This is a genomic window from Edaphocola aurantiacus, from assembly GCF_019797745.1.
In the GTDB taxonomy this organism is placed as follows: domain Bacteria; phylum Bacteroidota; class Bacteroidia; order Chitinophagales; family Chitinophagaceae; genus Edaphocola; species Edaphocola aurantiacus.
Genome location: NZ_VOSI01000005.1, coordinates 173,015 through 230,685, shown reverse-complemented (window position 1 = coordinate 230,685; position 57,671 = coordinate 173,015). Strand labels below are relative to the sequence as shown.

The window sequence follows — 57,671 nt, the reverse complement described above, 5'->3', positions numbered from 1 at the left end:
GCAAATACAAAGCCGATCAGCCGGGCCCATAAGCGGTGAAACCACTCCCAGAAGAAAATAAACTTAAAGTCTGAAACGGTAAAATCCTGGTTGAGGTATTTGAATTGCGGAGACTGCTGGTATTTGGCAAATTCTGCCGCCCAGGCATCCTGGTTCATCGGCGGTAAAGTACCGGTCACCACATTCCATTCGGTAATGGAGAGCCCCGATCCCGAAAGCCGGGTTATACCACCCAGCAGCGTCTGGATGATGATCATGAAAACGCCCGTCAGCAGCCAATATGCGACGATTTTATTTTTTCTTTCCTGGTCTGAATAATTTTCGATCATTGCCTTAAAAAATTGGTCGAAGTTACAACCGAATACGCGGATTTTGTCATATTAATTTTATAAAATTCGAAGCCCCGCAAATAGTGCTATATTTGCAGCGATTTTTATCAGAATCACACAGCAAGTAGTATGGAATTAATTACCAAAAAAATCGTGATGACCAAAGACATTGGTATTCACGGAAACCTCTTTGGCGGTATACTGATGTCATGGATTGATGAGGCCGCCGGCTCATTTGCCACCGAATATTGCCAGACACCAAATATGGTGACCCTGCGTGTAGGTGAGCTTTTATTCAAGAAGCCTTTAAAGGCCGGTAACCACATCAGACTGTACGGAGAAGTGTCTCATGTAGGTAACACCTCCATAACCGTTGTAATAGAGGCCCGTAAGTATAGCGTATATAATGCAGAAGAGAGCGTGGCCTGTACCACAGCCGCTACATTTGTACGTATAGATGAGGATGGAAATCCAAGATCTTTGGATGAAAAGATCAAAGAGAAATTTAAAAATGGTATTTTAGCATAATAAAAGTAAAACCGAAATGGCACATTATTATAGTTTGGGTAAAGTTCCCAATAAGAGACACACACAGTATCGTCAGGAGAATGGTAAATTGTATTCAGAGCAATTATTCAGTACAGAAGGCTTTTCTTCTAATTATTCCCTTTTGTACCATGTTCATCCGCCTACGGTAATCATCAAGACCGAAGAGCCGTACGATGTATCTCCTAAACAAGCCAGTGAAAATATCCTGAAGCACCGCAGCTTCCAGGGATTCAGCGTTGCACCTAATGCTGATTACCTGAAATCCAGAAAAGTAGTTTTATTTAATAATGATGTACAGATTGCACTGGCAGCCCCTACCAAGGGACTGGAAGGCAATGTATTTTTCAAAAATGCTGATGCGGACGAAGTTATCTTCGTACATGTGGGCGAAGGCGTACTGAAAACACAGTATGGCCAGATTCCGTTTGGCTACGGCGATTACCTGGTAATCCCGAGAGGCTGTATCTACCAGATCGAATTCAAAACAGAAGAGAACCGCCTGTTTATCGTAGATTCTTTCAGCCCGATTACCTTCCCTAAACGCTACCTGAGCCGTTACGGACAGCTGCTGGAAAATGCACCGTTCTGCGAGCGCGACATCCGCAAACCACAGGACCTGCAAACCTTTGACATCAAAGGTGAGTTCCTGATCAATACTAAGAAAAAAGGACTGATGTACCCTATCTGGTACGGTTACCATCCATTCGATGTGGTGGGTTGGGATGGCTGCGAATATCCTTATGCCATCAGCATACATGATTTCGAGCCTATTACCGGCCGCGTACACCAGCCACCACCGGTACATCAGCACTTCGATGCACATAATTTCGTAATCTGTTCGTTTGTACCGCGCCTGTTCGACTATCATCCATTGTCTATTCCGGCACCGTACCACCACAGTAATATCGACAGCGATGAGGTACTGTATTATGTAGACGGCGACTTTATGAGCCGTAAGCATGTTACCAAAGGTATGATTACCCTGCACCCATCCGGTATCCCGCATGGTCCGCACCCGGGTACAGTGGAGAAGAGCATCGGTGCTAAAGAAACACTGGAGCTGGCGGTAATGGTAGATACCTTCCACCCGCTGAAGATGACTGATGATGCCCTGAACATCGAAGATGAGGGCTATGCTCTTAGCTGGATCGAAGATTGATCTTTACAATACTATATATAAAAAGCGCGTCATGATTCATGGCGCGCTTTTTGTTTTTTTGTATCCGGATACGAACACCCGTACCATGAGGTACTCGAAGGGTAGACAATTTTTCGCTTTGAGGCCTCAGCGAACGAATCTTATTGTCTGTGCTGCTGCATTAATGCACTCCGGCGTTCCTTATATGCCTCGGTGAGTACTCTTGTCTCCCGTTCACGGTACTCCGGTTCGTATACCTTTAATGCTTTTATCGCGGACTGATATTCCTCCTGCAGCTGTTTCAGCACCAGTCCGGAAGCGCGCGGGGTATCCTGCTCTTCCACAAAGTTCAACCGGAAGATGCCGCAATTATCACTATTCTTATACACCATTGCTAAAATATCCCCGTCTTTCTGATACAGGCCCGTAATCCGGGGTTCGCCGCCACCCCAGCTGACAAAATGATCTGCTGAAATATCCTTTACCTCAAAAACCTTTACGGCACGGGTACTGTAAGTATACTGTATAACCACATTACGGTTAAAATAATAATTGACTGACCCATAAGCTACTGAAAGGTAGGGCCAGTTACGATAAGTATAGATATCCGGTTCGCCATAAATGCTGTTATCTTCCGGTACGCTGTCCAGGTCTATGAGCTTTTCCAGGTAGCATTTATAGGTTTCTTTCCGAAACAGTTTCCAGTCGCTGTAGATGTTGGGTACGGGCAATTGATCGTAAGTACGCGATGAATCTTTCGATATGGCTTTGAGCTGGTATATACTCATTGGAATAGTATAATCCCCTTTGGCAAAAGGAATACTATCCAGTTCTATGTTTCTATGCCGGAAAACAGGCGGATGTATGCGCATAGTATCTCTGTGATGCACGATGTCCAGGTAAAAATTATCCCTTACATCTCCGCCGGCAGGTGTAGGATTCGGTATAATGTAATAGTATCCCGGTTCCTGCTCAGGAGTATACCAGCCCCTGGCATGGTTTGTATCGGCCAGGTTAATGTTCGTTGGTATTACCTTCCAATTGTCTTCACGAAGATTAACCAGCTTGCCTTTATGGTATACTCTTATACTCAACTGCCCACCAGAGGGTCCGGGCTGGGCATAGACATTAAAGCTACAGGCAAGCCAGATAAAAATCAGGATACATAACGATCTTAAATAATTGTTTGTTAAGGTATTGTGGAACATATCTATTATTTATAAACCACAAGATAAGACGGATTAAAGACCCACTTAAGCACCACTTGGTGAAACAATCATGTGACTGGGTAAGGCGTGTATCCTGAGGTGCTTGATGGTACCTGGAAGAAACCATTTTTTTCGTTTCGAGGCTCCCAGAGCGTACCTCATCTCCCGAAAATGGTAGCTGTATACCAAAGCAATATTCATCTCTAAAAAAATATATTTCCTAAAGCTTGGAATAAAAATCAATTACCTATACATTAGCCCTAATATTTAACACATATGTTAAATATTAAGACCTAGCTATTACGAAAAACCACTACGCAAACCGCGCCGGCCACTTCAGTAAATTACCCTTATGCATACGCACTTACCCAAAAAACCAATGCAGCAGCGCAGCCTCTAAATCTGCGGTACCACCTGCCCTGCTGTTCCTTTCATTGTGGTATCGTTCTTTTACTTATGCATTTTATTTACAAAAAAAGAAAAGCATTCCTTTTTGTTACCTTGCTGGGGCTTTCGCTACAGGTGCAGGCACAGACAGCGGCGGTACAGTCGCAGACACCGGGTTATATACCCAATTACATTAAGAATGGTGGCGGAAGCCCCTTCATTCAGCAGAATTTCGACATTATAGACCTGTCGGGATGGCTACAGGCGACCGAGGAGTCTAACGTTACCATAGACAATATCCTGCCGGAGATCATGCAGGCATATGGCTTTGGCGCTGATGATGATTTTGTTCTGGTGCGTACTACAGATGATGATTACCCTTTCATCGAAGACCAGCGCAAAATGGTACACATGCGCTACAACCAGGTCCATAAAGGCGTTAAGGTTGAATATGCCGAATTGTTTATCCACTCTCAAAACAATCGCGTATCTATTGTGAATGCAAAGGTTGCAGAAGGCCTGAACATGTCTGTAACCCCGGCACTGGGTGAAACTCAGGCGCTGGATAAAGCCATGGATCACCTGGCGCCAAACGGCCTCTTCTCCTGGCAGGATCAGGATTATGAAACCTCTTATAAAGAAGAGCGTGAAGATCCTTATGCTACCAGCTATCCTGTAGGTGAGCTGATTATTGCTAAAAAGAATGTAAATGAATTCTATAATCCGGAAGAGTTTGTGCTGGCCTGGAAATTTACCATTAAGGTACTGAACCCGGAACTGGATATGACGGTGTATGTCGATGCGGCTACCGGAACGGTCATAAAAGAGTATAGCAATATACAGGATGGTCAGGCTGATCTTTCTTATGGTTACGGCACCAATACATATATCGATACCCGCTATAGAGGTGGGCTTTATAACCACCATGTGCTGCGCAGCAATGATGGCGGTGCGGCTATCTGGACTAAGAAATACAACAATAAAAACTTTGGCGGATACGACTGTACCATAGGCAACTGTACCAAGAACTCTTTTGACGGAGATGATGTCTGGGGATCGGATCGTGCCGAGGAGACTACCCCGCACTGGGTAGCTACGCAAACCTGGAACTATTACAAAAACATACTGAACCGTAGCAGCTACGATAACAGCAATGCCGAAGTGAAGATTATGGGTGGAGCCAGTATACAGAATGCGTACTGGAGCCCTACCGATAAATGGCTGGTATTTGGCAAGAACGGTTCTAACCACCTGGCCACTAAAGACATTGTGGGCCATGAATTTACACATGCTGTAACGCAGTATACTGCCGGTCTGGTGTATCAGAACGAATCTGGTGCACTTAACGAATCCTTCTCCGACATCTTTGGTTATGAGGTGGAGCGCTACCTGAATGGTGGGGTACACACTAACTGGGATCTGGGTGAGGATGCCTGGCTGCTGCGCAAACTGAACAAGCCTTCTGCTTCTGTGGCGTCTCCCTGCAATGGTCAGGCGCAACCATCATTTTACCACGGGGCCCGATGGTATTATGGCACCTGTGATGCTGGTGGTGTACATACCAACAGTGGTGTACAGAACTACTGGTTCTACCTGCTGACCCAAGGTTCTGCCGGTGCTCCGGATGGCATGGTAGGCAGTGTAGCGGTAAATGGTATCGGTGCAGATAAAGCCCGTAATATCGCTTACTATAACCTGGATAACTTCATGGGTAACAACTCTAACTATAACGATGCCCGCACGGGGTCTATCCTGGGTGCCATGTCTATATATGGTAATTGTACCAATGAACTGACGCAAACAATCAATGCCTGGGCGGCTGTAGGACTGGGTAGCCCACGGGTACCGCTGGTGATCAACGGACCTAGCTTTATTCTGTACTACCCGACTACAGGAGCTATTTCCGGTGGCATGCCTAAAGATTACGTAGCCAGTGGCGGTAATGCCCGCAGATATGTATGGACGTACAGTGGCCCTTGGAACCGCAGCATCCTGTCTCCGACTATTCCTTGGGATAATATATTCCGTATCAATAACTTTAATGGTGCATACACGACGACTACGCTGAAAGTAAATGATATCTGTGGTTCTGCAACCAAGAAGATCTACTTCATCAATATGGAGCATGTGATCGTGATCAACCCTAACCCGGTAAGCCAGGTAGCACATATAGCGGTAGAATTGCCAGAGATCAGCCCTTCTAATCCTATTCAGGTACAAGTATATGACCTGCAAGGCGTAGTGAAGTATGAAGGTGTTATTGAATCTGCAGAGTTTACACTTAATGTAGGTAACTATGCTCCGGGCAACTACCACCTGACCATTAAACAAGGTGAATTCACTGCCACGAAACAATTTGTAAAACAATAATTATCTTTAAACACCCATACCGGCCGGGAAACCACCGGTATGGGTTATCTACTACTTAACAATACATACTGATGCTCAAACCATACTACCTGTTACCTATAGCATGTTGCCTTTCTTTTAATGCAGTGGCGCAGTACACACATTCTGTGCAGCTCAGCACTAACCTGTATGCCAACTTTTTCAATCCTGAAAAAGAGCCGTTCGGACCAGTAGTTTTATTTGATGCGCATGAATCCGTTCCGGAATTAAGTTATACCCTGGGCAAGGGTAAACAAGGACTGGAAGTATATTACAACTATTATTTCCGCAAGTACCATAACATGGAATACAGTGAATTATCCAATGGTGGTATTGCCACCATCAGCCGGACACTGATCGGCATCAATTATCATTACACTGCATACCAGTCAAAGCACTGGGAGGTTAGTCCCTTTGCCGGTATCAATTATGGCTGGTACACCTCAGATGTAGTGAGCGGCTGGCTAAGTAATGGTTTCTTCTATGAACCGGTTATGGATGCGGCATCGAAAGATATCAGCACAGCAGGCCTGCAGCTGGGCATTAACCTGAAGGCTTTTGTATGGAAGGGATTGTATATCAACAGCAATGTTCGCTATACAACAGCCCCCTGGGCCGAAAGCAAGTATTACCGCAACAGTCTGGTGTGGAATGCAGGTATCGGTTACCGGTTTTGAGTAAGTATATTTTTGATTAATAAACAATCGGGGTGCCATTTCTGGCACCCCGATTGTTTATTAATGATCTATTTGTATAAAACAATGATATACAGCACATATAACTAAGACAGCTTAATCAGGCGAATAAGGCGGTGGCCCGAATCTGTACCGGATAAATACAACAGATAAGTCCCTGCTGGAAGTCCCGATAAATCAAGGCCATGGTCAGTGGTGCTTATCATGTCACCAATCACATGCTGTCCCATATAGTTCAACAATTCGTACTGCGTATAAATAAGTTTGTCCTGATGTATCATACACTTATTATCTACAGGATTTGGATATATACTTACACTATAGTCAGATGCAATGCCTTTTATCCCTGTACTGCCCGCAACTGTCAATATCTGCGAGACGCTTTCTGTACATCCATTTACACCAGAGACTGTGAGGCTTACCGTATAGGTTCCGGGATTGCTATAAGTATGTACCGGATTCAGGACCGTACTGCTCTGCCCATCACCAAAGTCCCAGGATACCTGTGCTGCATTAGCCACATTACTATTAAACGTAATACTCAAACCGGATGATGCATAGCTAAAAGCTGCATGCAGGTTGTATGTGTTGATACGCCAATCGGTAAGATCATAGAGCACAACAGTATCCGCAATGCTGTACAATTTAGCTGCAGTATCGGCAACCAGATTGGCATGATAAGCTGATCCGGAAACCGTATCCTGAAAAATGGCGGCATAGCTTGCTGCGGCGATCAACAAAGAACCATTAGCACTGGGATGTATATCATTGTAACTGCCATGCAACAGCAGATTCTGATGCATAGCATAATAGGCACGGGCACACTCCCCTGCAGGGATCATCTGCACATGAAGGGAGTCGGCCATTTTGCTGATCGAATCCCGGATCATAGTCTGCACTGCAAAATAGTTATTGTATGTACTTGCCGAAGGCACTCCATAAGGGATTTCATACAGGAATACTCTGGCACAGGGATTATAATGATATACCGAATCCAGCAGTTGCCTGCCCCGGCCGATGGTTTCATTTACTGTAGCAGAAGCCCCGGCCGATTCGGAAGTGCCCGGCTGCAGCACCACTACATCCCAGGGTGCATCAGCAAATAAGTTCCAGACATTCGGATCACTCACATGATTGATAAAGCCCGAGCCACCAGGTGCATAAAACTGTACGGCTACTGGCTTACCCTTTTCTATTGCTATAGAGCGGAACATATATGGCATATCGTTAAAATAGGTCATACTATTCCCGATAAACAATACACGCAGGCTGTCTGCTGCCCTGGATGGAGAAAAGGTGAGGAGCAGAATACTCCACAAAAAAAGAAAACGTTTCATGATCTGAATGATTACCCATCAAATATAATTATATAATTTTCAATACATATTATAAAAACAAATTCCAGTAGTTCTCAAATCCATAATACCCTATTCTATTACTAAATACGGCTGGTCATTTACAACGGTGAACAGTCAATAAAAAAGCGGATACAATAATGTATCCGCTTCATATTAATAGCTTACAGTAAGTCCGGCACCAAAGCCCATATCGCTGTCGTAATGCGCCGACAGGGCAAAATTGCGGTGTATAATATACCGCAGTCCGGCCATATACTCTTTATCGGTATTTACCATAAAGCTCATTCTCAGCCTTTTGGCCAGTGGTATGTCTTCCCGCATCAGCTGCAGGCGCAGGTTACCATCCTGGTATACCTCTGCCTGGAACTGGACCAGCATGGGCAGTGTATATTGTACCCCGAGACTGAGCATAGCCCGGTTGTCTTTGGTATTGGTCTGCCCGAAGAGGTTGCGCTCCACCTCATGATGGCCCATTTTGCGGTAGCGCCAGTCGAAGCCTACAAAAGGCATAAGCCATTGCATGCGGCCGATGTACCGGCCCAGATGGGTCTCGGTCTCAAAACCATGCATGGAATTATAACCCAGCCGCCACTCTGTGCCCAGGCTCCAACGGGTATTTTGCAGCATAAACATGCCATCATTACCATTGCTGGCAAAATCATTCTCAGCCATAAAGTGCGGCATACGATCATCCATATACAACATGCGCAGGGCCTTTTTAGGCTCGGGCAATAATGGATTAGGTGTAGCGGGTGTATAGCTGAAGATACGGCCCATGCCACTCATCATATGATACAGAATGTGGCAGTGAAAGAACCAGTCGCCTTCGGCATTGGCATGAAACTCGAGCGTATCTGTTTCCATAGGCATGATATCGATCACATTCTTCAGCGGGGCATAGGCTCCCTGCCCGTTCAGCACACGAAAGTCGTGCCCGTGCAGGTGCATGGGGTGTCGCATCATAGAGTTGTTATATATAACCAGCCTCAGGTTTTCCCCTTTCCGGATCAGTATTTTATCGGTTTCTGAGACTACTTTATTGTCCAAGCTCCAGACATACCGGTTCATATTACCCGTCAGCTCGAAGGTGAGGGTACGTACCGGCCCATCGGGCAAGGTAGTGGGCGCGGTGGCCTTCATCATGGCATAATTCAGGGTTACGATACCCGGCTTCTTTACCATGGGTTGCATGCCATTACTATGGCCATCATGGGCCGAATGATCCATCTGCTGGCCTTTGCCACCTGCATTCATCGCCTCTGGATACATGACCATATTCATATCCATCTGGTTCAGGCTCATATTCATACCCATGTCCTTCATGTCTCCGTTCATCTTCATCATATCATTCATCATCTTCATTCCCTCAAAATAACGAAGCCTGGGCAGCGGGCTGATCAGTTGCCTGATTCCATTGCCGATATACATAGAAGCAGACTGGGTACGGTCTTCAGTAGTTGCCAGCAATTCGTACGATAAACCCTCCTGTGGAATGGTCAGGACAATATCGTACGTCTCTGATACTGCAATGATCAGGCGATCTACATCAACCGGTTCAACATCATTGCCATCAGTAGCCACAACCGTAATCTTACCACCTGCATAGCGCAGCCAGAAATAGGATGATGCCCCTCCATTGGAGATCCGCAGCCTGACTTTATCGCCGGCCTTCAAGGGCTGCTGATTGTATTGATCGAACTGTAGTTCAGTTTGGCCGTTCAGTAATACCTTATCGTAATACACGTCGCTGACATCCATAGCCAGCATACGCTTCCATTCATTACTGAATTTCACTCCCAGCTTGCCTGCCTGTGCTGCTTCTGTATAGCTCTGCACGGCATTCTTGCGCAGGGCAAACCAGTCATTGGCATTGTGCAGCATACGATGCACATTCTCTGGTTTCATATCGGTCCATTCACTTAAGATCACAGGCATAACCGGCAGATCATCAATTCCTTTTCGCACGGTTTTATCTCCCTCACGTTTATGAATGATGAAGCTGCCGTACATACCGATCTGCTCCTGCAGACCGCTGTGGCTATGATACCAGTGAGTGCCGTTCTGTATGAGCGGAAAGCGGTATACATGTGTTGCACCCGGTGCAATGGGCATCTGGGTGAGGTAAGGCACCCCATCCTCTTTATTGGGCAGGAATAAACCATGCCAGTGCAAAGAGGTAGATTCCTCAAGTTGATTATGGACCCATATCTCGGCGGTATCACCTTCGGTAAAATGGAGGTCGGGCATTGGTATCTGGCCATTGACGGCAATGGCACGCTTGGTCTTACCGGTAAAGTTAACAGTGGTATCCTGTATATACAGGTCGTAGCGGACTACTTTTTGTGCCCAGGTGCTGCATGCACTCCATAGTATGATCACAAATAAGCAGCCACTCCAAAAATGTCTTTTTTGCATGCGTTCTTATTTAGGTTATGATCTATTCTATAGTTGCTGCTACACGGCCACAGGTCAACATCTGGCTGCCATAATACGGATTCTGAATCTCTTTTTCCTTACTGATCCAGTTGGCCCCCTTGCCATTATTATACATGGGGCAGAACTGCCAGTACAGGGGCTCGGTCAGTTCCATGGTCTGCACCAGTGTGTACATATGCTGAGACAATTCTATAAACACACGGCGTTGCTTCGCCACATCTTTGCCGGCGGCCATCACTTTGCTTTCTGCGATCAGTTGCTCATACACCTTCATCCAGGCCATATGTTCTTTCTCACCAAGGCTGCTCATCGAAATGCCTTCCAGGGTTTTCTGCAAGGCTGTAGCCTGTTGTTGCACCGCTGCTCCATCTGACTGTACCAGCGCATCTTTTACGGCCAGGTAGTTGTTCAGCACCGGTTGCAGCAGGCTTTGGTTTTGTATCTGCTCATGCGGTTTATGGTCCTGCATCTGATGATGCTGAGCTGCCGGCTGTACCGCTACAGCACGCTCATATTTACAACAGCCCGGTAAGGCTGCATAGACATCTTCCGGTGCACGGAAAGAGGGATTGTCATAACCCGCCAGGGCTATTTTCTTCAATACTGCATCTGCTGATGTGCGGCTGCTGTCGAAGGTTATGGTGGCGATTTTGGTATCCTTGTTCCAGCTTACGGAGGATAATTGTTTGGCGTTACCCGCTTTTTGTATCGTAGCCGCGCACATATCGCAATTGCCGGAAACGGGCACTGTAACTTGTTTGGAGTGTTTGAACTGCTGTGCAGATGCGGATACGGGCAGCAGGAATAGGATTAATGCTGCAATCTTTATGATAGATTTCATTGTTGGAATATTTAATGATGAATTAAAAACATGATGTGTTCCTTACAGAGCACATGTATGGCTGTACAACAAGAAATCTTATATTTTAGGGGGTAACCAGCAGGAGTAAAAGCCGGCGGACAGGTACGATTGATCAGCAACGGCTATAGCCGCCAGGTCCTGCCAGTATTGTGTTACAAGAGACAGATCATAAGCCTCGGTCAATGAGGTGTCGAAGCTGCTGCGTACAGAACCGGAACAAGTACAGGAATGTCCGCTGCAATGTTTACAATCGGCATGTTTTACCTTACGGTCTTTGTGGCAACAAGAATGTTTTTCCACACTGCTCTTATGATGCTGTAGTTTTTGAGTGGTACAGGATTTTGTGTTTACTGCTGAGGCACAGGCTGTACTCACCCGCGGGGTGAATAAAAGACCAATGCAGCAGAGCAATATGTACAATATCCTGTTTTTCATTAATGTTACAAATGTAAAGTAATTTCTGACCAGCCTTGTATTTGATACCTTAAATTGTTCTTAAGATATTTTCATTTTATCTGTCTACCTCCTGAACCGGAAAAAGTGATTGAGTGGATGGTGCTGCCCTTTCAGATAGGCTGAAAGCATCTGCATACCGGTTACGGAAAAGGTAATACCATTGCCCCCGAAACCTAATACAAAATAGGCATTCTTGAAATCGGGATGTGTGCCTATATAAGGTAATCCATCTTTGGTAGCACCGAACGTACCTGCCCAGGTAAAGTCTGTACGGAGTTCATAATCAGGCATTAGTCGCTCTAATTGCTTTCTCAGTTTAGCCTCCTTAGCCGGGATCAGGTGATCTCTCTTCTGTGCATTTACGAAGTCTTCGTCCCCGCCACCGATCAGCAGCCGGTTATCATCTGTAGTACGCATATACAGGTAAGGATCGGCTGTGTTCCAGAACAGGGTATCTTTCAGGGTATTGCCCTCATCGGCTTCAAAACACTCTCCTACCAATGCATAGGTAGACAACAGGCGAACGAATGATTCCTTAATGGTCTCTGTACTTTCGTATCCGTTACAGTATACAATCTTCCGGGCTTTGATCTTTGTACCATATTCGGTACGGGCTTCTATGCCGTTACGTTTATAACGCACTTCTTCAATATTGGTCTGGTCATAAACCTGTAATCCCTTTGCTATGTTGTGCTGTAAAAGATCATGGGTAAGCCGGAATATATCTACACTGGCGCCCTGCTCTGAAAGAATACCTCCGTATGCATGATGCATTTCGTATTCGGAAAGGATCACCTCTTCGGAAAGCCAATGCACCGGAAAGCCATATTTATGTCTTGCTTCAAATTCCTGCTCCAGCCAGGGCAGGTCTTTCTTAAATGCAGCAAAGTACAGAGATTGTTTTGCCTCAAAGCCGCAATGAGAGCGAACCGAAGCTGCAATCTCTCCCAGATGCCCGATCGCTTCAAAACAAGCCTGGTAACTGGTTACAGCTCCTTCCTCACCGATCATATCGATCAGGCGGTATAAAGGCGTATCTATTTCGTACTGTAACATGGAGGTCGAGGCTGAGGTGCTACCATGAGCAATCTCGCGCCGGTCAGTAAGGATAACCCTGTACCCATCCTGTATGCATTGATGGGCCATGAGGCTTCCGGTAATGCCTCCTCCGACAATAAGAATGTCGGTTTCGAGATCTTGCTTCACCGATGGGTAAGATGCTATGATCCCGTTTTTCACCAGCCAGAATGGCTCACTGGATTTGAGTTTCATAACCTGTAGTTTTGGGTAGTATCAGTTCAGGTGTAATAAGTTCTACTCAAATTTAAGCAATTCCGGGCAGTTCTCCGTGTTAAAAAAGGATGATGATGGATGATTCCCAGCACACTAGCAATCGTTCATAGTACACTAGCAATCATTCATAGTACACTAGCAATCATTAATAGCACACTAGCAATCGTTAATAGCACACTAGCAATCGTTAATAGCACACTAGCAATCGTTAATAGCACACTAGCAATCGTTAATAGCACACTAGCAATCGTTAATAGCACACTAGCAATCGTTAATAACACACTAGCAATCATCCATAGTACACAAGCAATCATTAATAGTACATTAGCAATGGCTACCAGTACACTGACAACTATTGCTTGTACATGTGTAATGGTTGCCACTACACGGTTTAATACCCGATGCACTCACTCCAGGAACATCCATTCGCCCTATCTCCTTTTGCACTAAGACTTGAAGATTTCTTGACGCCACTGCACAACTACGCTCGCAAACTTCATCAAAAGTTGCACTTGCTATTCGTTTATACTCTAAATGATGGGAAAATGGCGCATGCAAAGGCTTGTGCCCTAACATTTTATAGAAAATATTTCATAATATTATAAACTGACTATCCGCATGTAGTCAACTCTTTTATTCGTCCTTTTGTCCGGCAACAAAAGGACCAAAAATGCCTTTGTTTTCATCAAGGCGATTGCGGTGCACCGCCATTTTGTACCGTTGCGTGCACTGATCGTTTGAGCTTAACGTGTGACGCGTTCGGTGCTCAACGATCGCAGCTCCACTCCAAAATGGCTATCGCTGTGATGAAAACAATAAGCGATGTGTACTTGTACAGATCACTTAGGATGCCCTTATAAATCCGGCATTCATAAAATCATTGGCTAGGTCGATAAAATCGGAAACCACTATTTGAGCGCAGTGGAATGACGGGAAGAACGGCACATGAGAGGGCGCGTGCGCTAGATGGGAAGAGAATACTTCATTAAAAAATTCGTCCGGAGCAAATGCTCCGGACGAATTTTTTAATATTATAATATGACTAAGATTACATTCTGTTTACCGTTTTCAGGTTTTCCAGCATGGCTTCTGTCATTTTATCCAGGTCAAATTCTGTTTTCCAACCCCAGTCTTTTGCCGCTTCGCTGTCGTCAATACTGTTCGGCCAGCTATCTGCGATCTGCTGACGGAAGTCAGGAGCGTAACTGATCGTGAACCCAGGAATATGTTTTTGAATAGATGCTGCGATCTCTTTAGGAGAGAAACTCATACCGGACAGGTTATAAGACATCCTGTTTTTGATAGATTCTTTTGGCGCTTCCATCAGTTCGATTGTTGCACGGATGGCATCATCCATATACATCATCGGCAGGTAAGTATCTTCGCCAAGGAAACACTCATAAGATTGTTTCTTTAATGCTTCGATATAGATATCGATTGCATAATCGGTAGTACCACCACCTGGAGCTGATTTCCAGCTGATCAGGCCCGGGTAGCGCAGGCTGCGCACATCCAGTCCGTATTTGTTGAAGTAGTACTGACACCATAACTCACCGGCGTACTTACTGATACCATAAACCGTAACCGGCTCAATAACAGTCTTTTGTTCAGTGTTATCTTTAGGAGTGGTGTTACCAAATACTGCAATAGAGCTAGGCCAGTACAGTTTGGCTACTTTATGCTCCACACAGATATCCAGTATATTCATCAGGCTCTTCATGTTGATATCCCAGGCCCACAGCGGGTTCTTCTCCCCTGTTGCAGACAGGATAGCAGCCAGTAAATATATCTGAGTGATCTTTTCTTTCTGTACCAGCAGAGACACTGCGTGTGAGTTCATCACATCCAGTTCTACAAACGGACCACTATTTGCCAGTAAGGCATGCGGTTCGCGAATGTCAGATGCAATTACATTATCTGCACCGTATTTTTCTCTTAATGCTAATGTCAGTTCTACGCCGATCTGTCCGCCGGCACCGATCACCAAAATTTTCTCCATATAATAATATGATTATCCGTAAGGTTTACGAATGATTGTGTATTAGTTTAATTTATGTTTTTTGATCAGGTTCAGGAAATCGTCAAACAGGTAACGGGAATCGTAAGGACCAGGTGTACTTTCCGGGTGATACTGTACCGAGAAGGCTGGTTTGTTCTTGATACGGATACCTTCGATAGAACCGTCATTCAGGTTTACGTGAGATACTTCAACAGTATCAGCATGTTCTTTGATGGATTCCTGGTCTACACCAAAACCGTGGTTCTGCGTAGTGATCTCGCTGCGGCCGCTGATCAGGTTTTTCACCGGGTGGTTCAGACCTCTGTGACCGTGGTGCATTTTGAAGGTTTTGATACCATTAGCCAGGGCCAGTAACTGGTGTCCTAAGCAGATACCAAACATTGGCTTACCGCTGGCCAGGATATCCTGTACGGTTTTGATCGCATAACCCATAGAAGCCGGATCGCCGGGGCCATTGGATACGAAGATACCATCCGGGTTAAAGGACAGCAGGTCATCGATACCGGAAGTAGCCGGGAATACTTTTACATACACACCTCTGTCGGCAAAACATTGTAACATGTTGCGCTTGATACCGAAGTCCAGCACCGATACACGGATCGGAGCATCTTCGCTACCGAAGGTATATGCTTCTTTGGTGCTGACACCTGAAGCCAGGTCCAGACCTTCCATTTTAGGAATAGCCTTCAGTGCTTCCTGCAGCTGCGCAATATCTTCATGTTCAGAAGAGATAACACAGTTCATAGCACCTTTGGTACGTACGTGCTGTACCAGTGCGCGGGTGTCCACGTCCTGGATGGCAACGATGCCGTTTTCGATAAGGTAGTCACTTAAAGAACCGGTTGCCATCATTCTGGAATAACGGGCAGTGATATTTTTACAGATCAGGCCTTTGATCATCACTTTCCCGGATTCTACATCTACGTCATTCACACCATAGTTCCCAACATATGCTGTATTCATAATCAGCATTTGTCCGGAATAAGATGGGTCGGTAAATACTTCCTGGTAGCCGGTCATACCGGTATTGAAGCAAAGCTCCCCTCCGGTCGTTCCGATTTTACCAAATGATTTTCCTTTGAATAAGGTACCGTCTTCTAATAACAAGTAAGCCGGTCTTTCGATGTTAGCTTGTTGGGGCATAAATAATTAAATAATGTAATGCGGGAATGTGGTAATATCTACCGGGGTGCAAATATACTCATTAATAAATTGTTTCTCGTATTTTGTATCATTTCATTAACAAATTATTCTGCAATTTCTTAGTTATATTGCAAGTTTAAGCTTGTATTACATTCCACAACCATACAAATACCACCATATGATAAACAGATATATACTGGGCTTCACCTTCTTAGGATTAAGCCTTCCTGCCCTGGCAACAGATAAGAAAAAGGACAGAAACAGTGCTGACGACAATACGCTGACGACCAATGCTCCTGTAGTAAATTCTGCACCTACTGAGGCGTATACACCATTGTCTACCAGTGGCAAATGGGCTGCACCTAAATTACCAAAGAGTATTGCATTTGCCGGCGAGGCTACCCCGCTCAGCCGCTGGGATGTAAAAGAAAGACTGGACCGCGAGTTGCTGTTTAATGCTTATATGCACGGCAGTACCATATATATATTAAAACTGGCTTACCGCACCTTCCCTACTATTGAGCGCATTCTTAAAGCCAATGGCCTGCCGGAAGATTTTAAATATCTCTGCGTGGCAGAAAGTGCCCTGTACAACCAGGTGTCCAAAGCTGGCGCAGCCGGTTACTGGCAATTCCTGAAAGGTTCCGGACAGCAATTCGGACTGGAGATCACCGATGAGGTAGATGAGCGCTACGACCTGGAAAGGTCTACAGAGGCTGCCTGCCGCTACCTGAAACAGGCTTATACCAAATTTGGCAACTGGACTGCAGCCGCTGCTTCCTATAATATGGGCATGGGCGGATACAGTAATTACAGCAGCCAGCAATACGAAACCAATTATTACAACCTGCTGCTGCCGGAAGAGACCAATCGCTATGTATACCGCATCCTGGCACTGAAGTACATCATTTCCAACTCAGACAAACTTGGCTTTGTGATCGAGAAAGACGATGTGTATCAGCCAATTGCAGGCCGTACCGTTGAGGTGGCCAACTCGATTCCCGACCTGGCGGCGTGGGCCAAGCAAAACGGCAGTACTTACCAGCAGATCAAACTGGCTAACCAATGGCTGCGCAGCAAATCACTGACCGTACGCGCCGGGAAAACATACCGTATCTTAATACCCAACAGCTAAAATCCAGTTGCAGCAACGCATAGACCCAGTATTTTTGTGTTATCTGCCTGATATATGCTACATTTGCCAATACAAAGAGCCCCTCTTCCAAAGGGAGCAAAATGAAATATGAAAAGATTCTGGTTACTGATTATTTGTATCCTGTTTGGTCTTCAGAGCTTTAGCCAGCAAACCGCTGCTAAAAAAGTATACCATCCGGAAGCAGATGCCAGCAAAGCGATTGCCGATGCAAAGAAAAGTGCAGCAAAAAACAAAAAGCATATTATGGTTTTTGTCGGTGGCAACTGGTGTACCTGGTGCATGCGACTGGATCGTTTTCTGAGCGAGAACGACTCTCTGAAAACCTTTCTGAATGAATATGAAGTAGTTCATGTGAACTATAGTAAAGAAAATAAAAACGAAAAGGTGCTGCATTCCCTGCAGGAGCCTCAGCGATTCGGCTTTCCGGTTATTGTTATCCTCAATGAAAAAGGACAACAGATTATGACCCAGAATACAGCCTTTCTTGAAGAAGGAAGGGGGTATAGTGCAGAGAAAATAGCCGATTTCCTGAAAATATGGACTTATAAAAAGATTAATCCTTAATACATTTTGAGCTTTAACAACAACAGCAACAGCAAGAATACCACCAGTAATTATCGCAATCAGCGCACTTCTGTACCTAAAAGCCGTTTGATCATCGGGCGCAAACCCCTGATCGAGGCACTGAATGAAAGTACAGATATTGAAAAGATTTTTATCTTAAAAACAGCTACAGGAGATGAGATCGGTACGATCAAGAACCTGGCAAAGAAGCGGGACATTATGGTAAGTTATGTACCTACCGAAAAACTGGACCGTTTTACCAAAGTCAACCACCAGGGTGTGGTGGCTATTGCCGGCTTGATCACTTATCAGCCATTGCAGGGCGTTATAGACCTGATTGTGGATAAGGGCGAGACTCCTCTCCTGGTTGTGCTGGACGGCATTACCGATACCCGTAATATGGGTGCCATTGCCCGTTCGGCTTATGGCTTTGGTGCACATGCAATTGTAGTGCCCAGCTCTAACAATGCGGCCATTACGGAAGATGGAATCAAAACCTCTGCCGGTGCACTGGAGAAAATCGCGATCTGCCGTGTTGCTTCTGTGCAACAAGCAATCGATACTTTACGTTTAAACGGTATCATTGTGATTGCAACCAGTCTGCAAACCGAAACAATGCTGAGCGATGTAGATCTGAAAGCGCCGCTGGCTGTAGTAATGGGTGCAGAAGATACCGGTGTGAGCAATTATGTTTTAAAAACAGCAGATCACCTGGTGAAAATACCTATGTCTGAACATTTCGATTCCCTGAACGTTTCTGTTGCAGCCGGCATCATAATGTATGAGACATTCAAGCAAAGACAGTAAAACAGTCTACTTTTTATGAAAAAGCTATTCGCGTCTGTAATTATTTTAATAGGTATCATCGCCGGATTCAGCTCCTGCGAGAAAGAAGTCAACTTCAATCTCCCTACCGACATTACTGAAAAACTGGTCGTAGAAGGGAATATTGAAGCAGGTCAGCCACCGTTTGTATTACTGACCAAAAGCCTGGGCTTCTTTTCCAAAATAGACCTGGGCAATCTGCAAAACTCTTTTATACATGGTGCTACGGTAAAAGTCAGCGATGGCACCCGTACGATCCAGTTAAGGGAGTATAGTATTGATACGCTGAATAACCGCTACTCTTTTTATACGGTGGATACCGCTAATGCAGCAGATCTCACTTTTTTGGGTGTGCAGGGAAGATCGTACAAGCTAACTATTGATTATCAAGGCAAAATACACGAAGCCTCCACTTTCATTCCGCATGTAAAAGCCCTGGATTCTATCTGGGCAGAGCAATTGCCGGAAGTGGTGGACAATAATCCGGATTTTCGCCAATTAAAAGCCCGTTATACCGATCCGGATACACCGGGCAACAGCGTACGTATATTTACAAGCCGCAATAACGAAGGGTACCTTACCGATCGTTTTTCGACATATAATGATGATATCATTAACGGCACCTCTATAGACATCGACATTTCTAATGGCGTTCAACCTATGGATACCTTTAATTTCATGACTTACCGCTACTTTGAACGAGGCGATACTGTTACCGTAAAATGGTCTGCGATTGACCGCACCACCTATACTTTCTGGCAAACGCTGGAGTTCTCTATAGGCACAACGGGCAATCCCTTCAGTACCCCGATTAAGGTAGGCAGCAATGTTTCCAATGGTGCACTGGGCATTTGGGCAGGATATGCATCTGCATATAAAACACTGATTATAAATTAAAAGACTAACACTATCTAAATAAACAATGCAGATAGAATCATATATAGACCATACAATACTAAAACCGTCAACGACGATTAGCGAAGTAGAGCAACTCTGCCAGGATGCGATTACGTATCAGTTTGCAGCAGTATGTGTGCCTCCCTTTTACGTGAAAGCGGCGAAGCAGATACTACTGAATACTCCGGTAAAGGTAGCTACGGTAATCGGCTTCCCATTTGGGTACAGCAGTACTAAAAGCAAGGTGCAGGAAGTAGAAGATGCATTGGCCGACGGTGCAGACGAGATTGATATGGTGCACAACCTGGCTGCTTTAAAGAATGGAGATTGGGATTTCCTATCTAAAGAAGTTGCTAAAATATTAGTACCAATAAGACTGAATAACAAAGCATTAAAGGTTATTATCGAAAGTGGAATACTGACCGATACTGAAATTATACGCTCCTGCGAATTGTATGCCAAACATCATGTTGATTTTGTAAAAACATCAACAGGCTATGCTGAAAAAGGCGCTAGCCTGGAGGCAGTTCAACTGATGCGGGCACACCTTCCAGAATCGATTATGATCAAAGCTTCAGGTGGCATCAGAACCTATGATGATGCAGCAAAATATGTGGCAGCAGGGGCCAGCCGTATCGGCGCATCGGCCAGTGTGCAGATTGCTAAAGAACAACGCAAAAACATGTAATTATGAAAAAACTACTTTATCTAACACTATCATTGCTATTGATTGTTAATAAATTAGGATATTCTCAAGATAAAAAATCCGGCAACCTGCCTCCTAAGGCTGTGAGCACGGGTAAGATGATAGGTCCGGAGATGCCTGGTGCACAAAGTTCCAAACCATCGGCCCCGCCGCCATCGGCACAGGTACCAAAGGAGCAGGCCCCGCAACAGCAAAGCCTGGAGAGTGTAGATCATTATACCGAAGAAGGTGGTACATATACTGTAAAACGAAGAATATCAAACGTTTCCAAAGGTTATCGCATCCAGATCTATAGTGGCCCGGATCGTGAAAAAGCCAAATCCGTAAAGATTGACTTTATGAAGCGCTTCCCTTCTGTACGCTCTTACATTACTTATGCATCTCCTTATTACAGAATACGTGTAGGTGATTTCCGCAGCCGCCAGGAAGCCGGCGAGTTCTATCGCTACCTGGGACAAAGCTATACTGTAATGATTGTACCATCGCTCATCAATAACCGCATTCCGCCCAAACCGGCAGGCTTACCAGGCACAAACCTGAATACAGGTACTTCTTCTAAAAACGATTCGGCACATTAATACACATGAAAGAAGCCATCCATTCCAAGGCACAGGCATTAAACGATTACCTTATCCAGACCAGGAGACATTTACATGCACACCCTGAGCTTTCTTTTGAAGAGCAGGAAACTATGGAATATGTCTGCAGCCAACTCAGCGAAATGGGCATTCCTTTTGAAAAAGGCATTGCCGGTACCGGTATTGTCGGCTATATTCGTGGTAATGATGCGGAACGGAGTTGTATAGCCTTGAGGGCCGATATGGATGCGCTACCGATTCACGAGCAGAATGAGGTGCCGTACAAAAGTACCAATGAAGGGGTAATGCATGCCTGCGGACATGATGTACATACCACCTGTCTTTTAGGCGCTGCACGCATTCTAAATGATATTAAACAAGAATTTTCAGGAACGGTGAAACTGATCTTTCAACCGGGCGAAGAACAAAGCCCTGGTGGCGCCAGTCTTATGATCAAAGCCGGTGTACTGGAAAATCCAAGACCTTCAGCCATTATAGGGCTGCACGTTTTCCCGGAATTACCAGCAGGGACAGTAGCTTTCCGCCCTGGTCAGTATATGGCCAGTGCAGACGAAATCCATATTACCATTAAGGGAAAAGGCGGCCATGCTGCCCTTCCGCATAAAACAATAGATCCGATTACGATTGCGGCGAACCTTATTGTTTCCCTGCAGCAGATCGTATCCCGCCGCTGTAATCCGCTAACGCCGACGGTACTTACTTTCGGTAAGATCTCCGGAGGTATGGTAACCAATGTAATACCAGAAACAGTAGAGATTCTGGGCACTATGCGTACCTTCGATGAGCCCTGGCGCAAAGAGGCGCTGGAGCTGCTCAAAAAGGTATGCGAGGATACCTGTGCGGCCTGGGGTGCAACAGCTGAGGTACACTTCCCTGACGGCTACCCTAGCCTGTATAATGATCCGGAACTGCATGATATGGTAAAAGCAGAAGCGATCAATTACCTGGGTGCAGAAAAGGTGGGAGACCTGGATATGCGTATGACTGCCGAAGATTTCAGCTTCTACAGCCACGAAATACCCGGATGTTTTTACCGCCTGGGTACCAATAAAGATAATCAGGAGTTTACTTTCCCGGTGCATCATGCCCGTTTCGATATTGATGAATCAGCTCTGATTACCGGTGCTGGATTGATGGCCTGGACAGCTTATCAATATCTGAACAAATAAGTACCCCCCTTAGATTATTCATTTCCATTTAATTTAATTTATTGACTACGTTTTGCCTTGATGCAGAAGTCATATTCAAATAAATAATACTAATAAAGGCTGCGTTACCACGCAGCCTTTATTAGTATGTAAAAACACTTTATACACATAGCATTAATTTACAGCACTATTTGTATCCTATCTAAAGTATCCATTTTGCCTATTCAGCATTCAGGATCATATCTCTAACTTCCATCAGAGCAAAGCCAAGTAGATTTAATCCATTCCAACACTTGGGATTTTCTGATTTGTCGCTATCTGCTGCCAGTCCGTTGCCCCAGATTCTGTCGACAGGACTCGCTTCTACTAAAACCCTGTCTTTTGTATTAAGTAAAAAGTCTTTCAAGTCCTTATCCTGTGTGAATTTCTCAAAGTTTCCTTTCACAACCATTTCAAATCGTTTGCTGTTCCAGGTAGTATCATCAAAATTGCGCACTTGCCTGCCCAAAGATTTTGCTTCTGCAGGAGATTTTGCAATAATGATCTTCTCATAAGTTTCTTGGTCGTCAAACAAAAGTGCTTTTTGTGCCATCATCCAATGCTCGGCAGTGTTATATTTTACTTTGTCAACGATAAAAGGTGATGTCCACCATTGACTAAAACAAGATGATGTCAGTTCTCCACTTTTACTTTTCTGGTGTCCCCAGAAAAATAAATATTTTGCTCGCGTTCCTTTTTCAACATTGTCTATTAGCCAGTCCAGATTGTATGTCATCTTATAATTCTTATTAAATACTCGTTTCTTAATTGATGCAAAAATATCTACTTTCTATCTTTAATTGTAAAAACACCGCTACATTTTGTACAGGAGTGATACAAAAAACAATAACGGCTATGCAACCGCACAGCCGTTATCTAACACAAACCACTAATTACCAATTAACTAAACTTGTGTATATAATGAAAATCTGTAATTATTCTTTAAAGTGCAATCCCTCTTGCTCCAGTGCGCCCATAAAGATCGGGATACTGGCTTTACCAATGCCATGCCAGGACAGCACTTCCTTAAGGCAATAAGCCGATAAGGTACTGGCGTTATGTATATTATGGCTTTCCAATGCTCTTCTTGCCGGTGCCGACAAGCGGGATAAAAGCCCCTCTTCCGGCCGGGATAGTTCGGCACATTTAGGGCATACCGGGCAATCGCTGCTTTTCTGAAAGCGATGCCCCATTTCACATGTTTTCCAGATTATCGTAGCCATAATATAGATATTTAGACATTAATATTGGTACAACATTGTGTACAGATCAAATCCGGGAGCCCAGTAGTCTTTTACTATTTCCGACAGCCTGAATCCGTTCTTTTCATAAAAGGGATAAACCAGCTGTGAGGTTCTGACCATAATTGTGTTTACCTGTTCATCAGGTTTTAATACATCCAGGCGATGCTGCAGTAAACGGGAACCTACGCCCTTGCCCTGCCATTCTGGATGAATAATATCCCAGCTGATACGGGCAAGTTGCTCTTCCGGAAAATAATTGATGCCCCCGCAACCGATAAGGGTCTCTGCTTCATTCAGTACAACAAAATACTGTTCTACTTCATGATCAAGGTAATGATCCAGATCTGCTGCCTCTTCCGGTGCAAAATACGCTGGTGTATTTAACCGGATCATATGCATAATACCTGCTTTATCTTCCGGTGTATACTTTCTTATGTTAAAGTCCTGCATGCATCAAAGATACTAAAAGTAGCAAGTGCTGCTGCACGCTTACCGGATAAGGGTAACAGTACCTCTGTAGGTTTCGATAACTCCGTCGCTGTATTTAATACGGATGCCGTAGCCATACACACCTACCGGCTGCTCCTGGTTACGGTAGCGTCCGTCCCAGCCTTCTTCCGGATCAACGGTATTGAACATAACCGTTCCCCAACGATTAAATATCTTAAACTCAATCACTTGTGCACCTTTTACGTTGATCAGTTTGAATACATCATTCTTTCCGTCTCCATTAGGCGTAAAAGCATTAGGAATCAGTATATTTCTCTGGGCTACTATTTCTGTTTGTTTGTTTATTTCTTTTTGTTCCTGTGCAAACATTTCTGTTCCTGCACAAAGTACCGTTATTAGCAGGAGTACCATTCTACGCATAGCTCACAATTTATTACATTCTACTTTAAAAGACGTATAAAAGCTAAAAAGCGTTTGACAAAAAAGGCGTAAACCCTGTAGATTTACGCCTTTTTACAATTTATTAATATATCAAGCTCTTATTTAGCTATTCCAGCCTTCTCAGCACGCAGTGGCGGAGCGGCCTGCAGGTTGCCTTGTCTCAGTTGTGACATACGGTCCGGCTGTACTTTCTGCTCTTTTAATCTTTGCATAGTAGCCTTTTGCTCTGATGTCAGTACCGCATCCAGCTGTGTATTAAACTTTGCAGTCTGCTCTTTGGTACGGATCTGTTGTTTCTGGCTTTCCAGCATGATCTGGTATACCTTTTGTTTCTGATCGGCGCTCAACTGCAGCTCACTGGACATGCGATCTGTCATTTGTTGTGCACGGGCAGCGCTGTTCTGCTGTGCCTGTGCCCTTGTAGTACGTTGCTTTTGCTGCGTATTCTGTGCAATCAGGGTGCCAGTGATCAGGGTACAAACTATTCCGGTCAGTATGAGGATTTTTTTCATCTTTCTTGCGTTTTATAATACATAGATGCTCATTTGCCGCCAAGGTTTAATGCCGCCGCAGAATTATTTATCCTGCTGCCAGCCCTGCGCTACCAGGTCATGGGTATTTCCTTTACGGGTAATCATTTTCTTCCCTTCACCTGCTTCGGTGATATAGCCCACTACACTGATCTTTTCTGTAAAGCGGATTTTATCATACTCCTCCTGGTTTACCGTAAAGAGTAATTCATAATCGTCGCCACCACTCAATGCACAGGCTGTAGGATCTATTTCAAACTTATAAGCTACTTCTCTCATTTCATCATGAAACGGGATTTTGTCTTCATATATCACACAACCAACATTGCTTTGTTTACAGATGTGGAACAGTTCAGAGCTGAGTCCGTCTGTAATATCCATCATTGCGGTTGGGGTAATCTCCTGTGTGGCCAGCCACTCTACAATATCTACCCTTGCCTCTGGTCTCAGCGTTCTGCCGATTACATACTTACGATTATCCAGATCAGGTTGCACTCCAGGGTGCTCCAGGAATATTTTCTTTTCGCGCTCCAGCAGTTGCAGTCCCAGGTAAGCGGCACCCAGATCACCGGTAACACAGATAAGATCACCCTTCTGTGCGCCCGAGCGGGTAATAAACTTGTCCGGTGTTACTTCGCCCACCGCCGTTACACTGATAATCAGTCCTTTGCCTGCGCTGGTCGTATCGCCACCGATCAGGTCTATATTATACACCTCACAAGCGGCATAAATGCCGTTATATAAGTCATCCAATGCCTCTATAGAAAAACGGTTGGATATAGCAATGCTTACGGTTATATGTGTAGGTGTAGCATTCATTCCGCAGATATCGGAAATGGCCGCTACTACAGATTTGTAGCCCAGGTGTTTTAATGGTGTGTACATCAAGTCAAAGTGTACACCTTCTACCAGCAGTTCGGTAGAAATCAGGGTTTGTTTACCAAACTGATCTATTACCGCAGCATCATCACCCACACTCAGTATAGTACTGGCCTGACGGGTTTCGTTATTACGGGTCAGGTGCTCAATGAGGCCAAATTCGCCCAAGGATCCTATTTCGGTACGCTCTTCGTTCATATCCCTACTCTTTTCTTTAATTACTTGATAATAAAATGTTTGCATAGGCTACCACACCTTCTTCACGGCCTACAAAGCCCAGTTGCTCCGTGGTAGTTGCTTTAATGGAAATATCAGCCACATCAATACCGGTAGCACCTGAAATGGCAGCTTTCATCTTATCCAGATGTGGTGCAATCTTCGGTTTTTCCAGGCATACAGTAGCATCAATGTTCACTACGCTATAGCCTTTCTCCTTGATCAGATCATGGCTGCGTTGTAATAATATCTTGCTGTCTATACCTTTATACGACATATCTGTATCCGGAAAATGCTTGCCGATATCGCCCAGGTTGAGGGCGCCCAGCATCGCATCACAGATGGCATGCAACAGTACATCGGCATCGGAATGCCCTACAGGACCTTTGGTATGCTCGATCTGAATGCCACCAAGGGTAAAAGGTAAGCCATCCTCTAATCTGTGAAAATCCACTCCGTTTCCAATTCTGAATTTCATAAAATAATCTGGTATTTTGAGGTATATGATCCGTTTCCGGGTGCCCGATCAGGGACCGTTTACATTGCCGCAAACTTAAGCCTTTTGGCGAACATAATCTAATACAATAGAGAAAGCCGGCGCAAATTGCGCCGGCTTTCAGGATCATTCAGATCAATTAAGATTCTGAACTTTCTTTATCTTTCATGAACTTGTCGTTGAAATTGAACAACAAAGTAAATCTTAATGTATTGCTTAACGGGTTACGTGCAATACCGCTTCCTGATGGAACCAGGTATGATACATCGATACCGAACATGCTGTAACGAACGCCCAGACCCAGTGCAAAGAATTGTCTGTTACCCAGCTTAGGTGCTTCGTAGAAGTAACCAGCCCTTAAAGCGAACTGATCCTGATACCAGTATTCACCACCGATACCTACAGTTGTACCATACATACCCGGAGCTCTCTGGAAAGAGTTCAGGATACCGGAAACTACACTGTATTCATCTCTCGGAGCTACATAAGAGGTATCACCGTTATTGTCGATTACTCTTTTTGCAGCCGGAACCAGTAATTTAGTCAGGTCTACAGAAGCAGTGATCTTGTTGTATTTATCGATTTTGTAGGTATAAGCAGCACCTATTGCCAGTTGTGCCGGCAGATAGTCTCTTACCGCCTGTGTATAGGTTACACGACCACCCACATTGCGCAGTACGGCACCGAAGTTGAACGTTCCGCCGGTCTCTTCGGTGATCATTGTGGTTTTGGTATAGAATACCCCTAAATCAGCCGCAAAAGTGCTTGCAGGAGCATAACCGCCACCATTGGCATTGCTACCCGGTGCAATATTGGAATTGATATAGCGCAGACTTGCACCAACAGACAGGTTATCAGACAGTTTTCTGGAATAACCTAAATCAAAGGCCAGCTCGTATGGTTTACCAATACCCATATCGACATTGTTAGGGTCTCTGTAGTTGATCTCACCCAGGTTGAAATAACGTAAAGATCCGCTAATAGCCTGGTCTTTTTTCTCCCCGAATTTATAAAAACCGGAAGCATAAATGAGGGCTACATCAGGAACGATATCTTTCAGCCACGGAGAGTAAGTAAGGCCAATACCGCCATTATCTTCGCTCATAGCGATTTTACTAACATTATAATGTTGAGAGTTGGCATCCGGAGACAGCGCTACACCTACATCACCCATAGCGCCTGAACGAGCATCAGGAGCGATGGTCAGGAAAGGTACAGCATAGGAAATAGGACCTACTTCACTATATTGCTGTGCCTGCGCATTGTTGATACAAGCTGCACTTAATAGTGCAACGCCTGAAAGAATCAGCTTTTTTGTCATTTATTTATCTTTTTATTTTTAAGTATCCGCGCAAATATAGAACATTTGCGTTTATTTTCTCAATCTGTATATACCCTTAAACGCAGAATTCGCTGCTTAAAGTATTATTAAGCAGCGAATCTTTCAATTATTTCTCACAATATTTATTGCCTGGTCAGGATCAGCTTCTGATGGGCCGATTCAGCACCTTTGGCTGTCTTCATATTCACCTGGTAGAAATAGATTCCATTGGCCAGTTTACTGCCTGCAGAAGTACTGCCATCCCATTGCCAGGTAGTAAAGCTTCCCGTAGGACGTATCTGCTGTGTTTTGGTATAAATTTCCATGCCGGCACTGTTGAAAATGCGCAGACTCAGCTCCATATCTGTATTAGGCTGGTTATGCTGGATCACTATATTGGTCTGATCACTGAACGGATTAGGATAATTGTACACGTCAAATGCTACTGTATCTGAACCTCTGACTTCGAAATTAACCGTACCCTCTCCAGAATTGTTATATACATCCCATGCCCTAACCGTAATGGTGTGTTTTCCTACCGGTATTTTATTCAGCTGGAAATACACTTTACCACGGGTATAATCATTTAATTCTGGTGTGTATAAGGCATTCAGGATAAACGGTGATTCATAATCGCCATCCAGTACTGCAATAAGATCATGACCTACAGAAGAACCGGATACATTGATCCCGTTATCATCTTCCAGCTCAACGTACAGCAGCGGATTGGCACTCACGATATCTCCGTCTCTGAATTTATTATTATCGATATAGGGTCTTACTACTGGTCCCTGATTATCAGCATCAGCAAAAGCGCTGAAGCCTCCCAGCACAAAACTGGTATCTGTTCCGGCAGCATCTTCGTCCGTACTATAAGCATAGTAACTGATCTTACACTTACCGAAATCGTAGTTGATATCTTTCGGGATGATCGCATCGATTGTGAATACGCCATTCACCACCTGTGCACTTCCTTTAAACAGGATATTGTTCTGCGACTTGTATGTTTTCTGCTGAGGAGAAGCCAGTAATGCAGGATTGGTGGCGGTTACGATTTTCATTTTATCAAAAACCGTAACAAAAACCTGGCCGCTGAAGCCGGTTCTTACATTTCCGTTTGCATCTGCGATATTGCCATAGATTTTATATTTACCCAATGCATTTAAGCTATCGGCAGGCACAAAAGCACCTGTATTGGTTTTGACCAGTATACTGTCTGTCTGTACCACATTTTCCGGAAGGGCCGGTTTGATCGCCGGATCGCCCAGTAAAGCGAATTTACGGGAGTTGTCCTGCACAGAAGCGCCTGCACGGTTTTTACCCTCACGGAATGCCTCTCCGAAGGTCAGGTAACGGCCATTGGCATCTTTCTCGAACTGAGCGGACAGGTAACCGATATTCATACGATTATTCTGACCCTCATATACTTCTTGCGTGGTGGTAATAGCAGCAATAGCTCCGCCATTGCTTTTCGTAATCAGGTAAGCACCGGAAGACGGCTCTTCGGGATTATCGAAGCGGCCATAGTCGCAGGTACCTGTCACCATGATAGGCAACTTTGAATCATTATTCCACTGCTCTATATCTCCTTTGTACAGGATCTCTTCCAGGGCCCAGCGTTGCGGGCTGCCATGGCCGATATAGTTCATGAGGAATGTACCGTTAATGATCTGATTATTAATATCTCTGGTAACGGTCGGAAATTTGGTACCGCTTGGTGTGGCTATACGCGGAGCAGCATCTGTATACAGTTTGCTCTGGTTCATGCCATAATCAGCCCCCGCAATAGCATCGCTGATCGATTCCGAGCTGGTCAGGAAATAGAAGCCCGGCTCATAATCGTCGGTCACCAGGGTGAGGTTATTTTTCCACTCACCAAAAGCCTGTGAGCTGGTATATCTTTTGATCTTTTGCACCACAGCCTGTGCTTCTGCCAGAGTAGCTGCCGGAATACGGCCCAGCCCTATGTCAATATAATCGCCCTGGTTGCCATTGCTGTTTACATCTTCACCATCATCCAGTAAAGTATAATACTCGTCTGTTGCAAAGGCAAGGGTTTTGTTCTGGCTGTTCAGGGTCTGGTAGGTTGGCACCAGATTGGTATTGTTACTGATCCGGTCTTTATAATCAAAAGAGGCCATACCGAATAACAGTACATTTTTGATCAGGTCTGAACCTGTACCTCTGTCGTAGAACATGCGGATAAAGTTGCGTAAACCCGCGATATCCTGTCCGCCCGAAGAGAATTCATTGTATATTTTATCAATCGTAACGACTTCAACCCTTGTATTGTACTTGGTGCGGTGCATTTGTGCCAGTTCATCTGCCGCAGGCTTCAGTGTATTATTGGTAATAATCAGGTAGTCGACCTGTGCCATTGCATGCAGATCCTGGTTTTCTACCGTGCCTATTTTCTCCGGAGCGAGGTAAGTGCTGCCATCAAAAGCAATATACTCTTTCAGTGCACCGCCATTATCCGAAAAGGAGAAGGTACTGCCGGAAAGGTTACCACTCACTGTTTTAGGGGCCAGCATATCACTCACATCCCATACCCTTGATGCACTGTTCATATTACCCAGGTTATAGGCAACAGCATCACTGATATAGCGTTGTGCTATAGCGCGGAAATTCATCTGCCCGTTCTGCAGCGACAAAGGTCTTTTATAATTCAGCCGGATATAATCCAGGTATGCCCGGTTAGACTGAGAGGAGGAGAAATTAACCCTGAAATTAAGGCCGGACTGATTGGTTGTGAATATACCACTACGGCTATCTGCAGCGAATGCCACGCTGGCAGAGCCTGAAGACAGAAAATTAATAGAGGTCAGCGCAGTACTGCCGTTGAACAGGGATACTGTTCCTGAACCCACATCGACCTTGCCCGCAGCGCGGAAAGTATAGCGTACCGTATCGGATACAGAACCCAGGTTTATAGATACATACTGGTTCAGACTGGATGAATTATTACTGTTCATCATGTTGCTGTACCATTCTTTACCCATCTGGCCAATGTTTACAGAGTCTTTTTCATAAACACGGTAATCATTAAAAGTGTTGAAAGTCTCCGCTACCGGTGCGCCTGGTGCACCCAGTGCCTGAATGCGTTTGCCCGGTCCCAGGTCTACATTCAGGAAATAGTAGCTCTTATTTTCATAATAGTTCTGTGTATGTACAAATTGCTGATCGGCTACACTGAATTGCCATGACTGCGGTCCATTGGCATAGAACAATACATAATCGTTCGGGCCAAAGGTGCTGCCACTGCTGTGTACTTCAATTGCATTTTCAACCAGATCGTCCGGAGCACCGTCTGTTACGGCTTCCGGTATAACGGTACCGCCATTACCATACAAGCGGATATTATTGGGATTAACTGTAGCCGGATTGATACCCAGGCTTTGCAGGAAAGCATAATCTATCTTAAACACCCCTCTTTGACCCGCCGCAATTTTATACCAGTTACCACTAGCCAGTACCGAATGTCCGGCATAGGTTCTTCCCAGTACCTGCGGAGCGGTCTCTTCGTCTATTACCACATCAAAACCTGTGATTTTATAAATCACCTGATTTTCCCGGTAAAACATGGGCATATTGATGGTGGCAATGGCCTGTTTGCGCTCTTTACCAAAAAAGATACGCGGAGCCGGCTTGCCATTGGCAATCTCTATGCCAGAAGGTACTTCCATCTGCAGTGCAACTGCCTGGATATTCTTTATTTCAATAACCGGGGTGTCATACGCATTATTTAAGGGAAAACGGTTAACGTATATCCCCTGATCGTTAATCTCGTAAGATTTGAACTGTTGTACCGGAATCGTACGCTTTACTCCGGCCATTGCAGCGCTTGAACAAATCAGGGATACGGCAACCAAAAGTTGAGGTATTTTCATGATCTCGCGTTTATATATATACTGCTATAACGAATGTTACAGAGATAAAATTTTACAATAAATGATAATCTTCAAAAATACTAAATATAAAGCTAAAAAAATGTCAACGAACCGCTTAAAAGCAAAAGGTGAGCGAAATCGCTCACCTTTTATATCGTCAGATAATTATCTTCAGTATAGTACTATAAATCCTTCATTTTATAATTAGAAGGGATAGAGAATTGAATATCAAGTGCTCCGTCCAGGTCATATTTACTGAAATCCATTTCCAGCAAAGTTGTTTTGTTCTTAGCCAGGTCTTCAATGTTGATGACACGGCTTTTGGCAAATGCCTGTCCGTTTACCGCTACATAATCACTGTACTTAACCGTACACCTGAATTGTTTCTTTTCCGATGCAATTAATTGCTCTGTAAGTGTTTGTGTGTTCTTATCGTAAGTAAGCGTTTGTACAAAACCATCTTTTTCCGTGATGATCTTTACCTCGCTGCCGTTTTGCTTAATCTCCTTGATCTTCAGATCCTGCATTACCGGATTGCCAATCAGCAGGTTCTCCAGCATCGGAAACTCGATCGGTGCATTCAGTTTTTTAAGCCCTTCTTCGAAAGACATGTCATATGCACTACGGCCCAGGCGCTCAATGGCCTGCATTCTGTCCGGAGTGATCTGTGCACGGGCAATCTCCTGGATACCCAGTGCAATTACCGAAAGCCATACTTTCTTGCCCTTCTCCATTTTGATATTAGCCGCAAAGTTCTGATCCTTGTCGTTGCCTACATAATGCATCTGTGCCTTACCGGAAAAGGTATTGTATACAAAGCCATGCTCATATAATTTACCCAGATCCTCTTTTTTCACTTCAGGCACAACCACAACCGGCTCATCATTCTTGGGCACTTTCTTAGTGGTCTTACAGGAGCTGTTCCATACCATTGAGGAGATCAGTATACCAGTAAGTGTCGCATATTTTAACAGGTGTCTACTCATACAATTTTTTATCTTTTATTTTCTTCTTCAACAAAGCCGATCCCTGCCCTGCCTCATCAATAGCTTTCCAGATCTTGAGGGCATTATCTACATGTCCCAGCTGGAATTCTATATCTGCATAATGCTCCAGCACTACAGCTGTAACATCATTACCGGCGTTGGTTATGGCTTTTTCAATATAAACCTTTGCCTCCTCATAGCGTTTCATTTTGTACAAAATCCAGCCATAGGTATCCAGGTAATTGGGCTCATCATATTGCTGCTCCAGTGTTTTTTTGGATAAATTCAGCGCATACTCAAGCCGCTCCCCTCTTTCTGACAGATAATATGCATAATTGTTTAATGCCATAATATTATCAGGAGCCTTTTTTAACAAATCTTCAAATACAGAGTCTGATTTCAGATACTGTTTCAGCTCATTATAATACTCTGCAATGCTGTTGTAAAATATAATCTCTCTTTCTGTAGCCTTTTGTTTTTGTGACAGATCCAGTCCTTTAAAGGCATATTTCAGCGCCGTGTCGATTTTATCCTTTCCACGGTAGATGAACATTTTATTCATTGGTATGTCTATAGAATCCGGGAAACCAACTTCCATCCTATCCAGAAATTTTAATGTAGCATCCTGATCATTAGTATAATACAGGTAATAACTCAAGACTGGGGTCCATAAAGCATAATTATGCGGACGATCCTTGATCAATGCTTCGGACTGCTGTAAGCCCAAGGCTCCTTTGCGGCTGAAGAGGTTCAGAGAAGCCAGTAAGCGTTTAGCGGTAAAGCTGTTGGGCTTCTGTACCGTAATCTTCTCGGTAAGCTCTGCCATAAAGGTCAGTACGGCAGTATCTTTAGGATTATTGCTGATATAGGAGCCGATCTGGGAAAGAATAGACAAGTCTTTTTCCTGGTTCTTCTCTGCTGCATCGATATATTCATTCAGCGATTCAGTCACCATTTCCATATTACGCTTTTTCAGGTAATACCCAAACGTGTAGGAGGTGATATCATCATTATAGGGAAAACGATCCTGCAACAGTTTTATCGTAGCCAGTGACTGCTCTGTATTGCCCTGGATTTCATAAATTTCATTCAGTTGAATCAGGTATTCCGGGCTTAAAGGATAAGCATCTGCCAATTGCTGTGTCACTTTAATTGCATTAGGCAAGTCCTTGCTTGTCATATAGATATTCTGCTTTTCCATCAGAATATCTTCATCATCCGGCGGCCTGGTCAGCTGTAGCGTATCCAGGACTTTCAGTGCTGCGGCATAGTTCTTGCTGCGGCTGTACATTTTAGCGGCAGCGATATAATACTGCGCACGGTCAACAGGATTTTTGGCGGCGAGATCGCTGAATATCTGTGCAGATTTATCATAAGACTCATCAAAAGCCAGGATATTGGCGTAGAAAGCCTGTATCCATTTATTGTCCGGTGCCAGGCTTGCGGCCTTTCCGGCATCGGTCAGTGTTGGTTTCAGAAAATTGGCTCTGCCCTTCAGGCTGGCCAGGTAATAATATGCAGCTGCATTCGTACTGTCCAGCTTATTATAATAATTCAGTGTTACGAAGGCCGTGTCAAATTTGCCCTGTACATAGTTACGAATGGCATTAAAATACACCCTATCATTGTTCTGCAATGTATAACCTTCGATGACCTTTCCTTTGGTCTCCGGTTGATTCAGGGCAGTAGCTACGCTCTCCAGGGAACTGGCCCCGGAGCGTCTGGCAGCAACAGTGGATGTCTGCTTCACTGTTTTACAGGAAGACAGTATCAGCACACATCCGATGATAGTCGTTATACCCCACAAGGGGGAGTTGTTTTTTATCATAGTAAGACAGAATAATCTCCCAGGCTCAATTCCTTCGGAGATTCTTTATATTGAATATGCTTACCCAGCATAGAGTTGGTCAGATTTACCTGATGCAGGTAAGTTCCTTCCTGGATTATGCTGTTGCTTACAACCGATTGCTCGATCGTGGTATTCCGCTCAACCGATACATGCGGTCCGATAACAGAATCTTTCAGGACTACACCCTCGCCAATAAAGCATGGAGCAATAATCACTGTATTTTCAATAGTTGCTGTTTCAGAGATCAGGTGTTCTTTTTCTTTTTTGATCTCCAGTATACGCTGATTGGTATATACTGTAGCATTTTTATTACCGCAGTCCAGCCACTCTTCTACTTCATCACAATAGAACTTCACATTCTTTTGCTTCATATGCTCCATCGCATCAGTCAGCTGGTATTCTCCTTTGGTAGCAATATTATTATCCAGCAGGTATTGCAGCTCACTCTTCAGGTTTTCACCATCTTTGAAATAGTAAACGCCGATAATAGCCAGATCAGATACAAATATTTCTGGTTTTTCTACAAATTCCAGGATACGGCCATCCTCATCCAGTTTCACAACACCGAATGCAGAAGGATCTGCCACTCTTTGTGTCCAGATAATAGCATCTTTATTAGTATCGATGGTGAAGGTTGCTTTAAACAGTGTATCCGCAAAGGCGATAAATACATTACCTTGCAGGAATTCTTTGGCACACAGGATCGCATGAGCAGTACCCAATGCTTCTTCCTGGTAACAGATATGTCCCTGAGCCCCCAGATCTGCAGCCACTTTCAACAACATAGCTTCTGTGGTTTTACCAAATGAAGGGCCTATAATAAATGCAATATGTTCAACTTTTGTATTAGCAGTACTAACAATATCTTCCACTAATCTCTGTACAACAGGTTTGCCGGCTACAGGTAATAATGGTTTGGCAGTAGTCAGTGTATGGGGGCGCATTCTTTTGCCCATACCAGCCATAGGTATAATGATGTTCATCGGAGGTAAATATAATGGATTAATTTGAGCAAATATAGGTGTTTCACTGAATTGAGCACTTACAATAGTGCAATAATTTTCTTAATTTGCAGCAAATGAAAAAGACCTGTTACCTGCTACTCTGGATACTCTGCCTGACCACCGGCAGCCGGGCTGCAACTTTATATATACCCATGAATGCCGATGATCAGAATAACCACCTGAAGGCATACGGCATTGCTTTTATAGCGCTGAAGAGCGGAATGACGGTAGACTGGCTGATCAATTATGATGGCGGAGCATTTGCTATGCAGCAGAATGCAGAAGTAGAGCGGCTCTGCCGCCTGCGCGGGGTCGATTATAATATTATGTCTGATGCGCAGTACTCCGGTGTAGTGAGCAAAATTGCAGACCCGAATTACAATGGCGACATCATTAAACTGGAGAAGCCTCCGCGTATTGCGGTATATACCCCACCGTCTAAACTACCCTGGGATGATGCGGTAACCATGGCCCTTACCTATGCAGAAATACCCTACGATAAAGTGTATGACGATGAGTTGCTGAGCGGCAAGCTGGCCGAGTATGACTGGCTGCATCTGCACCATGAAGACTTTACCGGACAATTCGGGAAGTTCTGGGGTGCTTATCGTATGGCCAACTGGTATATTGAGGATGTAAAAACGCAAGAAGCATCTGCACATAAACATGGTTTCAAAAAGGTATCGCAGTTAAAACTGGCGGTGGCACAGAAGATCCGTGATTTTGTAGCCGGTGGCGGTTACCTATTCGCCATGTGTTCTGCTACGGACAGTTATGATATTGCACTTGCTGCAGATGGTACAGATATATGTGAAGTGCCCTTTGATGGCGACGGTATGGACCCTAATGCACAGAGCAAATTACAGTTTGATAACTGTTTTGCCTTTAAAGATTTTGTCCTGGTGCGCAATCCATATGAGTATGAATACTCCAGTATAGATAATACGACCACCCGCAGATCAACACCGGACAATGACTACTTTACCCTCTTTACCTTTTCGGCAAAGTTTGATCCTGTACCCAGTATGCTGACACAGAATCATACCACTACCATTAAAGGGTTTATGGGACAGACCACCTCGTTCCGTAAGGATAATATTAAAAGCAATATCGTAATCATGGGTGAGACCAAAGCCGAAAACGAAGCCCGTTACATACACGGCGAGTATGGCAAAGGCACCTTTACTTTTTACGGGGGCCACGATCCGGAAGATTATCAGCATGCTATTGGCGACCCGCCGACAGACCTGTCCCTGCATCCTAAATCGCCGGGCTATAGACTTATCTTGAATAATGTCCTATTCCCTGCTGCTAAAAAGAAGCACCGGAAGACTTAAGCCTGAAAGGATTCAAAAGCAAACATTCAGAAACCAAAACGGATCTCTTCAGATCCGGCATCTGATAATCAGCAAGCTGCCCAAAGAAAAAAGTAAAAAAATTGTCACAAAATGCGTAATTTTACGCTCTAAAATTTAAAACATTATGAGTCAGGAATGGCCTTTATGGGAAGTATTTATCCGTAGCAAAACCGGTTTGGATCATAAACATGTAGGTAGCCTGCATGCAGCTGATGCAGCTATGGCTATGGAAAATGCCAGAGACGTATATACCAGAAGAATGGAAGGAGTAAGTATCTGGGTAGTAGAGAGCAAACATATTCATGCCTCTAACCCGGACGAAGCGGATTCTATGTATGATCCGGCTAATGATAAAGTATACCGTCACCCTACTTTTTATGTACTGCCGAAAGAGGTTGAGTACATGTAATCTTTAATGCCTTTGTTTAAAGGAAAATCTAATTATGTCCGTTAATAAACTAAACTATATTTTGCAACTGGCCGATAACGCTTTGATTATCGGACATCGCATCAGTGAATGGTGTGGCCACGGCCCTATCCTGGAGCAGGACATTGCCATTACCAATACGGCACTGGATCACCTGGGTCAGGCACGCAGCCTGTTTCAGTATGCAGCCAGCCTGTATAATGAATTGCCTGCAGAAGAGCGTGCTGCCATTGCACCTAACCTGAATATTGCTGCGGATCAAATCGCAGATGAAGATACATTCCCTTACCACAGAGATGCCTGGGATTTCAGAAACGTACAGTTGCTGGAGCAGGATAATAAAGACTGGGCCTACACTGTAGCCCGTTCATTCTTCTACGATCAGTTTACCGTATTGCACTACACTGCTTTAAGAAGCAGTACTGATGCTAGCGTTGCGGCAATCGCAGAAAAATCACTGAAAGAGGCTAAGTACCACCTGAAGTGGAGCAGCGAATGGGTAATACGCCTGGGCGATGGCACTGAAGAAAGCCATGCACGTATGCAGGAAGCGATCAATGAACTGTGGGCCTATAGCGGCGAACTGTTTATGGCTTCTGAGGCAGATACTGCCATGCTCGCAGAGGGCGTTGCAACTGCATTGGATAAAATCAAAACAGACTGGTTTACTAACGTTTATGCGATCTTAAGTGAAGCAACACTGGCTATGCCCGATGCTAATGCATGGATGCATTCCGGTGGTAAAACCGGTACCCACACTGAACATATGGGATTCATTCTTACCGAATTACAGTATGTACAGCGTGCTTACCCGAATATGACCTGGTAATCCGTAAATACAATATTGCTTAAAGGTGCGGCGTTATGAAAATATGCCGCACCTTTTTTATATACTTGCTAATGATGAATAAATATTTTACCCTTTCCTTCAATACACTTATCCTCAGTGGCTTGCTGCTGCTGGGCAGCCTTTACTCCTGCAATAAACCTAAAGACAATACAGGACAGCCTGGTTCATCTGAAAATGTATTTATAGCGCAGGTCAATAAAACGGTATTCCTCCCGGACAAAATAACGGTAGACTATATTGGCAGTACCTACTACATATTTGCAGAGCAGAAAGATATCAAAACAAAGAACAGCTCTAAGCTAATTATCCAGGTCCAGGACAATGTAACAGATGATACGAAATATACAATGGAGTATTTTTTCCGTCTGGACTATGAAGTAATGGAAGGTAACTTACTGAGCCGCTACAATACCCGCGCGGGAAACATTCATATTATTAAAAATACAGCAACAGAACTGGAAGCCTACTTTTCCGGAGATGTGGCCTTTTACTCCGTTGATCCTTCAACAGAAATTCGCAGCGGGTATTTTAAAGTAAGGAAGCAACCATAATACTCGCCGGGAGCGTGAATAATATTTCCCCAAAAGGTGACGTTAAGTAAAAGGATGCTTTCTCTTTTTTCACCTTACCCAGACTATTATGAATAAGCTTCGCTACACAACCCTATTGTGCCTGCTCCCATACAGGAGCAGCAGCTTAAGCTACAGATTGGTATACTCTATATATTGAATAATTATATCTCAACATTGTAAAAAATAAGAATAAAATCTATCTTTATATACTTATATTTAATCCCCATATTATACAATGAAAAAATCTTTATTCTTCCTGATGCTGGCTATACCTGCTGCCGGCTTTGCACAAAACAGCAAATGGTCTCTGGGTCTGAATTACAGTCAGGGTGTAAGCACTGTGACTAATCAGCCCCAGGCCAAAATGGACCTGTCTTCTATGGCTATTGCCGGACAAATCTTTTACCGCATAAATCAGCATGTAGAGTTGAGTACCGGTGTGCAATACTCTGCTGAAGGATTTCGTTCGGTATATGATAATGGCCAGACCCCGGAAAGGCTATATTTCTCCATTACTGAACGATCAAGATTTATACGTATCCCTGTTCAGTTCAGGTATACTTTTATGCCAGAACAGCAAAGAGTACGTCCATATGTGGTTACCGGAGTATCTGCGGGTTTTCGCTGTAGCGGAGCCAACGATAGCAGATATTTCGCCTACAATGATTACAGTCGTGACTTTTTAGCCAAGGTGGATATGGTCATGACCGTTAGCCGGAAGTTTGACTTCGGTGTATATGGTGGTGCGGGTGCAAAAGTCCGCCTGGGCAACCGCTTATCCCTTACCGCTGAAGCAGGATTTTACCACGGCCTGATTGATGCAGTACAATATGATCAGGAATACAACAATCCCCAAAAATCATATCATCAGCACCTTAGAGGACAGGTAGGATTACAGTTCGGTCTGTAACTTTATTGCAAATAATATATACTGAGTCTCCGCTTAAAGGAAACAAAGTTTAGCGTTATAATTTAAGTAGCCTATATATCTATTGCTACCTTTTGCCTTGATGCAAAAGGTAGCGCCAAAAAATCAAGGCTGTATAAATCCCTGGCTAAAAATCAATGTGTCGGTCGGTCGCAAACCAGAACGCTACGCTCAGACGATCAATGCACACAACGGTACAAAATGGCGGTGCCCCGCAATCGCCTTGATGAAAACAAAGGCATTTTTGGTCCTTTTGTTGCCGGACAAAAGGACGAATAAAATAGTTTACTGTATGCGGATAGTCAGTTAATATATTTTCAAAAGGCTAGAGTGTCCGGGAGGGCCACTCTAGCCTTTTGAGTTTCATCCCGATATAGCGCGAAGGACAACAGGCAGGGTAATTTATAATATTTCACTTACGGGTGACGTTGTTATAGTAACATCACGGTCTTTCATTAAAATAAGATTCCATGAAAAAACTCATACCCTTCCTGCTGCTTGGCTCTCCTTTTATCAGTTCTGCGCAGAAGCACCAATGGACAGTAGGCCTGCAGGCCCAGACCGGTTTTACTACAGTAAACAACTTTTATACCAAGAACGATCATTTCCTGGCCTATGGACTTGGCGTACAGGCACTATGTTCAATCAATCAGCATTGGCAATGGGGTGCAGCCATACAATATTCCTTCGACCCTCATAGCGGTCTTGTTGATTTCCGGGACAATCGCGATGCTCCGTTTTATTATCACTTTACAGTCAAACCTCATTTTCTGCGGGTACCGGTACAAATACGGCATAATTGGGGTAAAGTATCACAAAAATTAAGGCCCTATGCCTACATGGCCATCATACCAGGTTACCACACCGATAAAAAAGGAGCCAGGGTAACGTATAACAGCATGGATGCTTATGGAGAACAATGGGTCCGCAAGACCAATCCTTACAACCGAATGGAAATATCTATCGCAGCGGGAACCGGAGTAAGCTTACAGCTCAGCAGTAAGCTGCACCTCAACACTGAAATATACTTTGCACAAGGCATGAATAATATCGGGGACTTCTCTTATGGCCAACCTTTCCCCAACTACCAGCAACAGCTTAAACTACAAGCAGGCATTTTTTATGATTTATAATAGTACAGGGACCTTGTACAATATGGACTGCAGACAAACCTGTAATTGATACAGATGTGCTACATTTGTACCCTTTATGGACCTCATACAGTACTTAATAGCCCCTTACAAAGAGTATAGCACACAGTTTATCATACTGGAGTCTGTCGCTGTAATATTCGGTGTATGGAGTGTTTTGCTTTCGATACGAAAACACATATGGGTATATCCTACCGGCATTATCAGCACTGTATTATATGTATACATCCTGTTTAAGGCCGGGCTGATCGGAGATACGCTCATTAATTTTTACTATACTGTAATGAGCATTTACGGCTGGATCGCCTGGTACCGGATTAAGGTAGATGCCGTGCATGTGCGGGTGACCAAAGCCACTAAAAAAGACTGGGCCTGGGGCGGCCTTCTGTTCCTCCTCAGTATTATAGGGGTAAGCATTATCTATTACTACAAACCATTGCTTAATGATAGCAACCTGCAGGTAAAAGACCTGAACTGGAACCACCTGGACTGGGCTAATTACCTGGACATCATCACTACTTCCATCTTTCTGGTGGGCATGTGGTTTATGGCCCGGCAGAAGGTTGAAAACTGGTTGTTCTGGATCATCGGTGATGCGATCTGTATACCCATGATGATCTATAAATCACTGGGGCTAACGGCCTTGCAATATCTTATCTTCACCATACTCGCCATTGACGGTTACCTGAAATGGAAACGCAGCGCTGCTGCACAGATCAATACATAAAAATAGCCGGTGCTGTGCACCGGCTATTTTTATGTATTGAAATATTGAGGAATCAGATTATTTGCTGACAACCAGGGCTTCATTTGTATAAACGCCTTCGCCTTTAACGCTGATATTATAACAACCCGCAGCAAATTGCTGTACCGGTATTTTAATATTAGTCGTGCCTGCTGCCAATGCCTGCTCCGATTGCTGATATACTACCCGGCCACTCAGGTCCGTCACGGTTACCGCAACTTTGCGTGCATTTTTCAGAGAGAGGGACAATGTTGCTTCAGCAGTTGCAGGGTTAGGATAAACCGATGCTGCGGCCAGTTGCTCATTGTCACGAAGGCCCGTAGTATTATTCGTAGCCTGTATTACATTTACAAATCTATACTTTGTCCCATCCTTTTTATAGATGGCTACTAATACAGAAATATTATCTGCATTCCAGCCTGCACCCATAGTCATAGAGAAATCCTGGCTGTATTCAGTATTGGCAGCGATTGCCCCATTATACAGCAACATGCCCCATGGCGATTTATTGGCCATCATACTACCTCTTAACAGGTAGTGATGCTCCGGAGTACCGGACTGGCCATTCTGTGCAGCCAGCACCTTATTTTCTACTACCAGTGCAGAAACATAATATTCGCCGGAAGTTCCAGTCCAGAATTTCGTTTTAGAAGTAACGTTAATGGTTGTGCCACTAATAGTAAAGTATGCCGCAGGGCTGGCAACAGGTGTTGTCGCTGCAAAAGTGTTATAGGCACCACTCACCTCGCTCAGGTAGCTTCCTCCATCTTCATCATTTACGATAAAGGTCGGATAACCCCCTACAGGAAAATTGGACTCAAATGGGCCGTAACAGTTCGCATTCATAGAGGAGGGTGTACTACTCCCCATAACGCCAACATAATATCCTTTATCACCGATGTCTGCAATGACCTGGTTGGCCAGATTCCAGCCCCAGCCCCCGCAGGGTCCGCACCAGGTTTCGGTAAACTTGCATACTAAAGAGCGTGATTTCATTTCTGGTGTTTGTGCCTGTACCATCGTTAATCCGGTAAAGCTGCACAGCAGTGTAAAAATTGTTTTTTTCATATTTATTTTTTGGATTTTTGTTTCCTAAATATAATCAGCCGAAATGATGAATCAAAGGTTTTATATAAATTATTTTAAAATAATATTAAATTATAATTATACAATTGTTATATATCATAATAATTCAATAGCTATATAACATAAGCAGACATAAGCATTGCTATATATCAGCTGCAACAAGTAATTACCATCCAGAACCGCTTTCCCACCCTTAACCCAATATACAATCATCACCTTTAAACTAGCATACGCGAACCAATTACAGAATATGTCTTTATTAACAATAATTACTGTTGCAACAGTAATTAGATAATTTTATATTAATTAATTGCATATGCATCGAGCAATCAAATATTCTTTTTTATTGGGCAGGTAAGCTATTATTGTTGCCTAACTAAAATTTAAACACAATGAAAAGCTATTTTAAAACACTAATAACTCCTAAGTTTTTTGCTGGCGTATTACCTTGTCTTCATTGTTGTTCATTATTCATGTAACCACGAAAAAGGAGATTTATTTCCCTTCAAGAAAGTAAATGATACATGCCAGAATTGTATAACTGAAGAAGGAGCATTATTGAATGTGACATTATTTGACCAACCTTACGATTTTATTAATTATCCGCAATTGATGTAAAGAGTTACATTAAAAACAACTAATTATGAGATATTCTATCGCTTTGTTTATGCTATTATGTTTATGTAGTTGTCAGTCATTCAGCAAAAGTAAACTTGCGGGTGCGTATGATGCTTATCAATATAAGTATATTGAGTATAATAGAGCACTTATAACGGAGAAATTATATTTAAATACGGATTCCACTTTTCGTTCCACCTTTTGCAATGGTTGCTGGAAAGGCACCTGGTCAGTAGCAGGTGACAGCATTTTACTGTATCATAAAACATTTACTTATTTTGACAGCAAGGGTAAAGATTCCGTATCAGTAAAGGAACCTTCTAGTATTCCCAAAAAACTGGGCATCACCCGTAAAGGTCATTTACACAAAGCTGTTGTTTTTAAAAGCAATGAAAAAAGGCGGACAGCTAATTTATGTTACCGAAAAAAGGAACACTGATACATACAAAAGAGCGGAACCTGAGGTTCCGCTCTTTTGTATTTTATTGCTCTGACTTTGGCTGATCCTCAATTAATCATTACCCTTCGAGAACCTCAGGGCAAGAAACCGTCGGCTCCTGAAAGCAGAGACTCTCAACTGATTACAGCTTCTCATTCTTAATCTCCTCCACTATTTCAGGGTTCAGTAAGGTAGAGATATCTCCGAAATTACTGAAATCACCTTCGGCAATTTTGCGCAGGATACGACGCATGATCTTACCGGAACGGGTCTTAGGCAGACCGGATACAAACTGTATTTTATCCAGTTTAGCTATAGGCCCTATCTGTTCTGAAATCAGCTGGTTGATCTCTTTGCGGAGGTTATCGCGATCGCGTCCCTCACCACTTTCTTTCAGGATCACAAAGCCATACAGTGCATTACCTTTAATATCGTGCGGATAGCCTACAATAGCGCTTTCTGCTACTGCCGGATGCTCATTAATGCTGTCTTCGATCGGTGCCGTACCCAGGTTATGACCCGATACAATGATCACATCATCTACCCTGCCGGTAATGCGGTAATACCCTACCTCATCACGTAAGGCACCATCACCGGTAAAGTATTTGCCCGGAAAGGCTGTAAAATAAGTTTCTTTATAACGCTGATGATCGCCCCATATTGTACGGGCTATACCCGGCCATGGAAAACGGATACAAAGATTGCCCGTTACCTGGTTACCCGTGATCTCATTACGTTTATCATCCATCAGTACCGGTTGCACACCAGGCAGCGGCAATGTGGCATAGGTTGGCTTGGTTGGGGTAATATAGGGTAAAGGAGAAATAAGGATACCACCGGTTTCGGTCTGCCACCAGGTATCTACAATCGGACTGGTCTTTCTGCCCACATGATCATTATACCAGTGCCATGCTTCGTCATTGATCGGCTCACCTACTGATCCGATAACTTTCAGTGAAGACAGGTCATGCTTCTCTACCCATTCCGTGCTTTCCTTAGCCAGGGCGCGGATAGCGGTCGGTGCAGTATAGAACTGTGTTACTTTATGCTTTTCAATCACCTCCCAGAAGCGGTCCGGCTGCGGATAAGAAGGTACCCCTTCAAAGATAACAGTCGTGGCTCCATTCAGCAGAGGTCCGTATACGATATAGGAGTGACCGGTGATCCAGCCGATATCTGCCGTACACCAGTAGATGTCATTTTCTTTATAGTTAAATACATTCTTGAACGTATATGCGGTATACACCATATAACCCGCACAGCTGTGCATCATACCCTTAGGCTTACCGGTAGAGCCGGAGGTATACAGGATAAACAGCGGATCTTCAGAATCCATAATCTCGGGTATATTATCTACCGGTGCCGCATCCAGCAAGGGAGCGATCCATTCATCACGGCCTTCCTGCATCGTTACCGCAGAACCGGTGCGTTTTACCACCAGCACTTTACCTATCGAAGGACAGGTTTTTAATGCCTCATCTACGATCCCTTTTAAGTCTATCTTTTTATCTCCGCGGTAACTGCCATCTGAAGTGATGACCAGTTTACAATCGCAATCGGTAATGCGCGCAGCCACGGCAGATGCAGAGAAACCTGCAAACACCACGGTATGTATGGCACCGATGCGGGCACAAGCCAGCATAGCCACTGCCAGTTCCGGAATCATAGGCAGGTAAATACAGACACGATCGCCTTTGCCTATCCCCTGGGCACGCAGTACATTAGCCATTTTACCTACACGGTCGTACAAGTCCTGGTACGTGATATATTGTGTGGCCTCTTCAGGATTATTCGGTTCAAAGATGATGGCATGTTTACTACCGCGACTGCTCAGGTGCCGGTCTATGCAGTTCTTCGTAATATTCAGCTTGGCATTCAGGAACCATTCTATCTTTGCTTCACTCATATCATGCTTCAGTACCTTCTCCCAGCGCTGGTACCAGACAAAGTTTTCATCCGCAATCTTATCCCAGAATTTCTTCGGATTCTTGATTGACTTCTTGTACTGTTTGAAATAGTCCGGCAAGCTCTCGATTACATAATTTTTCATCTTTACTTATTTATTTTAATGTTTTAATATTTACTTTTTGATCAGGGCAAACTGCTCCTGCAGCTCTTCAATGATTGCAGGATCATCTATGGTACTGGGCACCTGGTATGCCTTTCCGTCGATCATAGTACGGATCAGTTTACGCAGGATCTTACCGCTCCTGGTTTTGGGCAGGCGCTGTACGACCAGCACTTCTTTAAGACAGGCCACGGCACCTATTTTTTCCCGTACCAATTGTACTACAGCAGCAGGCACTTGTCCAGGATCAGCTACGCCTTGTTTTAAGACCACAAGCGCCATAGGCACCTGTCCTTTTAAAGTATCTTCTATACCTACTACTGCACATTCTGCAACTTCCGGCTGACCGGCTACTACTTCTTCCATCTCCGCAGTAGACATCCGGTGGCCGGCCACATTAATCACATCGTCCACCCTGCCCGTAATGAACATATAACCATCTTCATTACGGATCACCCCATCGCCGGAGAAATAATATCCGGGGAACTGCTCCAGGTATCCTCTCTTAAATCGTTCAGGATCATTCCACAAACCAGTTAAGGTACCCGGTGGCAATGGTAGTTTAATGACCAGGTAGCCTTCATGATGTGCATCAAGCTCATAGCCATTATCGTTAAATACCCTGATGTCGTAACCCGGTATAGGCTTACCTGCAGCGGCCCTGATGATGGGCTCTTGCTCCACACCACGTTGCAGGCCTAAAACCGGCCATCCACTTTCTGTCTGCCAGAAATGATCTATAGCCGGCACACCTACATGTTGCTCATACCAGTCCAGAGTGGCCACATCGCAGCGCTCTCCTGCAAGAAATTGGGTACGCAGGCAGGACAGGTTATATTGCTTTACCAGCAGGCCTTCAGGGTCTTCTTTCTTAATCGCCCGTATGGCTGTGGGTGCGGTAAACATGATCTTTACCTGGTGTTCAGAGATGATGCGCCAGAACGTTCCAGCATCGGGTGTCATAATAGGCTTCCCCTCAAAGACCACAGTGGTATTGCGGTTGAGCAATGGTCCGTATACAATATAGCTATGCCCCACTACCCAGCCTACATCCGAAGCGGCCCAGAAGACCTCTCCTGGCTGCGCTCCATAGATATGCGTCATGGAGAACTGTAATGCTGTTGCATAACCACCGGTGTCACGAATAATACCTTTAGGCTTACCTGTTGTACCGGAAGTATATAATACATACAAGGGATGTGTGGAAGGCAGCGGAACGCAGGGCACCGGTGCGAAAGCCGCTACCAGCGCGGCATAATCGATCACCCCTTTTGCCGGCTTTATATCTGCAAGCTTACGGTCCACATGAACAATATGTTCCGGTTTATGAGCAGATAGTGCTATAGCCTCTGTAACCATAGGCATGTACGGAATAGTTTTCTTTCCTTCTATACCTACACTGGCCGTTAATATTACTTTAGGCTTACAATCATCTATGCGTACCGATAGCTCATGCGGTGCAAAACCACCAAATACCACAGAATGAATGACACCAATGCGGGCACAGGCCAGCATGGCAAACATGGATTGCGGTATCATAGGCATGTATATAATAGCTGTATCGCCCTCCTTCAAACCCAGTCCCCGCAAGCCTCCGGCCAGTTTCGCAACCTCGTGCTGCACCTGGGCATATGTATATTTTTGTTGTTGTCCGGTAACCGGTGAATCGTATATGACGGCAACCTGCGCTCCGTAACCCTCTGCTACATGCCGGTCTACCGCGAGGTAACACATATTCAGCATTCCATCGGGAAACCATTGCGGGTAGCCCGTTTCATCGCTGCCCAATATGATCTCCGGAAAGGTATACCAGTCCAGCTGCCCGGCCTGTTGCTGCCAGAACAATTCCTTATCTGCGATGCTGTCTCTGTATAGTTGGTCTGCATTCATATACGTTCACATTTAATAGTTTATATCATCTATCTCAGGTAATCAGTTCATCCACCTGCTGTAATAATTTCTTAATGGAGTATGGTTTGGTCACATAAGCATCTGCGCCCAGGTCATAGGCTTTCTGTATATCGGCCGGGTTATTCTTGGCACTTACAATTACGATCTTACAGTCTTTCAGCTGCTCTTCTGCACGGATCTGCTGCAGGGTCTCATAGCCGTCCAGGTTAGGCATCATAATATCGAGCAGTATGGCTGCCGGTATTTCTGTTTTCAGCAAATCCATTACTTCACTACCATCACGTGCAATGAACACTTCATAGCCGCTCTTCCGGAAAGAATATTCCAGCGACATGAGTATTTTATGTTCGTCATCGGCAATAATTATTTTTTTCATACTTGTCGTAGTTTTGAGGAACAGATAAAGTGAACTGCACCCCATCCAGTATATTTTTAGCATAAATATACCCATGGTGTGCTTCTATGATCTTTTTACTGATCGACAGGCCCAGCCCGCTGCCCAATGGCTTCTTAAGGTTCTGGTTGCGCGACTGATAAAATTTCTCAAAGATCATTTCCAGTTCATCATCCGGTATCTGTTTCCCCGAATTATATATTTTCAGTTCCAGGTTTTCCTGCGGGTTGCATACACTCAACAAGATTTCACCATGCTTGTCTTTAGTGAATTTGATCGCATTTGCCAGCAGATTATTGATCACCTGGATCATCCGTTTTTCATCATAGTAAAAGAACTCCCTGGTCAGGTTCAGGCGCACATCCAGCTTTATCTCCTCTTTCTCTACCAGGTGTTCTATAGGCTGTATAACTTTCTTGATCGTATTCTTGATGTTATACTGCGCGATCTCCAATACCTGTTCGGTATGCTCCAGTTTATCAAGGTACAGGATATCATTGATCAGTTCATTCAGCCGGTCCGATTCTGAAATAATGTTGTAGAGAAACTGACTGCGTATGCCTTCCGGCATATCTTCATCATCCTGCAACAGCTCTCCGGCCGCGCGTATAGCCGTAATCGGTGTACGCAGCTCATGTGCTACTGCATCCAGGAACTCATCTTTCTGTTTGTCCTTTTCCAGCAGCGAAGCATTGGCATGCTGCAACTGTGCCGATAGCTGTTTCAGTTTCTGCGACTGCTCTGTCAGCTGCTTGTTCAGTAATATATTCTGCTTCGACTCTTCAAGAATACCCAGCACTTCCGGCAGGCTGATCTTATCTTCTTTCGTCACACTCTCGATCAGGATCTTGGCCGATGCGGTACCGATACGGCCCGCCAGCAGGTTCTCCGAAAACTTGATCAGTCGGGCATCTGCGGTATCTTCTTCATCAGTGATATTATATTTCTGATTAAAAATATGTAATGCCTGTTTTGTCTTCTCCTCGCCCAGGAAGCGGATCAGGATGCGGCGTATATCTTCTGTTTCAGCAGTGCCTTTCCATACAAATGCACTGTCCTGGTACTTCAGGTATTTATCAATATCGACATACATTTCGGCATAGTTGCGCTCTGTATAATTGCCTTTGCCGAATATAGACACAAGGGCAAAGATTACGGTATTCACAAATAGGCTCCAGAAAAATGCATTGGTCATAGGATCGAAATAATCGATCGTAAAAAAGGATTGCGATACCCTGGCCCCGCTCATCTCCGGTAGAATGAGCATTTTGTAACACATAAATACCCCGGCGACCAGGCCGCTGACTGCACCCCAGTAGGAACCACGCTTCCAGAAGATGGCCGAGAAAAAAGATGGTGCCAGTTGTGCAATAATCACGAAAGACATCAGTCCTACGGAGAACAATGAATTCTCATTGATATAAAATTTATAAAACAGGTAAGCGCAGACAATCAGTAATGCAATGCCGATTTTGCGCACCGTAACAATCAGTTTCGTATTATCTTTTACATTGCTTTCACTAATCTTGTTCAGTATCCCGTAAGGAATGATCAGGTTATTAGACATCATGATCGACAGGGCTATGCTGGAGATGATGATCATAGATACACTGGCACTGAGTCCGCCTAAGAACACGATTACGGTAATGATATGCTGTCCGAATTTTTGCGGGATCAGGATGGAATACATCTCTGCATTGACCGATGCACCCTTGAACAAAATATTGCCACCCCAGGCAACAGGGAAGACAAAAATATTGATCAGCAACAGGTACAAGGGCACCAGCCATAAGGCCGTACGCAGGTGCTTCTCTCTCCTGTTTTCTACAATAGTAGTATGAAACTGTCTTGGCAGCAGGAAGATGGCTGACATGGACAAAAGACTCATCAGGCACCAGTTCAGCGCACCGGTAAGGCCGCCTATACTATTCTTATGGGCAAAGTCGGAAAAGGTTGAAGCCTGCGCGTACAGGTCATCCCAGCCATTGAAGACACCATAGGTAACATAAATACCAAGCACTAAAAAGAAGATCAGCTTTAAGATAGATTCTGCAGCAACGGCAGCGATGACACCCACTCTCTTTTCAGAAGCATCGACATATTTCGTACCGTAATAAGAGGAGAAAACCGTGATCAGCGCAACAACATAAGTAGCCGAATCGGTGAATATATTATTACTGTTGGCCGTATGCGAAACCAGGTGAAAGGTATCTGATATAGCCTTGATCTGCAAGCCGATATAAGGCACAATTGCAGCAGCACAAATAAGGGTGATCAATGCGCCCAGCGAACGGCTGTTGCCATAGCGCAGAGAGATAAAATCGGCAATACTACTGATCTTATTCACCCTGGAGATGCGTATGATCTTGGCATTAATTAATATCCATGCAGGTATGATAATGATGGGGCCAATATAGATCGTCAGGTATTCCAGTCCTCTTGTGGCGGCAACACCTATACTGCCGTAATAGGTCCAGGCAGAGCAATACACCGCAATGGACAAGGAGTAGATATACGGATTATTTACCCAGAATGGCTTCCGGCTTTTCTCTGCTACACTGGCTATAAAAAACAGCAATACCAGATACAGTAATACTAATATAAATAATCCGACGCTATTCATTATATCTTTTAACAACAAAAAAAGTGATCGCTATAGAAGCTATCCATACCATGAAAATATATGCATAGATCATGGGGATGCCGATAACCTTATCCGCTTTATCAAACAGCAGTATGATGGGTACATTGAGCAGTATAAAAATAATGATGCTCACCAATACCAGCTTCTGTTCATGTCTCTTTTTCATCCTTTGGGAAAGTCCATCCGGGCAGTTTCGGATTCAATTCTTAAATGTACAAAAATCAAGGGAAAGCCGGGGAAAAAATCTTTAGAACTCCCCGGCTTTTTCTTTTATTTACCGGTTTACTTTTCCAGCGAATATTCACCCTGCAGGGCATAGTATCCGAAGATGAGTAAACCACCTACAATAATGGGGGTAAGCAGGGATAAAATAATGATCCCGAATACCAGGTCGTCCTGGCTACCGGAACTGATCTTAGGCAGTCCGAACTGGAAAATACAGAAGTATCCTGCGGCTAAGGCCAGTAATATCCATACAATGCCGAATGCTTTTCTGATGGCGTTCATAATATAATATTTTTAGAATGATGAATGAGTAGTTTAATCTTTGACACTTTTATCCTTGCCATTAATATACAGCACCCCTATGACCAGGCTGATGGCTGCAATAATGATCGGATACCATAAACCCTGCAGGTACCAGTCCGGGTTGCCCGCCTTCTGTGCACTGCTTACAAAATAGGTGGCTACGAAAGGCAGCAATCCACCGAATACCCCATTGCCGATATGGTACGGTAATGACATGGACGTGTAGCGGATGCGGATCGGGAACATCTCTACCAGGAAGGCTGCAATAGGGCCGTACACCATGGTTACGAATACTACCTGTATAAATACCAGGAAGATCAGTGTCCATTTGTCCGAATCATTAACCGAAATAGATTTCGTCACTTTGGCCGCGACAGGCTTGGCAGCAGGATCGGCCTGAATGTGCACCACGCTATCCTTTTTCAACTCGGTGCCATCGGTATAAGTACTGACGCTGCTACAGGTAATCAGCTGGTCTCCCTCATGTTTAGGATCGGCCTTTGTTGTAACCTTTTGGCTAATCCCGTTTTCGGTCAGTGTCTTTTGTGTAATATCTGTAGTGGCAAACATTTTACTGTATATAGGCCGGTAGCTTACAATGGCTATAGCCATACCCAGCATCATAATCACCTTGCGTCCGTAACGGTCCGATAAAGCACCAAACACTACGAAGAGTGGCGTACCCATCAGTAAGGCAATTGCCATCAGCGAATCTACCTGGGCACTGTTTATGTTCATTACTTTCTGCAGGAAGCTCATGGCATAGAACTGGCCGGTATACCATACCACGCCCTGCCCCATAGCCGCACCAAACAAAGCCAGCAGCACAAATTTGAAGTTAAAGCGGTTACCGAAACTTTCTTTCAGCGGGTTCTTGGAAGTCTTTCCTTCTTCCTTGGCTTTCGCAAACAATGGAGACTCCTTCATATTCTTACGGATGATGTAAGATACCCCAACCATTAAAATAGAGATCCAGAACGGAACGCGCCAGCCCCAGCTATCAAAAGCCTCGGCAGATAAGGTTTTCTTGGTAATGAGGATCACGATCAGCGACACAAAAAGTCCGATCGTAGCCGTGGTCTGTATCCAGGAGGTCCAGTAACCGCGACGGTTGGGTTGTGCATATTCGGCTACATAAGTTGCTGCACCGCCATACTCTCCGCCCAGGGCCAGTCCCTGTAAGAGGCGCAATAGTAATACCAGTACCGGTGCCAGGAAACCAATCGTTTCATAACTGGGTATACAGCCGATCAGGAAGGTAGCGCCGCCCATAATGAGCAGGGTAACCAGGAAGGTGTATTTACGACCGATGATATCGCCCAGGCGGCCAAAGAATAAGGCACCGAAAGGTCTTACAACAAAACCGGCAGCAAAAGTGGCCAGTGTAGACAGGAAGGCAGCAGTAGGATTGGCAGAAGGGAAAAACTTATCGGCCAGTACCACTGCAAGACTTCCAAATATATAGAAGTCATACCATTCAATGAGGGTACCTAAAGAGGAAGCGGTGATCACGCTCCAGATCGTTTTATTTTGCTGGCGGGTCTCCGCCTTGGAATATTGCTGACTCATATAATCTGTTGGGGGGTTATAGATAAACTTGGAATTGAACGGTGAGCTCTCCTTTGGCCGTAGGTTTGGCGGTAGTAGAGGTATATACCGGACGGGTGCTGTACTGGGTAGAGATTTTGGCATGATGACCGCTGATCAGCCAGTTGGCACCTATATCAAACTGGGTGGAGGCATGCTCCAGGGCTTCGAACTGCTTATGTGTTACGGCACCGAAGGGCTGGATGCGCAGTTTGGCTGCAGGGTTCTTACAAGGCAGCATAAATCCGGCCTGTACATGGGCAATGCTTCCGGTTCCGATGGTGGGCTGCAGGTTGCCGGCACCGGCTATGGCACGGCTGCCTGTATAGGTCGTATCATTTCCGGCTATATTCATAATACCCAGGTTGCGCAGGTAATTAGGACCGAAATCGTAATGATAATATACACCGTATACATTAATAGCCATATTCTTTGCCTTATCTCCTACCGGCAATTCGGCAAATACATCGACAGACAACAAGGTAATATCATGTTTGGCCGTTACCCCATTCACCATAGAGCGGGTACCTTCGGGCTGACGGTAAAAGCCGGCACCTATATTGAAGATTTTCTTTGTCCCTAAATAAGTGCCTACTTTATACGGCAGTGCATTGGATTCGATATCGCAGAACTGGTATTCTACATAACCGGCCTGAGACCATTTCGATTTCCCATTATTATCTACAGCAATAGCAGTCGCATCGCTGGTGGCATTTACGGGGCTGAGGTTGGTGGCAAATGGTTTATTGACGCTGAAACGGTACTCCATCCGATCCCATTTACCTTTAGCGAAGATACCCATCTGGCGGGCAAACTGGTCTGAATTGTCGATCAATGGCCAGTTGAATATCTGCGCATCGACAAGCAGGAAGTTGAGTGTAGAGGCCATTGTCGCGCGGGACAAACCGGTATAGTAATGCAAACCTGCCCCTATAGATAAACTGAATTTTGATTTTTCGGTGGGCTGTACTACTGCGTATTCATTCCAGGCATCGTGAAAGAACATACCCGGCTTTTTGCCCTGTCCGTAGCCACCGGTACCGGAGGTCCCGCTGGCGCCTCCATTGATGAAGGTCTGGTTATTGATCCCGAAATGGGTAACGATAGTAAACCGTTTGGAGATCTGTGCCATAGCAAGGAAGCGCAGGCGGCGGTTGCCGATGCTCCAGCTATTATCTTCCGGCACACCGGCTACGGCACTACCCGGGTTGTTCTGGGTATTCCGGAGCCAGATCTGGTTCCAGGTAATGAAGCGGATATATTTAGAGCCGTCCTGGTTTACATTGAGTTTGATACCAGAGCCATAATCCGAAAATCCTTGTGCAAAGAGGGTTTGGGACAGAAGCAAACCGGAAATTGCGAGCGCTATTTTCTTCATTTTTCTATGTTTAAAATTGTTATACGATTGCAATACGAATTTGTAAACAATATCCAACAAAGTGAAAAATGATATATATTTCTGTAAAGAAGTATAGTTATTTCTTAAACCGCTCCCATTTGATCAGCATAAACTTATCTCCGAACTCGGTGATGATAAAGCCTGCTCCCTTAAGATTTTCATTATTCTGTACGAATTCCACCAATTCTTCCTGGCTGAATACCTTGTAACTGGGATGATATTGCGCCTGTCCCGGACGGGAAATGCCATACTCTTTTACCCAGCCGCTGATGGCGGTATGAGACACGCCTATAATACGCTCAATCTCCCGGAAACTCAGGCCCTCCAGATACAGCTGTAATGCCTTTGTAACATAATAATCATCGATCTTCTTACCCAGCTTATCTACGGTAAAATAGTAGGCGCATTCTTTACAATAAAACCGCTGCCGGTCTTTCACAATTCCACTCTTGACAATATGCTGTCCGGCACATTTGGGACACTTTTTGAGATTCATATATACTATTTTAGCAAAACTATACCTAATTAGCAAATATATATAATTTTAAGTATAATTTCATCAATGGCAACAGATAGATAATATCCTATACAGCTATTGATAAACGGAATTTCATATGCTGAATAATAAACCGTAAATTTGCAGCCTCATTCACAAATCATTTCGTTTTATAATGAATCTATTTTCGCAATTACAGCACGAGTTTCAAGGCCGTCATATTGGGCCTGATGCAGCTCAGACTAAGGAAATGCTTGCTACTATCGGTATTGATAGCATAGATGCTTTGATTGACAAAACCATCCCTTCTGCTATCCGCATGACGACGGATCTCAACCTGCCGCCGGCGCTGAGCGAACAAGATTACTTAAGAATGCTGAAGAGTGTTTCCCTGAAAAACAAAGTCTTCAGAACGTACATCGGACAAGGATATTACGACACCGTAACGCCTTCCGTTATTTTAAGAAACGTTTTTGAAAATCCAGGTTGGTATACACAGTATACTCCATACCAGGCTGAGATCTCTCAGGGTCGCCTGGAGAGCTTACTGAACTACCAGACTATGGTGAGCGACCTGACGGCATTACCTATTGCCAACGCTTCCCTGCTGGACGAGTCTACTGCTGCTGCAGAGGCAATGTCTATGTTTTTCCATGCGGCAAACAAATCTGTCAGCAATCCAGAAAAACCAAAATTCTTCGTTGACAAACATACGTTCCCTCAGACGAAAGATGTAATCACCACCAGAGCGACTCCACTTGGTATCGAACTGGTATTCGGCGATTACAAAACCGTAGCGATCGACGATACGTTCTTCGGAGCTATTGTTCAGTATCCTAATGGTTTGGGTTCTGTTGAGGATTATACTGCTTTCGTTGAGAAAGTACATGGTGCAGGCGGTTATGTTGCTTTCGCAACGGATTTGCTGGCCCTGACTTTATTAACCCCTCCGGGTGAGCTGGGTGCTGATGTAGCCTTAGGTTCTGCACAGCGTTTCGGTGTACCCCTGGGATTCGGTGGTCCGCACGCGGCATTCTTCTCTTGTAAGGATGAGTTCAAACGCAGCATTCCGGGTCGTATCATCGGTGTAAGTATCGATGCACAAGGTGGCCGTGCTTTACGTATGGCTTTACAAACCCGTGAGCAGCACATCAAACGCGAAAAAGCAACTTCTAATATTTGTACTGCACAGGCATTACTGGCCAATATGGCTGCAATGTATGCAGTATTCCACGGCCCTAAAGGCCTGAAAGCGATTGCTTCCCGTGTACACATCTTAGCTCAGACTTTAGCTAAAGCACTGAAAGAGAACGGACACGAGCTGGTATCTGATTCATTCTTTGATACCGTTACTATTGTAACCAACAAAGGTGCGATCATCCAGAGCCAGGCAGAAAAAGCAGGTATCAACTTCCGTTATATCGGCGACCATATGGTGAGCATTGCTTTAGATGAAACAACTTCATTTGAAGACCTGGCTGATATCATCAACATCCTGAACGATGTTGTAGAAGCGGTAAGCTACGATGCAAGTGACGATCAGTTAATGGAAAACATTCCTGCTAACCTGGTACGTACTTCTGACTACCTGACCCATACTAACTTTAACAGCCACCACAGCGAAACCCTGATGATGCGTTATATCAAGTCTCTGGAAAATAAAGATCTGAGCCTGAATACGAGCATGATCTCTCTGGGTAGCTGTACCATGAAGCTGAATGCTGCTACTGAAATGATTCCTCTGAGCTGGTCTCACTGGAGCAAAATGCACCCGTTTGCGCCAAAAGAGCAAACACAGGGCTACCTGCACATCATTAAAGAACTGGAAGCATACCTGGCTACAATCACCGGATTTGCCGGTTGCAGCGTACAGCCAAACAGTGGTGCGAATGGTGAATACGCAGGTCTGCTGTGTATCCGCGCATACCACGAAAGCAGAGGTGAAGGCAACAGAAACATCATGCTGATCCCGATCTCTGCACACGGTACCAACCCTGCATCTGCAGTAATGGCGGGCTACAAAGTGGTTGTGGTAAAAGCACATGAAAACGGTTATATCGATGTAGAAGACCTGAAAGCTAAGGCTGAACAATACAAGAATGACCTGGCGGGTATCATGATTACCTACCCTTCTACTTACGGTATTTTCGAAGAAAGTATTAAAGATATTACCCGCATCATTCACGAGAATGGCGGACAAGTATATATGGATGGTGCGAATATGAATGCACAGGTTGGCCTGACGGCTCCTGGCTTCATCGGAGCAGACGTTTGTCACCTTAACCTGCACAAAACCTTCGCTATCCCTCACGGTGGTGGTGGTCCGGGTGTAGGCCCGATCTGTGTGGCAGCACACCTGATCCCATTCCTGCCTAGCCATGTGATCAACGAAAACGAACTGAAAGGTAAGCCTAGCTATGCAGTATCTGCTGCACCATTCGGTTCTGCTTCTATCCTGCTGATCTCTTATGCATACATCCGTATGCTGGGTGCTACCGGTGCTAAAGCAGCTACTCAATATGCCATCCTGAATGCGAACTACATGAAAGCACGCCTGAAAGATGCATATGAGATCCTGTATACCGGTTCTAACGGTACTTGTGCACACGAGTTTATCGTAGACCTGAGACCATTCAAGAAAACGGCTGGTATCGAAGCGGAAGATGTAGCTAAACGTCTGATGGACTATGGTTTCCACGCACCTACTATGAGCTTCCCTGTACCGGGCACGATCATGATCGAGCCTACAGAAAGTGAAGATAAAGGTGAGCTGGACCGTTTCTGTGACGCAATGTTATCGATCAGAGCAGAGATCAAAGCTATCGAAGAAGGTCGTATGGATACTACAGACAACCCGCTGAAAAATGCACCGCATACACAGCATGTTGTCATCAGCAGCGAGTGGAACCATGCCTATACAAGAGAAGAAGCGGTTTATCCTTTACCATATATCAAAGAGGCTAAATTC

Annotated in this window: 51 protein-coding genes (2 of these 51 running past the window's edge); 20 read left to right on the top strand and 31 right to left on the bottom strand. The window is 44.5% G+C overall.

Annotated features, from left to right (window positions below; all coding sequences use genetic code 11):
• Positions 1-329, bottom strand: partial view of a COX15/CtaA family protein gene (locus FTD44_RS15760; RefSeq protein ID WP_222167334.1) — the start only. Its footprint begins 751 nt before the window's first position; 329 of the gene's 1,080 nt are visible here — the first part of the coding sequence; the start codon lies at positions 327-329; the stop codon falls past the left edge of the window.
• Between the two features lie 129 nt (positions 330-458).
• Here FTD44_RS15760 and FTD44_RS15755 point away from each other — a divergent pair, with 129 nt between their 5' ends.
• Together FTD44_RS15755 and FTD44_RS15750 are read left to right on the top strand one after the other, a co-directional pair.
• Positions 459-857 carry an acyl-CoA thioesterase gene (locus FTD44_RS15755; RefSeq protein ID WP_129022019.1) on the top strand — a complete coding sequence of 133 codons (399 nt, stop codon included), beginning with the start codon at positions 459-461 and terminating at the stop codon, positions 855-857.
• 16 nt (positions 858-873) lie between these two features.
• Positions 874-2,037, top strand: coding sequence for a homogentisate 1,2-dioxygenase (locus FTD44_RS15750; protein ID WP_129022018.1), 1,164 nt, complete (start codon positions 874-876; stop codon positions 2,035-2,037).
• Between the two features lie 140 nt (positions 2,038-2,177).
• Here FTD44_RS15750 and FTD44_RS15745 read toward each other — a convergent pair whose 3' ends face one another.
• Positions 2,178-3,224, bottom strand: a complete 1,047-nt coding sequence (locus FTD44_RS15745; protein WP_222167333.1) for a hypothetical protein — start codon at positions 3,222-3,224, stop codon at positions 2,178-2,180.
• A 456-nt stretch (positions 3,225-3,680) separates the two neighbouring features.
• On the opposite strand from FTD44_RS15745, the gene FTD44_RS15740 reads away from it, so the two are divergent.
• Both FTD44_RS15740 and FTD44_RS15735 read left to right on the top strand, forming a co-directional pair.
• On the top strand, positions 3,681-5,981 hold the full coding sequence (locus FTD44_RS15740) for a M4 family metallopeptidase (protein ID WP_222167332.1): 2,301 nt from the start codon (positions 3,681-3,683) through the stop codon (positions 5,979-5,981).
• 71 nt (positions 5,982-6,052) lie between these two features.
• Entirely contained in the window at positions 6,053-6,676 is a 624-nt protein-coding gene (locus FTD44_RS15735) for an outer membrane beta-barrel protein (protein ID WP_222167331.1), read from the top strand.
• A gap of 104 nt (positions 6,677-6,780) precedes the next feature.
• On the opposite strand, the gene FTD44_RS15730 is transcribed toward FTD44_RS15735, so the two are convergent.
• The 7 genes from FTD44_RS15730 to carA all read right to left on the bottom strand — a co-directional run bounded on the left by FTD44_RS15730 (position 6,781) and on the right by carA (position 16,262).
• Positions 6,781-8,031 (bottom strand): PKD domain-containing protein, encoded by a 1,251-nt coding sequence (locus FTD44_RS15730; RefSeq protein WP_222167330.1) that lies wholly within the window; start codon positions 8,029-8,031, stop codon positions 6,781-6,783.
• A gap of 174 nt (positions 8,032-8,205) precedes the next feature.
• Positions 8,206-10,467, bottom strand: a complete 2,262-nt coding sequence (locus tag FTD44_RS15725; RefSeq protein ID WP_222167329.1) for a multicopper oxidase family protein — start codon at positions 10,465-10,467, stop codon at positions 8,206-8,208.
• A 22-nt stretch (positions 10,468-10,489) separates the two neighbouring features.
• Complete coding sequence (locus FTD44_RS15720) at positions 10,490-11,329, bottom strand: DUF3347 domain-containing protein (protein WP_222167328.1); 840 nt, start codon at positions 11,327-11,329, stop codon at positions 10,490-10,492.
• Between the two features lie 78 nt (positions 11,330-11,407).
• The gene (locus tag FTD44_RS15715; protein ID WP_222167327.1) at positions 11,408-11,785 is read right to left on the bottom strand and encodes a hypothetical protein; all 378 of its coding nucleotides are present in this window, start codon (positions 11,783-11,785) and stop codon (positions 11,408-11,410) included.
• Between the two features lie 84 nt (positions 11,786-11,869).
• A complete protein-coding gene (locus FTD44_RS15710; protein ID WP_222167326.1) occupies positions 11,870-13,078 on the bottom strand; it encodes an NAD(P)/FAD-dependent oxidoreductase in 1,209 nt (402 codons plus the stop codon).
• 1,069 nt (positions 13,079-14,147) lie between these two features.
• The gene (locus FTD44_RS15705) at positions 14,148-15,098 is read right to left on the bottom strand and encodes an NAD-dependent epimerase/dehydratase family protein (RefSeq protein ID WP_222167325.1); all 951 of its coding nucleotides are present in this window, start codon (positions 15,096-15,098) and stop codon (positions 14,148-14,150) included.
• A gap of 42 nt (positions 15,099-15,140) precedes the next feature.
• Positions 15,141-16,262, bottom strand: a complete 1,122-nt coding sequence (carA, locus tag FTD44_RS15700; RefSeq protein WP_222167324.1) for a glutamine-hydrolyzing carbamoyl-phosphate synthase small subunit — start codon at positions 16,260-16,262, stop codon at positions 15,141-15,143.
• Positions 16,263-16,440: 178 nt separating this feature from the next.
• Here carA and FTD44_RS15695 point away from each other — a divergent pair, with 178 nt between their 5' ends.
• The 7 genes from FTD44_RS15695 to FTD44_RS15665 all read left to right on the top strand — a co-directional run bounded on the left by FTD44_RS15695 (position 16,441) and on the right by FTD44_RS15665 (position 22,178).
• The gene (locus FTD44_RS15695) at positions 16,441-17,397 is read left to right on the top strand and encodes a lytic transglycosylase domain-containing protein (RefSeq protein WP_222167323.1); all 957 of its coding nucleotides are present in this window, start codon (positions 16,441-16,443) and stop codon (positions 17,395-17,397) included.
• Between the two features lie 108 nt (positions 17,398-17,505).
• Entirely contained in the window at positions 17,506-17,982 is a 477-nt protein-coding gene (locus FTD44_RS15690) for a thioredoxin family protein (RefSeq protein WP_222167322.1), read from the top strand.
• 6 nt (positions 17,983-17,988) lie between these two features.
• Complete coding sequence (gene rlmB, locus FTD44_RS15685; RefSeq protein WP_222167321.1) at positions 17,989-18,789, top strand: 23S rRNA (guanosine(2251)-2'-O)-methyltransferase RlmB; 801 nt, start codon at positions 17,989-17,991, stop codon at positions 18,787-18,789.
• 15 nt (positions 18,790-18,804) lie between these two features.
• Complete coding sequence (locus FTD44_RS15680; protein ID WP_222167320.1) at positions 18,805-19,704, top strand: DUF4249 domain-containing protein; 900 nt, start codon at positions 18,805-18,807, stop codon at positions 19,702-19,704.
• 25 nt (positions 19,705-19,729) lie between these two features.
• Positions 19,730-20,392: a deoxyribose-phosphate aldolase gene (deoC, locus tag FTD44_RS15675; protein WP_222167319.1), complete on the top strand. Its 663-nt coding sequence runs from the start codon at positions 19,730-19,732 to the stop codon at positions 20,390-20,392.
• Between the two features lie 2 nt (positions 20,393-20,394).
• A complete protein-coding gene (locus FTD44_RS15670; protein WP_222167318.1) occupies positions 20,395-20,988 on the top strand; it encodes an SPOR domain-containing protein in 594 nt (197 codons plus the stop codon).
• Positions 20,989-20,993: 5 nt separating this feature from the next.
• Positions 20,994-22,178: a M20 metallopeptidase family protein gene (locus tag FTD44_RS15665; RefSeq protein ID WP_222167317.1), complete on the top strand. Its 1,185-nt coding sequence runs from the start codon at positions 20,994-20,996 to the stop codon at positions 22,176-22,178.
• 199 nt (positions 22,179-22,377) lie between these two features.
• On the opposite strand, the gene FTD44_RS15660 is transcribed toward FTD44_RS15665, so the two are convergent.
• From FTD44_RS15660 to FTD44_RS15605, 12 genes are all read right to left on the bottom strand, one after another.
• Positions 22,378-22,932: an NADAR family protein gene (locus tag FTD44_RS15660; RefSeq protein WP_222167316.1), complete on the bottom strand. Its 555-nt coding sequence runs from the start codon at positions 22,930-22,932 to the stop codon at positions 22,378-22,380.
• 199 nt (positions 22,933-23,131) lie between these two features.
• Positions 23,132-23,419: a helix-hairpin-helix domain-containing protein gene (locus FTD44_RS15655; protein ID WP_222167315.1), complete on the bottom strand. Its 288-nt coding sequence runs from the start codon at positions 23,417-23,419 to the stop codon at positions 23,132-23,134.
• Positions 23,420-23,437: 18 nt separating this feature from the next.
• Positions 23,438-23,890 (bottom strand): GNAT family N-acetyltransferase, encoded by a 453-nt coding sequence (locus FTD44_RS15650; RefSeq protein ID WP_222167314.1) that lies wholly within the window; start codon positions 23,888-23,890, stop codon positions 23,438-23,440.
• 39 nt (positions 23,891-23,929) lie between these two features.
• Positions 23,930-24,310 carry a gliding motility-associated C-terminal domain-containing protein gene (locus FTD44_RS15645; protein ID WP_222167313.1) on the bottom strand — a complete coding sequence of 127 codons (381 nt, stop codon included), beginning with the start codon at positions 24,308-24,310 and terminating at the stop codon, positions 23,930-23,932.
• 119 nt (positions 24,311-24,429) lie between these two features.
• Positions 24,430-24,843, bottom strand: coding sequence for a hypothetical protein (locus tag FTD44_RS15640; RefSeq protein ID WP_222167312.1), 414 nt, complete (start codon positions 24,841-24,843; stop codon positions 24,430-24,432).
• A gap of 63 nt (positions 24,844-24,906) precedes the next feature.
• Positions 24,907-25,938, bottom strand: a complete 1,032-nt coding sequence (thiL, locus tag FTD44_RS15635; protein ID WP_222167311.1) for a thiamine-phosphate kinase — start codon at positions 25,936-25,938, stop codon at positions 24,907-24,909.
• A gap of 16 nt (positions 25,939-25,954) precedes the next feature.
• Positions 25,955-26,434 (bottom strand): 2-C-methyl-D-erythritol 2,4-cyclodiphosphate synthase, encoded by a 480-nt coding sequence (gene ispF / locus FTD44_RS15630; RefSeq protein ID WP_222167310.1) that lies wholly within the window; start codon positions 26,432-26,434, stop codon positions 25,955-25,957.
• 157 nt (positions 26,435-26,591) lie between these two features.
• Complete coding sequence (gene porV / locus FTD44_RS15625) at positions 26,592-27,773, bottom strand: type IX secretion system outer membrane channel protein PorV (protein ID WP_222167309.1); 1,182 nt, start codon at positions 27,771-27,773, stop codon at positions 26,592-26,594.
• A 143-nt stretch (positions 27,774-27,916) separates the two neighbouring features.
• A complete protein-coding gene (gene porU / locus FTD44_RS15620) occupies positions 27,917-31,663 on the bottom strand; it encodes a type IX secretion system sortase PorU (protein ID WP_222167308.1) in 3,747 nt (1,248 codons plus the stop codon).
• A 182-nt stretch (positions 31,664-31,845) separates the two neighbouring features.
• Complete coding sequence (locus FTD44_RS15615) at positions 31,846-32,649, bottom strand: DUF4292 domain-containing protein (RefSeq protein ID WP_222167307.1); 804 nt, start codon at positions 32,647-32,649, stop codon at positions 31,846-31,848.
• Entirely contained in the window at positions 32,642-34,477 is a 1,836-nt protein-coding gene (locus FTD44_RS15610) for a tetratricopeptide repeat protein (protein WP_222167306.1), read from the bottom strand. Before FTD44_RS15610 ends, FTD44_RS15615 begins: the two co-directional genes overlap by 8 nt.
• Positions 34,474-35,481 carry a sugar phosphate nucleotidyltransferase gene (locus FTD44_RS15605; RefSeq protein ID WP_222167305.1) on the bottom strand — a complete coding sequence of 336 codons (1,008 nt, stop codon included), beginning with the start codon at positions 35,479-35,481 and terminating at the stop codon, positions 34,474-34,476. The genes FTD44_RS15610 and FTD44_RS15605 overlap by 4 nt, the downstream gene beginning before the upstream one ends.
• A gap of 95 nt (positions 35,482-35,576) precedes the next feature.
• Between FTD44_RS15605 and FTD44_RS15600 the strand changes: the two genes are divergently transcribed.
• The 7 genes from FTD44_RS15600 to pnuC all read left to right on the top strand — a co-directional run bounded on the left by FTD44_RS15600 (position 35,577) and on the right by pnuC (position 41,515).
• Positions 35,577-36,839 carry a hypothetical protein gene (locus FTD44_RS15600; RefSeq protein WP_222167304.1) on the top strand — a complete coding sequence of 421 codons (1,263 nt, stop codon included), beginning with the start codon at positions 35,577-35,579 and terminating at the stop codon, positions 36,837-36,839.
• A 145-nt stretch (positions 36,840-36,984) separates the two neighbouring features.
• Positions 36,985-37,269 (top strand): 1,2-phenylacetyl-CoA epoxidase subunit PaaB, encoded by a 285-nt coding sequence (gene paaB, locus FTD44_RS15595; protein WP_129021987.1) that lies wholly within the window; start codon positions 36,985-36,987, stop codon positions 37,267-37,269.
• Positions 37,270-37,303: 34 nt separating this feature from the next.
• Positions 37,304-38,116 carry a 1,2-phenylacetyl-CoA epoxidase subunit PaaC gene (gene paaC / locus FTD44_RS15590; RefSeq protein ID WP_222167303.1) on the top strand — a complete coding sequence of 271 codons (813 nt, stop codon included), beginning with the start codon at positions 37,304-37,306 and terminating at the stop codon, positions 38,114-38,116.
• A 71-nt stretch (positions 38,117-38,187) separates the two neighbouring features.
• Entirely contained in the window at positions 38,188-38,688 is a 501-nt protein-coding gene (locus FTD44_RS15585) for a hypothetical protein (RefSeq protein ID WP_222167302.1), read from the top strand.
• A 256-nt stretch (positions 38,689-38,944) separates the two neighbouring features.
• On the top strand, positions 38,945-39,619 hold the full coding sequence (locus FTD44_RS15580; protein WP_222167301.1) for a porin family protein: 675 nt from the start codon (positions 38,945-38,947) through the stop codon (positions 39,617-39,619).
• A gap of 488 nt (positions 39,620-40,107) precedes the next feature.
• Complete coding sequence (locus FTD44_RS15575; RefSeq protein WP_222167300.1) at positions 40,108-40,770, top strand: outer membrane beta-barrel protein; 663 nt, start codon at positions 40,108-40,110, stop codon at positions 40,768-40,770.
• A 76-nt stretch (positions 40,771-40,846) separates the two neighbouring features.
• On the top strand, positions 40,847-41,515 hold the full coding sequence (gene pnuC / locus FTD44_RS15570; RefSeq protein WP_222167299.1) for a nicotinamide riboside transporter PnuC: 669 nt from the start codon (positions 40,847-40,849) through the stop codon (positions 41,513-41,515).
• A gap of 57 nt (positions 41,516-41,572) precedes the next feature.
• On the opposite strand, the gene FTD44_RS15565 is transcribed toward pnuC, so the two are convergent.
• Positions 41,573-42,601, bottom strand: a complete 1,029-nt coding sequence (locus FTD44_RS15565) for a T9SS type A sorting domain-containing protein (protein ID WP_222167298.1) — start codon at positions 42,599-42,601, stop codon at positions 41,573-41,575.
• Positions 42,602-43,262: 661 nt separating this feature from the next.
• Here FTD44_RS15565 and FTD44_RS15560 point away from each other — a divergent pair.
• Positions 43,263-43,676: a hypothetical protein gene (locus FTD44_RS15560; protein WP_222167297.1), complete on the top strand. Its 414-nt coding sequence runs from the start codon at positions 43,263-43,265 to the stop codon at positions 43,674-43,676.
• Positions 43,677-43,818: 142 nt separating this feature from the next.
• Here FTD44_RS15560 and acs read toward each other — a convergent pair whose 3' ends face one another.
• The 9 genes from acs to FTD44_RS15515 form a co-directional block, all read right to left on the bottom strand.
• Positions 43,819-45,726: an acetate--CoA ligase gene (gene acs, locus FTD44_RS15555; protein WP_222167296.1), complete on the bottom strand. Its 1,908-nt coding sequence runs from the start codon at positions 45,724-45,726 to the stop codon at positions 43,819-43,821.
• Positions 45,727-45,756: 30 nt separating this feature from the next.
• The gene (locus FTD44_RS15550; RefSeq protein WP_222167295.1) at positions 45,757-47,634 is read right to left on the bottom strand and encodes an AMP-binding protein; all 1,878 of its coding nucleotides are present in this window, start codon (positions 47,632-47,634) and stop codon (positions 45,757-45,759) included.
• Positions 47,635-47,668: 34 nt separating this feature from the next.
• On the bottom strand, positions 47,669-48,031 hold the full coding sequence (locus FTD44_RS15545; RefSeq protein WP_222167294.1) for a response regulator transcription factor: 363 nt from the start codon (positions 48,029-48,031) through the stop codon (positions 47,669-47,671).
• Complete coding sequence (locus tag FTD44_RS15540; RefSeq protein ID WP_222167293.1) at positions 48,006-50,672, bottom strand: ATP-binding protein; 2,667 nt, start codon at positions 50,670-50,672, stop codon at positions 48,006-48,008. The genes FTD44_RS15545 and FTD44_RS15540 overlap by 26 nt, the downstream gene beginning before the upstream one ends.
• Positions 50,665-50,859, bottom strand: a complete 195-nt coding sequence (locus tag FTD44_RS15535) for a hypothetical protein (protein WP_129021976.1) — start codon at positions 50,857-50,859, stop codon at positions 50,665-50,667. The genes FTD44_RS15540 and FTD44_RS15535 overlap by 8 nt, the downstream gene beginning before the upstream one ends.
• A gap of 116 nt (positions 50,860-50,975) precedes the next feature.
• Positions 50,976-51,200, bottom strand: a complete 225-nt coding sequence (locus FTD44_RS15530) for a DUF6814 family protein (protein WP_129021975.1) — start codon at positions 51,198-51,200, stop codon at positions 50,976-50,978.
• A 33-nt stretch (positions 51,201-51,233) separates the two neighbouring features.
• A complete protein-coding gene (locus tag FTD44_RS15525) occupies positions 51,234-52,790 on the bottom strand; it encodes an MFS transporter (protein WP_222167292.1) in 1,557 nt (518 codons plus the stop codon).
• A 16-nt stretch (positions 52,791-52,806) separates the two neighbouring features.
• A complete protein-coding gene (locus FTD44_RS15520) occupies positions 52,807-54,186 on the bottom strand; it encodes a hypothetical protein (protein ID WP_222167291.1) in 1,380 nt (459 codons plus the stop codon).
• Between the two features lie 97 nt (positions 54,187-54,283).
• Entirely contained in the window at positions 54,284-54,703 is a 420-nt protein-coding gene (locus FTD44_RS15515; RefSeq protein WP_222167290.1) for an IS1/IS1595 family N-terminal zinc-binding domain-containing protein, read from the bottom strand.
• 175 nt (positions 54,704-54,878) lie between these two features.
• Here FTD44_RS15515 and gcvP point away from each other — a divergent pair, with 175 nt between their 5' ends.
• Positions 54,879-57,671: the 5' portion of an aminomethyl-transferring glycine dehydrogenase gene (gcvP, locus tag FTD44_RS15510; protein WP_222167289.1), read on the top strand. It continues 90 nt past the right edge of the window; 2,793 of the gene's 2,883 nt are visible here — the first part of the coding sequence; its start codon is at positions 54,879-54,881; its stop codon lies beyond the right edge, outside the window.

Coding starts and splice junctions, on each gene's coding strand:
- FTD44_RS15755 (WP_129022019.1), top strand. CDS start 459: ATGGAATTAATTACCAAAAAAATCGTGATGACCAAAGACATTGGTATT.
- FTD44_RS15750 (WP_129022018.1), top strand. CDS start 874: ATGGCACATTATTATAGTTTGGGTAAAGTTCCCAATAAGAGACACACA.
- FTD44_RS15745 (WP_222167333.1), bottom strand. CDS start 3,224: ATGTTCCACAATACCTTAACAAACAATTATTTAAGATCGTTATGTATC.
- FTD44_RS15740 (WP_222167332.1), top strand. CDS start 3,681: ATGCATTTTATTTACAAAAAAAGAAAAGCATTCCTTTTTGTTACCTTG.
- FTD44_RS15735 (WP_222167331.1), top strand. CDS start 6,053: ATGCTCAAACCATACTACCTGTTACCTATAGCATGTTGCCTTTCTTTT.
- FTD44_RS15730 (WP_222167330.1), bottom strand. CDS start 8,031: ATGAAACGTTTTCTTTTTTTGTGGAGTATTCTGCTCCTCACCTTTTCT.
- FTD44_RS15725 (WP_222167329.1), bottom strand. CDS start 10,467: ATGCAAAAAAGACATTTTTGGAGTGGCTGCTTATTTGTGATCATACTA.
- FTD44_RS15720 (WP_222167328.1), bottom strand. CDS start 11,329: ATGAAATCTATCATAAAGATTGCAGCATTAATCCTATTCCTGCTGCCC.
- FTD44_RS15715 (WP_222167327.1), bottom strand. CDS start 11,785: ATGAAAAACAGGATATTGTACATATTGCTCTGCTGCATTGGTCTTTTA.
- FTD44_RS15710 (WP_222167326.1), bottom strand. CDS start 13,078: ATGAAACTCAAATCCAGTGAGCCATTCTGGCTGGTGAAAAACGGGATC.
- FTD44_RS15705 (WP_222167325.1), bottom strand. CDS start 15,098: ATGGAGAAAATTTTGGTGATCGGTGCCGGCGGACAGATCGGCGTAGAA.
- carA (WP_222167324.1), bottom strand. CDS start 16,262: ATGCCCCAACAAGCTAACATCGAAAGACCGGCTTACTTGTTATTAGAA.
- FTD44_RS15695 (WP_222167323.1), top strand. CDS start 16,441: ATGATAAACAGATATATACTGGGCTTCACCTTCTTAGGATTAAGCCTT.
- FTD44_RS15690 (WP_222167322.1), top strand. CDS start 17,506: ATGAAAAGATTCTGGTTACTGATTATTTGTATCCTGTTTGGTCTTCAG.
- FTD44_RS15680 (WP_222167320.1), top strand. CDS start 18,805: ATGAAAAAGCTATTCGCGTCTGTAATTATTTTAATAGGTATCATCGCC.
- deoC (WP_222167319.1), top strand. CDS start 19,730: ATGCAGATAGAATCATATATAGACCATACAATACTAAAACCGTCAACG.
- FTD44_RS15670 (WP_222167318.1), top strand. CDS start 20,395: ATGAAAAAACTACTTTATCTAACACTATCATTGCTATTGATTGTTAAT.
- FTD44_RS15665 (WP_222167317.1), top strand. CDS start 20,994: ATGAAAGAAGCCATCCATTCCAAGGCACAGGCATTAAACGATTACCTT.
- FTD44_RS15660 (WP_222167316.1), bottom strand. CDS start 22,932: ATGACATACAATCTGGACTGGCTAATAGACAATGTTGAAAAAGGAACG.
- FTD44_RS15655 (WP_222167315.1), bottom strand. CDS start 23,419: ATGGCTACGATAATCTGGAAAACATGTGAAATGGGGCATCGCTTTCAG.
- FTD44_RS15650 (WP_222167314.1), bottom strand. CDS start 23,890: ATGCAGGACTTTAACATAAGAAAGTATACACCGGAAGATAAAGCAGGT.
- FTD44_RS15645 (WP_222167313.1), bottom strand. CDS start 24,310: ATGCGTAGAATGGTACTCCTGCTAATAACGGTACTTTGTGCAGGAACA.
- FTD44_RS15640 (WP_222167312.1), bottom strand. CDS start 24,843: ATGAAAAAAATCCTCATACTGACCGGAATAGTTTGTACCCTGATCACT.
- thiL (WP_222167311.1), bottom strand. CDS start 25,938: ATGAACGAAGAGCGTACCGAAATAGGATCCTTGGGCGAATTTGGCCTC.
- ispF (WP_222167310.1), bottom strand. CDS start 26,434: ATGAAATTCAGAATTGGAAACGGAGTGGATTTTCACAGATTAGAGGAT.
- porV (WP_222167309.1), bottom strand. CDS start 27,773: ATGACAAAAAAGCTGATTCTTTCAGGCGTTGCACTATTAAGTGCAGCT.
- porU (WP_222167308.1), bottom strand. CDS start 31,663: ATGAAAATACCTCAACTTTTGGTTGCCGTATCCCTGATTTGTTCAAGC.
- FTD44_RS15615 (WP_222167307.1), bottom strand. CDS start 32,649: ATGAGTAGACACCTGTTAAAATATGCGACACTTACTGGTATACTGATC.
- FTD44_RS15610 (WP_222167306.1), bottom strand. CDS start 34,477: ATGATAAAAAACAACTCCCCCTTGTGGGGTATAACGACTATCATCGGA.
- FTD44_RS15605 (WP_222167305.1), bottom strand. CDS start 35,481: ATGAACATCATTATACCTATGGCTGGTATGGGCAAAAGAATGCGCCCC.
- FTD44_RS15600 (WP_222167304.1), top strand. CDS start 35,577: ATGAAAAAGACCTGTTACCTGCTACTCTGGATACTCTGCCTGACCACC.
- paaB (WP_129021987.1), top strand. CDS start 36,985: ATGAGTCAGGAATGGCCTTTATGGGAAGTATTTATCCGTAGCAAAACC.
- paaC (WP_222167303.1), top strand. CDS start 37,304: ATGTCCGTTAATAAACTAAACTATATTTTGCAACTGGCCGATAACGCT.
- FTD44_RS15585 (WP_222167302.1), top strand. CDS start 38,188: ATGATGAATAAATATTTTACCCTTTCCTTCAATACACTTATCCTCAGT.
- FTD44_RS15580 (WP_222167301.1), top strand. CDS start 38,945: ATGAAAAAATCTTTATTCTTCCTGATGCTGGCTATACCTGCTGCCGGC.
- FTD44_RS15575 (WP_222167300.1), top strand. CDS start 40,108: ATGAAAAAACTCATACCCTTCCTGCTGCTTGGCTCTCCTTTTATCAGT.
- pnuC (WP_222167299.1), top strand. CDS start 40,847: ATGGACCTCATACAGTACTTAATAGCCCCTTACAAAGAGTATAGCACA.
- FTD44_RS15565 (WP_222167298.1), bottom strand. CDS start 42,601: ATGAAAAAAACAATTTTTACACTGCTGTGCAGCTTTACCGGATTAACG.
- FTD44_RS15560 (WP_222167297.1), top strand. CDS start 43,263: ATGAGATATTCTATCGCTTTGTTTATGCTATTATGTTTATGTAGTTGT.
- acs (WP_222167296.1), bottom strand. CDS start 45,726: ATGAAAAATTATGTAATCGAGAGCTTGCCGGACTATTTCAAACAGTAC.
- FTD44_RS15550 (WP_222167295.1), bottom strand. CDS start 47,634: ATGAATGCAGACCAACTATACAGAGACAGCATCGCAGATAAGGAATTG.
- FTD44_RS15545 (WP_222167294.1), bottom strand. CDS start 48,031: ATGAAAAAAATAATTATTGCCGATGACGAACATAAAATACTCATGTCG.
- FTD44_RS15540 (WP_222167293.1), bottom strand. CDS start 50,672: ATGAATAGCGTCGGATTATTTATATTAGTATTACTGTATCTGGTATTG.
- FTD44_RS15535 (WP_129021976.1), bottom strand. CDS start 50,859: ATGAAAAAGAGACATGAACAGAAGCTGGTATTGGTGAGCATCATTATT.
- FTD44_RS15530 (WP_129021975.1), bottom strand. CDS start 51,200: ATGAACGCCATCAGAAAAGCATTCGGCATTGTATGGATATTACTGGCC.
- FTD44_RS15525 (WP_222167292.1), bottom strand. CDS start 52,790: ATGAGTCAGCAATATTCCAAGGCGGAGACCCGCCAGCAAAATAAAACG.
- FTD44_RS15520 (WP_222167291.1), bottom strand. CDS start 54,186: ATGAAGAAAATAGCGCTCGCAATTTCCGGTTTGCTTCTGTCCCAAACC.
- FTD44_RS15515 (WP_222167290.1), bottom strand. CDS start 54,703: ATGAATCTCAAAAAGTGTCCCAAATGTGCCGGACAGCATATTGTCAAG.